This window comes from Blastococcus sp. SYSU DS0510 (genome assembly GCF_054050835.1).
Window position 1 is genome coordinate 1 of record NZ_JBJHAC010000022.1, and the last position, 57,671, is coordinate 57,671.

A 57,671-nucleotide genomic window follows, 5' to 3' on the forward strand; every position below is an offset into this window, starting at 1 on the left:
GGCGGGGCCGGGCGGGGCGGGGGGGCGGGCGCGCGGCCGGCGCCCCCCGCCCCCCCCCCCCCCCCCCCCCCCCCCCCCCCCCCCCCCCCCCCCCCCCCCCCCCCCCCCCCCCCCCCCCCCCCGTCCCGATCCCTGGAGCATCTCGTGTCCACCCAGCCCTCGCCCACCGCCGTCGGACCGATCCGGGTGCCGGCCGGGACGACGGCGCAGGACGCGCTCAAGGCGGCCGGTGTCCCGCTGAAGGGCCCCGACGGCGCGGTCGTCGTCCGCGAGGTGGCCACCGGTGACCTCAAGGACCTCGCCTGGACCCCGGACGCCGACGCCGAGGTCGAGGCCGTCGCGGCGGCCAGCGCGGACGGGCGGGCGGTCATCCGCCACTCGGCCGCCCACGTGCTCGCCCAGGCCGTGCAGGAGCTCTTCCCCGGCACCCGGCTGGGCATCGGCCCGCCGGTCGAGAACGGCTTCTACTACGACTTCGACCCCGAGCGCCCCTTCACCCCCGAGGACCTGCAGGCCCTCGAGAAGAAGATGACCGAGATCGTCCGCGCCGGGCAGCGCTTCTCCCGCCGGGAGATCAGCGACGCCGACGCCCAGGCCGAGCTCGCGCACGAGCCCTTCAAGCTCGAGCTCATCGGGCTGAAGGGCGGCGAGGCTGCGTCCTCGGAGGATGGCGCCTCCGTCGAGGTCGGCGGCGCGCAGCTGACCATGTACGACAACCTCGACGCCCGCACCGGCGACCGCGTGTGGACCGACCTGTGCCGCGGCCCCCACCTGCCGCGCACCAGCAGCATCCCGGCGTTCTCCCTCACCCGGTCCGCGGCGGCCTACTGGCGGGGCAGCGAGAAGAACCCGCAGCTGCAGCGCGTCTACGGCACCGCATGGGAGAGCAAGGACGCGCACAAGGCGTACCTGGAGCACCTGGCCGAGGCCGAGCGGCGCGACCACCGCCGGCTGGGCGTGGAGCTGGACCTGTTCAGCTTCCCCGACGAGATCGGCTCCGGCCTGGTCGTCTTCCACCCCAAGGGCGGTGTGGTGAAGCGGGAGATGGAGGACTACGTCCGCCGTCGCCACATCGAGGAGGGCTTCGACTACGTCGGCACCCCGCACATCAGCAAGGGCGGGCTGTTCGAGACCTCGGGGCACCTGCCCTACTACGAGGACACGATGTTCCCGGGCATGGACCTGGAGAACTCGACGTACTACCTCAAGGCCATGAACTGCCCGATGCACAACCTGATCTTCCGGTCGCGCGGGCGGTCCTACCGCGAGCTGCCGCTGCGCTTCTTCGAGTTCGGGTCGGTCTACCGGTACGAGAAGTCGGGCGTCGTCCACGGCCTCACCCGCGTGCGCGGGCTCACCCAGGACGACTCGCACAGCTACGTCACCCCGGAGCAGGCGCCGGGGGAGGTGCGGCACCTGCTGGACTTCGTGCTCAGCCTGCTGCGCGACTTCGGCCTGGACGACTACTACCTGGAGCTCTCCACCCGCGGGGAGTCGGAGAAGTTCATCGGCTCCGAGGAGCAGTGGGCGGAGGCCACCGCGGTGCTGGAGGCGGCTGCCCGCGAGACCGGCCTGGAGCTGGTGCCCGACCCGGGTGGCGCGGCGTTCTACGGCCCGAAGATCTCCGTGCAGGCGCGCGACGCCATCGGCCGCACCTGGCAGATGTCCACCATCCAGTACGACTTCAACCAGCCGGCCCGCTTCGGCCTGGAGTACACCACCGCCGACGGCTCCCGCCAGCAGCCGGTGATGATCCACTCGGCGAAGTTCGGCTCCATCGAGCGGTTCTTCGGCGTCCTCACCGAGCACTACGCCGGCGCCTTCCCGGCCTGGCTGGCCCCGGTGCAGGTGGTGGGCATCCCGGTCACCGACGCGCAGGTGCCCTACCTGACCGACGTCGCGCTGACGCTGCGCGCCCGCGGCATCCGGGTGGAGATCGACGACTCCGACGACCGCATGCAGAAGAAGATCCGCACCGCGTCGAAGCAGAAGGTGCCCTTCGTGCTCATCGCCGGGGCCACCGACGCCGAGGCCGGGGCGGTCTCCTTCCGCTTCCGCGACGGCAGCCAGGACAACGGGGTCGCCGTCGACGCCGCCGTCGAGCGGATCGCCGCCTGGATCGCGACCCGCAGCAACGCCGACCCGACGGCGGAGACCGCGGCGGTCCCCGGATGAGCGAGGACAACGCCCCCTACCGGGTGCCGGTGTCCTCCGACGACGGCGGCCCAGCGACGGTGTTCGAGCACCTGTGGACGCCCTACCGGATGGCCTACATCCGCGGCGAGGGCAAGCCCACCGGGACGCACGACTGCCCGTTCTGCGTCATCCCCACGCTCGGCGACGAGGAGGGCCTGGTCGTGGCGCGGGGGGCGTCGGTCTTCGCCGTCCTCAACCTGTACCCGTACAACGCCGGTCATCTGATGCTCGTGCCGTACCGGCACGTGCCGGACTACACCGACCTCACCGCCGAGGAGGTCGCCGAGCTGGGTGCCTTCACCCAGACGGCGATGCGGGTGGTGCGCGCGGTGACCGGGGCGCACGGGTTCAACATCGGGATGAACCAGGGCGCCGTCGCGGGCGCGGGCATCGCCGACCACCTGCACCAGCACGCCGTGCCGCGCTGGGGCGGGGACACCAACTTCATGCCGGTCGTGGGGCTGACGCGCGTGCTGCCGCAGGTGCTGGGCGAGACGCGCACCCTGCTCGCCGCGGCCTGGGCCGACCACGCCAGCAGGACGGAGGCCTGAGTGCTCGGCGTCAACGCCCGGCCCGTGGTGGCCAAGGTGGTCAACCCGCTGGCCGCGCGGCTGGCCCGCGTCGGGGTCACCCCGGACATGGTGACCATCACCGGCACGGTCGGCGCGATCGCCGGGGCCGCCGGCCTCATCGCCACCGGCCACCTCTTCTGGGGCGCCTTCACCGTCACGGTCTTCGTCCTGCTCGACATGCTCGACGGGGCGCTGGCCCGGCTCCGCGGCGGTGGCTCGGTCTTCGGCGCGGTGCTGGACTCCACCGGCGACCGCGCCGCCGACGCCGCCATCTTCGGCGCGCTGATCTGGTGGTACTCCGGCAGCGGCGACAACCGGCTGCTGGTGCTGCTGGCCCTGCTCTGCCTGGTCCTGGGCGTGCTCACCAGCTACATCAAGGCTCGCGCCGAGGGCATGGGCCTGGCCTGCGACGTCGGGGTCGTCGAGCGGACCGAGCGGCTGATCCTCGTGCTCACCGGCACCGGGTTCACCGGGCTGGGCATCCCGTACGCCGTGCACGTCGCGCTCTGGGTGCTCCTGGCCGGCAGCGCGGTGACGGTGGCCCAGCGCGTCCTGGCGGTGAGGCGGGCCGCCGGCGGCCGGCGGATCGCGTCGTGACCGGCGCCCGGGCGCGGCTGGCCGGGCAGCTGTCCGACGCGGGCTACGCGGCGGGCTGGCGGGCGGTGCGGATGCTGCCGGAGCCGGCCGCGCGGGGGCTGTTCGACCGGGCCGGGAACTGGGCCGCCGCGCGCGACGGCAGAGGCGTCCGCCAGCTGCGGGCCAACCTGCGCGTGGTCACCGGCGGCCGACTGACCGAGGCCGAGCTCGACGAGCTGACCCGCCGCGCGATGCGCTCCTACGCCCGCTACTGGCAGGAGGCGTTCCGGCTGCCGACGCTGACCGCGGAGCGGATCCGCCGCGACAGCGACGTCCCCGGGATCGAGCACATCGCCCGCGCCCGCGCCGAGGGGCGCGGGGTCGTCGTGGCCCTGCCGCACAGCGGCAACTGGGACGCCGCCGGCGCCTGGTTCACCGACTGGCTGGACGGGCCGTTCATGACCGTCGCCGAGCGCCTGCGGCCGGAGTCGCTCTACCGGCGCTTCCTGGAATACCGCGAGGCCCTCGGCTTCCGGGTGGTCCCGCTGACCGGCGGGGAGCGCCCCAGCTCGGAGGTGCTGCGCGGGTGGCTCGCCGACGGCGGCGTCGCCTGCCTGCTGGTCGACCGCAACCTCGGGGGCGGCGGGGTCCCGGTGACGTTCTTCGGGCGGGCGGCCACCATGCCCGGCGGCGCGGCGCTGCTCGCCGAGCGCACGGGCGCGGCGCTGATCCCGGCCGTCTGCCAGTTCGACCGGGGCGGGTGGCGGATGTGCGTGCACCCGGAGGTGCCGGTGCGCGGCCCCGGCCGGCTCTCCGACCGGGTGACGACGGCGATGCAGCAGGTCGCGGACGTGTTCGCCGCCGGCATCGCCGAGCGCCCCGAGGACTGGCACATGCTCGGCCGGATCTGGCCCGACGTCCCGCCCGACCCGCCCCGCTCGGAGGCGGTGGCCTGATGCGCATCGGCCTGGTCTGCCCCTACCGGTGGGACGTCCCCGGCGGCGTCCAGTACCACGTGCGCGACCTCGCCGGGACGCTGCGCGGCATGGGTCACCACGTCGAGGTGCTCACCCCCGCGCAGCACGAGGAGTCGATCACCGACCCCCACCTCACCTTCGCCGGGCGGACCGTCCCCATGCCGTACAACGGCTCGATGGCCAGCCTGCAGTTCGGGCCGGTCTCCGCCGCGCGGGTGCGCCGCTGGCTGCGCGAGGGACGCTTCGACGTCGTCCACGTGCACGAGCCGTCGTCGCCGTCGGTGTCCCTGCTGGTCTGCATGATCGCCCGGGGGCCGATCGTGGCGACGTTCCACACGGCCACCACCCGGTCGAAGGCGCTGGCCGTCCTGGGGCCCATGGTCCGTCCCTGGCTGGAGCGCATCGCGGGGCGGATCGCCGTCTCCGACTTCGCCCGCCGGGTCCAGGTGGAGCACCTGGGCGGGGACGCGGTGATCATCCCCAACGGCGTGCACGTGGGGTTCTTCGCCGAGGGGCCCACGCTCACCGGGCGCCCGCGGGGCGACGGCCCGCCGACGGTCGGCTTCGTGGGGCGCTTCGACGAGCCGCGCAAGGGCCTGCCGGTGCTGCTCGAGGCCATGCGCACCGTCGTGCGGGCGCACCCGGACGCGCGCCTGCTCATCGCCGGCCGCGGGGACGCCGACCAGCTGTGGTCGATGGTCGGCACCGATCTCCGACCGCATGTGACGCTGCTGGGGGAGGTGTCGGAGGCGGACAAGGCGGCGATGCTGCGCAGCGTCGACGTCTACTGCGCGCCGAACCTGCTCGGCGAGTCCTTCGGCGTGATCCTCATCGAGGCGATGGCCGCGGGGGCGCCGGTCGTCGCCAGCGACCTCGACGCCTTCGTCCGGGTGCTCGACGACGGCGCGGCCGGCGTGGTGGTGCGCCGGGACGACCCCGGCGCCCTCGGGCGGGCGCTGTCGGACCTGCTCGCCGACCCCGGCCGGCGCGCCGAGCTGGCCGCGCGCGGCTCGCGGGTGGCCGCGGCGTACGACTGGCAGGTGCTCGCCCGGCGCATCCTCGCCGTCTACGAGACGGTGCTCCCGCCCGGTGGCGGCGTGGTGACCGCCGCGCCCGAGCACGATTTCCCCGGGGTCCCCCCGGCCGGCACCGCGGCCGGACGTCCCCGCATCCGGCGCCCGCGCCGCTAGCCTCGGGGACCGTGACGCCCCAGGACTGGCTGCTGCTCGCCGCCGGAGTGCTCCTGCTCCTGGTGGCCTGGACCGGGTGGACCCTCACCCGGTTGCGGCGGCTGTCCGCGCGGGTGGACCGGGCGTGGGCGACGCTCGACGCCCAGCTGCTGCGCCGCGCTCGCCTGGCCGAGGAGCTGGCCCGCGAGCACCCCGCCGCCCTGCGGCACGACGTCCGCGTCCGGCTGGCCGCCGTCGCCGCCGAGGCGCGGGGCGCCCGCGGCGCGGGGGACCGGGAGCTGGTGGAGAACGCGCTCGGCCACCAGCTGCGCGAGCTCCCGCCCGACCTGCCCGGCGTCCCCGCCGCGCTGCGCACCGACCTGGCGGGCACCCAGACCCGGGTCGCCCTCGCACGCCGCTTCTACAACGACGCCGTCCGCGACACCCGCGAGCTGCGCGGCCGCCGCTCCTGCCGGTGGGCGGGGCTGCACCGGTCCCGCCCGCTGCCGCGCTACTTCGACATCGACGACCGGCTGGGCGAGGTGGGGGCGGGCGCCGACGCGGCCGTCCGCCGCTCGGCCTGACCGCCGTATGGTGAGGCGCCCCATCAGCCGAACCCGAGGCGGACACACGTGACCACGCACCCCGAGCCCGCCGGCGGCCGGACCGGCACCGACCGCGTGAAGCGCGGCATGGCCGAGCAGCTCAAGGGGGGCGTCATCATGGACGTCGTCACCCCCGAGCAGGCCCGCATCGCCGAGGACGCCGGCGCCGTCGCGGTCATGGCCCTCGAGCGGGTGCCCGCCGACATCCGCGCCCAGGGCGGGATCGCGCGGATGAGCGACCCCGACATGGTGCAGGGCATCATCGACGCCGTCTCCATCCCCGTGATGGCCAAGGCCCGCATCGGCCACTTCGTCGAGGCCCAGGTGCTGCAGGCCCTCGGCGTCGACTACATCGACGAGTCCGAGGTGCTGACCCCCGCGGACGAGGCGCACCACATCGACAAGCACGCGTTCACCGTGCCCTTCGTCTGCGGCGCCACCGACCTCGGCGAGGCGCTGCGGCGCATCTCCGAGGGTGCGGCGATGATCCGCTCCAAGGGCGAGGCCGGCACCGGCAACGTCGTCGAGGCCACCCGGCACATGCGGGCGCTGCGCGCCGGCATCCGGAAGCTGGCGACCCTGGACGAGACCGAGCTGTTCGTGGCGGCCAAGGAGCTCCGCGCCCCGCACGACCTGGTGGTCGAGGTGGCTGGGCTCGGCAAGCTCCCCGTCGTCCTCTTCACCGCGGGCGGCATCGCCACCCCCGCCGACGCGGCGATGATGATGCAGCTCGGCGCCGAGGGCGTGTTCGTCGGCTCGGGCATCTTCAAGTCCGGGGACCCGGTGCAGCGGGCGGCGGCGATCGTCCAGGCCACCACCTTCTTCGACGACCCGGACGTGATCGCCAAGGTCTCCCGGGGCCTGGGCGAGCCGATGGTCGGCATCAACGTCGCGACGCTCCCGGAGAGCGAGCGGTACGCCACCCGCGGCTGGTGACCGTGGACGTCCAGCGGCGCATCGCCGGGCTGGACGTGGCGCGCGGGCTCGCCGTGCTCGGCATGTTCGCCGCCCACCTGCGGGTGGGCGGCGAGTTCGGGTCGGACCCGCGGACCTGGACGGCGGTCGTCGACGGCCGCTCGTCGATCCTCTTCGCGACCCTGGCCGGCATCTCGGTCGCGCTGCTCTCCGGGCGCAGCCGGCCCCCCGAGGGGCCGGCGCTGTCCCGGGTGCGCGTGCGGATCGCCGTCCGCGCGCTGTGGGTCTTCGCGATCGGCCTGGCGCTGCAGGAGCTGGACACCTTCGTCGCGGTGATCCTGGGTGTGTACGGGGTCCTCTTCCTGATGGTGCTGCCCTTCCTGCGCTGGCCGGTCCGCCGGCTGCTGGTGACCGCGGGCCTCGTCGCCGTCGTCGCGCCGCCGGTGCTCGTCGTCCTCGGCCAGGTGCTGACCACGATCGGTCTGGCGCAGGCGCTGGGACCCTCGCTGCTGGTCACCGGCTACTACCCGGCGCTGCTCTGGATCGCGTTCGTCCTGGTCGGCCTGGCGGTGGGGCGGCTGGACCTCTCCTCCGGGGCGGTGCGTGCGCGGCTGGCGGCCGCGGGCGCGGTGGCCGCGGTCGTGGGCTACGGCGGGGGCTGGGCGAGCTCGGAGCTCCTGGCCGGCGGCGTGCCCTCCGCCGGCCCGGAGACCGGCTTCACCGTCCCGGGCGTCTTCGACGTCCGCTGGCTGACCGGCGCAGAGGCGCACAGCGGGACGACGTTCGAGGTGGTCGGCTCCACCGGCTTCGCCGTCCTCGTGGTGGTGGGCTGCCTGCTGGCGGCCGAGCGGCTGCCGCGGGTCACCGAGCCCGTCGCGGCGGTGGGGGCGCTGGCGCTCAGCGTCTACGCGGCTCACCTCCTGGCGATCCGGGTGCTGATGGACGTCGTCCCCGGCCGCGTGCAGGGCGCGGGCACGTGGCTCGGGTTCGTCGCGGCCGCGCTGGCCGGCGCCTGGATCTGGCGGCGCACCGTCGGCCGCGGCCCGCTGGAGTGGCTGCTCACCTGGACGTCGAGCCGGGCGGCCGGCCTCGCCCCGTCGGCACCGGCGGTCTGAGCCACGCCGTAGCGTGGGCGGCCGTGTCCACCGGCCCCGCCCGCCCCGTCGTCGGGGTCCTGGCCCTCCAGGGCGACGTGCGCGAGCACCTCGCCGCGCTGCGGGCCGAGGGCGCCGACGCCCTGCCGGTGCGCCGCCCGGAGGAGCTCGCCGGTGTCGACGGGATCGTCGTCCCCGGCGGGGAGTCGACGACCATGGCCAAGCTGGCCGCCCGGTGGGGCCTGCTGGAGCCGCTGCGGGACGCCGTCCGCGCGGGGCTGCCGGCCTACGGCAGCTGCGCGGGCATGATCCTGCTCGCCGACCGGCTGGTCGGGGCGCCCCCCGGCCAGGAGACGGTCGGTGGGCTCGACGTGACGGTCCGCCGCAACGCCTTCGGCCGCCAGGTCGACTCCTTCGAGACCCGCGTCGAGCTGGACGGGGTCGACGGCGGGCCGCTGCACGCCGTCTTCATCCGGGCGCCGTGGGTCGAGGAGGCCGGGCCGGGGGTGCACGTCCTCGGCCGGGTCGTCGGGGGAGCGGCCGACGGTAGGATCGTCGCGGTCCGCCAGGGGGACGTCGTGGCGACCAGCTTCCACCCCGAGCTGACCGGGGACCGCCGGGTGCACGCGCTGTTCGTCGACATCGTGCGCCGTCACCTGGCCGACGCAGAGAGGGGAGAGCCGTGAGCGGCCACTCCAAGTGGGCGACGACCAAGCACAAGAAGGCCGGGATCGACGCCAAGCGCGGCAAGCTCTTCGCCAAGCTCATCAAGAACATCGAGGTCGCGGCCCGCACCGGCGGCGGCGACCCGGCCGGCAACCCGACGCTCTACGACGCCATCCAGAAGGCGAAGAAGAGCTCGGTGCCCAACGACAACATCGACCGGGCGGTCAAGCGCGGCGCCGGTCTCGAGGCCGGCGGCGTCGACTACCAGGGCATCACCTACGAGGGCTACGCCGCCGGCGGTGTCGCCGTCCTCGTCGAGTGCCTGACCGACAACAAGAACCGCTCGGCCATGGAGGTCCGCACCGCCATGACCCGCAACGGCGGATCCATGGCCGACCCCGGCTCGGTCTCCTACCTCTTCTCCCGCAAGGGCGTGGTGACGGTGCCGAAGTCCGGTGACGTCGACGAGGACACCGTGCTCATGGCGGTGCTCGACGCCGGCGCCGAGGAGGTGCGCGACCTCGGTGACACCCTCGAGGTGCTCTGCGAGCCCACCGACCTGGTCGCCGTCCGCACCGCGCTGCAGGACGCGGGCATCGACTACGACTCCGCCGAGGCCGGCTTCCAGCCCAGCGTCCAGGTGGAGCTCGACGCCGAGGGGGCCGCCAAGGTGTTCCGGCTGATCGACGCGCTCGAGGACTGCGACGACGTGCAGAACGTCTACGCCAACTACGACGTGCCCGACGAGGTCATGGAGCAGGTCGCGGCGGACGCCTGAAAACACCCCCTGCCCCCCAGCCTTCGCAAGCTCAGGCCGGGACCCTGCAGGGGGCGGCCGTTCCAGCACGTCACCTGGCGTGTTGGCGGGGTTCGGTCGGGGGAGGCGGTTAGCCTCGGTCGAACACCAGTTCGGCTGACGGGAGCGTGACCATGCGGGTGCTCGGCATCGACCCGGGCCTCACCCGGTGCGGGTGGGGAGTGGTCGACGGGCGCCCCGGGGCGCGGCCGACGGCGGTCGGGGTCGGGGTGGTCCGCACGCTGGCGGAGCTCGACCTGGAGCTGCGGCTGCTCGAACTGCACACCGCCGTCACGGCGCTGCTGCGCGAGCACCGCCCCGACGTGGTCGCCATCGAGCGGGTGTTCACCCAGAACAACAAGGGCACCGCCACGGGGACGGCGCAGGCGGCCGGGGTCGCCGCGCTCGCCGCGGCGCAGGCCGACCGCCCGGTCGCCTGGCACACGCCCAGCGAGGTCAAGGCGGCGATCTCCGGCAACGGCCGCGCGGACAAGGAGCAGGTCACCCTCATGGTCACCCGGGTCCTCGGGCTCACCGCCGCCCCCAAGCCGGCCGACGCCGCCGACGCCCTCGCGCTCGCGGTCTGCCACGCCTGGCGCGGCCCGGCCCAGCAGCGGCTGCGCACCGCCGCGCTGGCCGGCGGCATCGGCGCGCCGGTGCGCAGCACCACGCTGCCGCGGTGGACGGGGGTGGCGGCGCGATGATCGCCAGCGTCAGCGGCCGGGTCGCCGCCGTCTCCCCGGACGGCGCCGTCGTCGAGGTGGGCGGCATCGGCCTCGCGGTGCAGTGCACCCCCGGCACCATCGCGCGCCTGCAGGTGGGGGAGTCCGCCCGGCTGGCGACCAGCCTGATCGTGCGCGAGGACTCCCTCACCCTCTACGGCTTCGCCGACGACGACGAGCGCCAGCTGTTCGAGCTGCTGCAGACCGCCAACGGCGTCGGCCCCCGGCTCGCGCAGGCGGTGCTGGCGATCCACCCGCCGCGCGAGGTGCGCCGGGCGGTCTCGATGGCCGATGTCAAGGCGCTCATGCAGGTGCCGGGCATCGGCAAGAAGGGCGCCGAGCGGCTGATCCTGGAGCTGCGGGACCGGCTGGGCTCCACGACCACCGACACCTCTCTCGACGCCCCCGCCCCCACCGGGCTGCCGTCGCTGACGCCGGTGGCCCCCTGGCGGGACCAGCTCACCAGCGCGCTCGTCGGCCTGGGCTGGAGCGGCAAGGAGGCCGAGACGGCGGTGACCCAGCTCGCCCCGGTGGCCGACGAGCAGGTCGCCGCGACCGGGAGCGTGGAGGTCGCGGTGCTGCTCCGGCGGGCCCTCCAGCTGCTGGGTAGGACGTGAGCGAGCTTGCGAGCGAACCGATGAGCAGAGCAGCGCCGCTCACGCGGGCGACGAGCGCCAGCGAGGAGGACGCGTGAGCGAGCTTGCGAGCGAACCGATGAGCAGAGCAGCGCCGCTCACGCGGGCGACGAGCGCCAGCGAGGAGGACGCGTGAGCGCCCCGTTCGACCGGTCGCTGACCGGTGACCTCGCCGCCGACGTGACGCCGGAGTGGTCGGTGTCGCCGCAGGCCGGCGACGAGGAGCGGGTCGTCGAGTCCGCGCTCCGGCCGCACTCGCTGCACGACTTCATCGGCCAGCCGAAGGTCGCCCGCCAGCTCGCCCTGGTCCTCGAGGGGGCCAAGCGGCGTGGCCGGACGCCCGACCACGTGCTGCTCTCCGGGCCGCCCGGGCTCGGCAAGACCAGCCTCGCCCTGATCATCGGCTCCGAGCTCGGCACCTCGGTGAAGATCACCAGCGGTCCGGCGATCGAGCGGTCGGGCGACCTGGCGGCGATGCTGTCCAACCTGGCCCCCGGCGACGTCCTGTTCATCGACGAGATCCACCGCATCGCCCGGCCCGCCGAGGAACTGCTCTACATGGCGATGGAGGACTTCCGCGTCGACGTCGTCGTCGGCAAGGGGCCCGGGGCGACGGCGATCCCGCTGGAGATCAACCCCTTCACCCTTGTCGGGGCCACCACCCGCGCCGGGCTGCTCACCGGGCCGCTGCGCGACCGGTTCGGCTTCGTGGGGCAGATGGAGTTCTACGAGACCGACGACCTGCGGCGGGTGCTCGCCCGCAGCGCCGACCTGCTCGGCGTCGAGCTGACCGACGAGGGGTCGGCCGAGATCGCCGGCCGCTCCCGCGGGACGCCGCGCATCGCCAACCGGCTGCTGCGCCGGGTGCGCGACTACGCCGAGGTGGAGGCCGACGGCCGCGTCACCCGCGAGGTCGCCGAGGCCGCGCTCGCGCTCTACGACGTCGACCACCTCGGACTGGACCGGCTCGACCGCGCCGTCCTCGAGGCGCTGGTGGGCAAGTTCGGGGGCGGGCCGGTCGGCGTCGCCACCCTCGCGGTGGCCGTGGGGGAGGAGCCGCACACCGTCGAGGAGGTCTGCGAGCCCTTCCTCGTGCGGGCCGGTCTGCTGGCGCGCACCCCCCGCGGGCGGGTCGCCACCGAGGCCGCCTGGGAGCACCTGGGTCGGCCGGTGCCGCGCGGTGGCGTCCCCCTCGGGCGGGTCACAGCCGACCCACCGGTACCGGGGTCGTCGTCAGAGACCCTGTTCGACGCCTAGACTTCCGCACGCTGGCGCGCAACTCGCAGGCCGGGCCGTGCGCGTCACGCCTGGTCGCCGCGCGTACGGCAACCGATGCACCCGAGCGGTCCCGTCCCGGGCCGCACCACCGCGAGGCACCCGTCGCGGAAGAGAGGCACACCTGTCGTGGAGTACTTCCCGCTGATCTTGCTGGTCCTGCTGGCCGTCGTGCTGTTCGTGCTGCCCGCGCGGCAGCGCAAGCGGATGCAGGAGCAGCAGGCCGCGCTGCAGGCATCCCTCGCGGTCGGCACCCCCGTCATGACCACCAGCGGCATGCACGGCACCGTCGCCGCGCTGGGTGACACCACCCTGGACCTGGAGATCTCGCCCGGCGTGGTCGTCACCTTCGCCCGGCAGGCGATCCTCGAGGTGCGCCGCCCGGCCGGTGCCACGCCGTCCGACGGGGGCACCGCGCGCCCCGCCGACGGCACCGTCTGACCCGGGGGAGCTCCGTGGCCAACCGCACCCTCCCGGCGGGGCGCTACTTCGGCGCGTTCGTGCTGATCGTCGCCCTGCTCTACGGGCTGGTGTTCTTCACCGGGGACACCCGCACGCCGCAGCTCGGGCTCGACCTGCGCGGCGGCACCACGGTGACCCTGACCGCGCGCACCCCCGACGGTCAGGCGCCGGCCCAGGAGGACCTGGAGCTGGCCCGCCGGATCATCGAGCAGCGGGTCAACGGCCTCGGCGTCGCCGAGGCCGAGGTGGTCACCGAGGGCGACAGCAACATCGTCATCTCCGTCCCCGGGGACGACGGCGAGCAGGCCCGTGAGCTCGGCGCCACCGCGCAGCTCCGCTTCCGCCCGGTGCTCCAGGGCCCCGCCCCCGCCGTCCCGGCCGAGGAGAGCACCGGCACCGAGGAGGGCGCCGGCACCGAGGAGGGTGCCGACGCCGAGACCGCCGACGGCGGCGCGGCCGGCGACGACGCCGAGGCGCCCGCCGAGGACCCGGCGACCGGGGACGGCGCGGTCGCGGACCCGTCCCTGCCCGACCCCGACGCGCCCGCCGTGACCCAGGAGGAGGCGGCGGCCGAGTTCGCCACGCTCACCTGCGAGGCGGAGAACGTCACCGGCGAGGTGACCCGGCCCCAGGACTTCGTGGCCGCCTGCAGCGAGGACGGCGCGGTCAAGTACCTGCTCGGCCCCACGATCATCGAGGGCACGCAGATCGACGACGCCACCGCGGGGACCGAGCCCGGGACCGGCGAGTGGGTCGTCCTGCTGGACTTCCAGGCCCAGGGCCTGGACACGTGGGCCGCCTACACCACGGCCAACGTCGGCTCGCCGGTCGCCTTCACGCTCGACGGGCGGGTCATCTCCGCGCCGACGATCAACAGCGCGATCACCACCAACCCGACGACGATCACCGGTCAGTTCGACCAGGAGTCGGCCACCGAGCTGGCCAACCAGCTCCGCTACGGCGCCCTGCCGCTGACCTTCACCCAGGCGACGGCGCAGTCGATCTCCACCGAGCTCGGCGAGGAGCAGCTCGAGGCCGGGCTGATCGCCGGGGCCATCGGCATCGCCCTGGTCTTCGTGTACGCGCTGTTCTACTACCGGCTGCTCGGCCTGGTGATGATCGCCAGCCTCGTGCTCTCGGCGGTGGTGGTCTACGCCTGCCTGATCCTGCTGGGCCGCGAGATCGGGTTCACCCTGAGCCTCGCCGGCATCGCCGGGTTCATCGTCTCGATCGGCATCACCGCCGACTCCTTCGTCGTCTACTTCGAGCGGCTCAAGGACGAGATCCGGGAAGGCCGCTCGCTGCGGTCCGCCGTCCCGCGGGCCTGGGTCCGGGCGCGGCGCACCATCCTGTCGGCGGACGCGGTCAGCTTCCTGGCCGCGGCGATCCTCTACCTGCTGGCGATCGGCGACGTGAAGGGCTTCGCCTTCACCCTCGGCATGTCCACCGTGCTGGACCTCGTCGTCGTCTTCCTCTTCACCCACCCGCTCATGGCCGTGCTCTCGCGGCTGAAGGGCTTCGGCCGGAACCGCTTCTCCGGGCTCGGACGGGTCGAGCACACCCGCCGGCCCGCCGCGAGCGCGCCGGCCGGGGAACTCGTCGGCGCCGCCGCGGGCGGTCGCCAGGACAGGAGCACCTCATGACCCGCCCGACGGACCCGGCGGAGCCGACGCCCGCGGACGAGCCGGTGGGCACCGGCGAGGAGGCGCTCGCGGACGCCGGGCTGCCCCAGGACCCCGCCGACGACGACGTCGCCGCGGCCCCGGCCCCGCGAGCCGGGCGCGCGGGGCTCGCGCACCGGCTCTACAACGGCGAGGCGGGCCTCGACGTGGTCGGCCGCAGCCGGCTGATCTACAAGATCACCGCGATCGTGGTGCTGCTGTGCATCGCCTCGATGGTGTTCCGGGGCTTCAACTTCGGCATCGACTTCGCCGGCGGCAACAGCTTCCGGCTGCCCGGCACCCAGGAGCAGCTGCAGGAGGCGCGCGCCGCGGCCGAGGACGCCGGGGCGGAGGTGGCGACGGCGCAGATCGTGGGCGGGGACACCCTGCTGATCCGCACCGCGCAGCTGGACAACGAGACCGAGCGCGCCGTGGTGGAGGGGCTGGCCGAGGTCGCCGGCATCACCCCCGCCGAGGTCAGCCCGGAGTCGGTCAGCGCCGAGTGGGGCCAGGACATCACCGACCAGGCGCTCGTCGCGCTGGCGGTCTTCCTCGTCGCGGTCGTGCTCTTCCTGGCCGTGCGATTCCAGCCGAAGATGGCGGTCGGCGCCATGGCCGCGCTGGTGCACGACATCGTGATCACCGCCGGGGTCTACTCCCTGGTGGGCTTCGAGGTCACACCGTCGACGGTCATCGGCTTCCTGACCATCCTCGGCTTCTCCCTCTACGACACCGTGGTGGTGTTCGACAAGGTCGACGAGAACACCCGCGACCTGGAGCGCAGCGCGCGCATGACCTGGGGCGAGGCGGCGAACCTGGCCGTCAACCAGACCCTGATGCGCTCGATCAACACCTCGGTCATCGCGCTGCTGCCGGTCGCGGGCCTGCTCTTCGTCGGGGCCGGGCTGCTCGGCGTCGGCACCCTCAAGGACCTTGCCCTCGTGCTCTTCGTGGGCCTGGCCGCCGGCACCTACTCCTCGATCGTGCTCGCCACGCCGATCGTCGCCGACCTCAAGGAGCGGGAGCCCGGGGTCCAGGCACTGCGCCGCCGCGTGCTGGCCCGGCGGTCCTCGGCCGCCCGGACCGGTGGCGCGGCCGCGCCGACCGGCCCGGTGGCCAGCGCCCGCCGTCGCCGGAGCCCCGGTGCGGTCGCCACCGCGGAGCTGCCCGGCACCGTGACCGCGGACGTCGTGGTGGAGTCGCCGTCCTCGGTGCGCCCGGACGCCCCGCGGGGCGCCACCGCTGCCCCGCGCCCGGGCGCCCGCCCGCAGCGCCCCGGCGCCAGCCGGCCGTCGGGCAAGCGGCGCCGGTGAGCGCGGCACCCGCCGAGCGGCCGCTCGACGAGCTCATCGCCTCGCTCACCGTCGACGTCCCGGACCACCCCGAGCCGGGGATCGTCTTCCGGGACCTGACGCCGGTCTTCGCCGACGGCCCCGCCTTCCGCCGGATGGTCGACGGGCTGGCGTCCCCCGGGGTGTCGGACCCGCGGACGGCCGCGCTCACCGCCCGGCGCTCCGGCGAGCGGCCGTTCGACGTCGTCGCCGGGGTGGAGGCGCGCGGGTTCCTGCTCGCCGCCGCGGTGGCGCTGGACGCCGGCGTCGGCGTGGTTCCCGTCCGCAAGGCCGGGAAGCTGCCGCGCGAGCGGGTCTCGGCCGAATACACCCTGGAGTACGGCACCGCGACCCTGGAGCTGCACGCGGACTCCATCCGGCCCGGGCAGCGGGTCCTGGTCGTCGACGACGTGCTCGCCACTGGCGGCACGCTGGGCGCCGCCGTCGCGCTGGTCGAGCAGCTCGGCGGCGTGGTGTCGGCGATCTCGGTGGTCGTGGAGCTGGCCGCGCTGGGGGGCCGGCAGCTGCTGGCGCCGCACGCGGTGCACGCCCTCTGGACCACCTGAGCGGGGGAGATCCCGGTCGCGCTCCCGACGCCGGCGGGCGTCGTCCCGCTAGCATGGTGAGGGTCCCCCCTCTGCCAGCCGCAGGAGTAGCCGTGGCCTCCGAAGTAGCCGCCGACGCGGCTGCCGCGCGGGCCGGGGCAGCCACCGGTGGAGCGGTCACCGACGCCGTGCCCGAGGCGCCGGTGCGCAGCCCGCTCCCCGAGCGGCCCGCGGTGCGCAGGCCCGAGGACGTGGGGGCCGATCCGCCCGACGTCGAGCCCGGCACCCCCCGCCGCCGCGTCCGCGACCGCCTCGCCCGGCGCATCGTCGCCGGCCAGCGCAGCGGCCTGGTCCGCCCGGTCCTGGAGCCGCTCGCCGCCCTCCACCGGCAGAGCCACCCCAAGGCCGACCTGGTGCTCCTGCAGCGGGCCTACGACGTCGCCGAGGCCGCGCACAGCAGCCAGAAGCGCAAGAGCGGCGATCCCTACATCACCCACCCGCTCGCCGTCGCCACGATCCTCGCCGGGCTCGGCATGGACACCACGACGCTGATCGCGGCGCTGCTGCACGACACCGTCGAGGACACCGGCGTCACCCTCGAGACGATCACCACCGACTTCGGCTCGGAGGTCGCGCACCTCGTCGACGGCGTCACCAAGATCGACAAGGTGAAGCTGGGCGACGCCGCCCAGGCCGAGACGATCCGCAAGATGATCGTCGCGATGTCCCGCGATCCGCGGGTGCTGGTCATCAAGCTGGCCGACCGGCTGCACAACATGCGCACGCTGCGCTTCCTCCCGCCCGAGAAGCAGGAGAAGAAGGCGCGCGAGACGCTCGAGATCCTCGCCCCGCTCGCCCACCGGCTGGGCATGAACACCATCAAGTGGGAGCTCGAGGACCTCGCCTTCGCCACGCTGTACCCCAAGCGCTACGACGAGATCGTCCGCCTGGTCGCCGAGCGCGCGCCGTCCCGCGACACCTACCTGGCCGAGGTCACCGCGTCGGTCACCGAGCAGCTGCGGGCGGCGAAGATCGAGGCCGTCGTCACCGGCCGGCCGAAGCACTACTACTCGATCTACCAGAAGATGATCGTCCGCGGGCGGGACTTCACCGACATCTGGGACCTCGTCGGCATCCGCATCCTGGTCGACTCGGTGCGCGACTGCTACGCGGCGCTGGGCATCATGCACGCCCACTGGCAGCCGGTGCCCGGCCGCTTCAAGGACTTCGTGGCGATGCCGAAGTTCAACATGTACCAGTCGCTGCACACGACGGTCATCGGGCCGCAGGGCAAGCCGGTCGAGCTGCAGATCCGCACCCACGACATGCACCGCACCGCCGAGTACGGCATCGCGGCGCACTGGAAGTACAAGGAGAAGGCCCGCGCCGGCGGGAAGCCCGCGGCCGGGGAGAGCGGTGCGCCGCCGAAGGCCGGCTCGGCCGACGACATGCTGTGGCTGCGCCAGCTGCTGGACTGGCAGCGGGAGGCGCAGGAGCCCGGCGAGTTCCTCGAGACCCTGCGCTACGACCTCGGTCCGCAGGAGGTCTTCGTCTTCACGCCCAAGGGCGACGTGGTGAGCCTGCCGGGGGAGTCCACGCCCGTCGACTTCGCTTTCGCGGTGCACACCGAGGTCGGCTACCGCACCATCGGCGCCCGGGTCAACGGCTCGCTGGTCTCCCTGGACAGCAAGCTCTCCAACGGCGACGTCGTCGAGATCTTCACCTCCAAGTCGCCGACGGCGGGCCCGTCGAAGGACTGGCTGACCTTCGTCGGCTCCTCCCGCGCCCGGACCAAGATCCGCCAGTGGTTCACCAAGGAGCGGCGCGAGGACGCCGTCGACGCCGGCAAGGAAGCCCTGACCCGGGCGATGCGCAAGGCCGGCCTGCCGCTGCAGCGGCTGCTCGGCGGCGAGGCGCTGTCCACCCTGGCCAAGGACCTGCGGTTCGCCGACGTCACCGCGCTCTACGCGGCGGTGGGAGAGCACCAGCTCTCGGCCGCCTCGGTGGTCGAGAAGCTCATGGTGGCCCTGGGTGGCAGCGAGGGCGCGGCGGAGGACATCGCCGAGACCGCCATCCCGAACCGCCGGCCGTCGACGCGGCGCACGGCCCGCGGCGACCCGGGGATCATCGTCCACGGCATGACCGACGTCTGGGCCAAGCTCGCCAAGTGCTGCACCCCGGTGCCCGGCGACGAGATCCTGGGCTTCGTCACCCGCGGCGGGGGCGTCAGCGTGCACCGCACCGACTGCACCAACGCCGGTGACCTGCGGAGCAAGCCTGAACGTCTGGTAGAGGTCGAGTGGGCGTCGTCCCCGGGGTCGGTGTTCCTGGTGGCCATCCAGGTGGAGGCCCTCGACCGGCACCGCCTGCTGTCGGACGTGACCAAGGCGCTGGCCGACGAGCGGGTGAACATCCTCTCGGCGTCGGTGCAGACCAGCCGCGACCGCGTGGCGATCAGCCGGTTCACCTTCGAGCTCGCCGACCCCGCGCACCTGGGCGCGGTGCTGCAGACGGTGCGCAACGTCGACGGCGTCTTCGACGTCGAGCGCGTCACCGCCTAGAAGGACCCCGCTGCCCCCCACGCCTCGCACGCTCGGCGCGGGCCCCTGCAGCGGGGCCGTTCCGGCGGGTCGCCGTCAGCCCACGCGGCTGGCCGCGTAGGAGCCCGCTCCGAGCTCCTGTACCGCGCCCGGCCTCCGGGGATGCCAGCCCAGCTCCTCGCGAGCGCGGGCGCCGGTGGCCGACTGGCTCAACGCGAGCGCGTCGGCGAAGGCCGCCCCCAGGACGGCCCGAGCGTCTTCCACGGGCCACGACTCGGCGGAACCGTCGAGGCCGGCGGCCCGTGCAGCCGCGGCAGCCAACTCGGGCACCGGGACCGCCTCCTCGTCGACCCCGTGGAAGAGGCGCCCCGCGGGAGCCTGCTCCAGCACCAGCAGGAACAGCTCCGCCAGGTCGTCCACGTGCACCATCGGCCACCGCGTGTCGGCGCTGCCGACGAAACGCCCGGCGCCGTGGTCCCGCGCGGTGCTCACGAGGAGCCCGGGGATGCCACCGCCGCGGCCGTGCGCGATGGCCGGACGGACGACGAGGCCGCGGACGCCGGTCTCGGCAGCGTCGAGGACCAGTCTCTCGATCACGGGCCGGTGAGCGACCAGCTCGATGGCGTCGAGGGGGCTGTCCTCGTCGGCCGGGTGGGTGCCGGTCGCCCCCAGCACCCAGAGGCCGCTGGTGTAGAGGAAGGTGCGGCCCGTTCCGCGCAGGGGGACGAGCAGGGCCTCGACCGCGGCGATGTCCGCGGCGGCGACCCCCGTCGGCGGGGCGACGTGGACGACGGCGTCGATGTCGGGCGCGACCGCGGCCGACAGGCCCTCGGGCTCGGCCAGGTCACCCGCGACGGTGCCGACCGACGCGATCGCCGGCGGCTCGTCGACCCCCGGGCGGGTCAGCGCGACCACCTCGTGCCCGGCACCCACCAGCCGTTCGACGAGGACCGAGCCGATGTAACCGGTGGCCCCCAGTACGAGCACCTTCATGACGTTCTCCCCTCGTAGTGGACTACAGTCCGTTTCATGGGCGAGGACGTTAGCGGACCAGAGTCCGGTTTGTCGATAGGATTGCTCGGCATCGCGGGGGACCGGCCGGTCGCCGAGCGCGCGGACGCCGCGCGCAACCGGCGCCGCATCCTCGCTGCGGCCGAGGGGCTCTTCGCCGAGCGGGGCGTCCCCGGCGTGACGATGGACGACATCGCGGCCGAGGCGGGCGTGGGCAAGGGCACGCTCTACCGCCGGTTCACCGACAAGGGCGGGCTGGCCGCAGCGCTCCTCGACGAGCGGGGCCGCCAGTTCCAGGAGGCCATTCTCGGCGGGCCGCCACCGCTGGGTCCGGGCGCCCCTGCCGTCGATCGCCTGGTGGCCTTCGTGGCCGGCTACCTGGAGTTCCAGGTGCGCCACCTCGACCTGGTCCTGCTCTCGGAGACGTCGACTCCCGGGTCGCGTCTGCGCAAGGGCTCGTACGGGTTCTGGCGGCAGCACTGTGCGGTGCTGCTGCGCGCGAGCGGAGCTCCGGATCCCCTGGAGCGGGCCGAGTTGCTCCTCGCCGGGCTGTCCGCCGAGCAGGTGCACCACTGGACGCGTGTGGAGGAACGCCCGGCCGCCGCCCTGGGTGCGGCCCTGTCCCGGCTGGCGCGGAGCATCGCCGGCGCGGACCGTTGACCACGCCGGGCTCCGACGCGCCGTCGTGGGCGACAGCCACCTGTCGGGTGGGTGCCCCGCCCTAGCCGACGACGGCCATGTCCTCGATCGTCACCGGGATGTTCGGGGCGCCGTCGCCGGGGCCCTCGGCGCCCTGGACCCCGCCCGCGGCGACCGCGTCGAGCACGCCGAGACCGGCCTCGTCGATCCGGCCGACCACCGTGTACTCCGGCGGCAGCTCGGTGTCGACGAAGGTCAGGAAGAACTGGCCGCCCGTGCTGTTCGGCGCGGCGGTCTTGGCCATGGCGACGGTCCCGCGGGGGTAGGTCGAGTCCGGCGTGACCTCCTCGGCGTACTTGTACGTCGGGCCGCCGGAGCCGGTGCCGGTCGGGTCGCCGCACTGCAGCAGGCCGAAGGTGTCGGCGTTGACCAGCCGGTGGCACGGGGTGCCGTCGTAGAAGCCCTGCTCGGTGAGGTACACGAAGCTGGCCGCGGCGCACGGGGCCTGCGCCCGGTCCAGCGTGAGCGTCAGGTCGCCCTGGTCGGTGCTCATCAGCACGGTGGCGGTGCCCTGGGTGGGCGTGGTCTCCGGGGTCGGCGGCGTGCCGACGTCGGTGAGGTTGGTGTTCCCCGACTCGTCGGGCAGGTACTCGCAGGTGACCGTGCCGTCGGCGTTGGTGGTGCGCGCGGCCGAGGAGGTGGCCGCCGGCGTCGTCGGCTCGGCCGCGAGGTCGTCGGTCTCGTCGTCGCCGCCGAACACGTTCGTGAGGAGCAGGGCGGCCCCGACGACCACGACGACGGCGAGCGCGGTGAGCAGCAGCCCGAGGTTCCGGCGGCGCTTCTTCGCCTGCTCGGCGCGGCGCTCCAACTGGCGCTGCAGGTGACGCTGCGCGGCTTCCCGGCGCTGCTTGTTCGTGGGCACGGGGGCGGACTCCTCGGGCGGGCGGGGCGTACGTGGGCGGCCGCGACGGCGGGCGGGCGCGCTGGTCGGGGTGCGAGTCTAGGTGGCGGGGCTGGGCGATCCCTGGCAGCGCCGGGTGCGGCGGGGGGCCCCGCGTAACCTGCACGGGTGCTCATCCGCTCGTTCCCCGCCGGCGCCTTCGGCACCAACTGCTACGCCGTCGCCTCCGGGCCCGGGCAGGAGTGCGTCGTCGTCGACCCGGGCATGGACGCCGTCGAGCCGCTGGCCCGGATGCTGGCCGAGGACGGGCTCAAGCCCGTGGCCGTCGTGCTGACCCACGGCCACCTGGACCACACCTTCTCGGTGCTGCCGGTCTGCGACGGCTACGGCATCCCCGCCTACCTCCACCCGCACGACTTCGGGATGCTCAGCGACCCCGCCCGCTGGCACGGCCCCGCGCTGGCGCCGCTGATCACCGGCGTCCGGCTGCCCGACCCCTCCGAGGTGCGGGCGCTCGACGACGGCGCCGTCCTCTCGCTGGCCGGCGTCGACCTGACCGTGCGGCACGCGCCGGGGCACACCCAGGGCTCGGTCATGTTCTCCGTCGACCTCGGCGAGGCGCCGGGGCTGCTGGCCGGCGACGTCCTCTTCGCCGGGTCGGTGGGGCGGGTGGACCTGCCCGGCGGGTCGTGGGAGGACATGCTGCGCTCGCTCCGCGACGTCGTGCTGCCGCTGGACGACGAGACCGTCGTCCTGCCCGGCCACGGCCCGGCGACGACGATCGGCCGCGAGCGGGCGACCAACCCCTACCTGGCCGAGGCCGCGCAGGCGCCGAGGGGACGAGGGCTCTGATGACCGGCCTCACCGCCCCGAAGGGCGCCTTCGACACGCTGCCGCCGGACTCCGCGCGCTTCCTCGCCGTCCGCGACACCCTGACGGCTCCGCTCCGGCGGGCGGGCTACGGGTACGTCGAGACGCCGGTGTTCGAGCACACCGAGGTGTTCTCCCGCGGCGTGGGCGAGTCGACCGACGTCGTCACGAAGGAGATGTACACCTTCACCGACCGCGGCGGCCGGTCGTTGACGCTGCGCCCCGAGCTGACCGCCGGGCTGATGCGCGCGTTCATCGAGCACCGGCTGCACGGCGGTGCGCTGCCGGCGAAGCTCTGGACCGTCGGCACCGCGTTCCGCTACGAGCGCCCGCAGGCCGGTCGTTACCGGCACTTCACCCAGGTCGACATGGAGGCCCTCGGCGTCGACGACCCCGCGCTGGACGCCGAGGTGGTGGCGCTGGGCGTGCAGGGCTTCCGCGACCTGGGGCTCACCGACTTCGAGCTGCTGCTGACCTCGCTGGGCGACGCGACCTGCCGCCCGCAGTACCGCGAGCTGCTGGTCGCCTTCCTGGAGAAGCTGGACCTGGACGAGGAGACGCAGCGCCGCGCGGCGATCAACCCGTTGCGGGTGCTCGACGACAAGCGTCCCGAGGTGCAGGCGCAGCTCGGCGACGCCCCGCTGATGGTCGACCACCTCTCGGACTCCACGAAGGCCCACTACGACGCCGTCCGCCAGCACCTCACCGACCTCGGCGTGAGCTGGACGGAGGCGCCGCGGCTGGTGCGCGGGCTGGACTACTACACGAAGACGACGTTCGAGTTCGTGCACTCCGGGCTCGGCGCGCAGTCGGCCATCGGCGGGGGCGGGCGCTACGACGGGCTGTCGGCGGCGCTGGGCGGGCCGGACGTCTCCGGCATCGGCTACGCCGTCGGGGTGGACCGGACGCTGCTGGCGGTGCAGGCCGAGGGGCTGGACATCGGCGCGACCGCCGGCGTGCAGGCCTTCGTCGTCCCGCTCGGGGCCGAGGCGAAGCGGGTGGCGGTCCGGCTGGTCGGGCAGCTGCGCCAGGCGGGGGTCGCGGCGGACACCGTGTACGGCGACCGCGGGCTCAAGGGCGCCATGAAGGCCGCCGACCGCTCCGGCGCGACGCACGTCGTCGTCGTGGGGGAGCGGGACCTGGCCGAGGGCGTCGGCCAGCTCAAGGACATGCGCACCGGCGAGCAGCGGCCCGTCCCCGTGGCCGAGCTGTTCGAGACGGTGCGTGCGAGTGTGGGGGAGTGAGTACTTCGATGGAGCAGCGACCGCTCGGGAAGACCGGCGCCGAGGTCGGCGTGATCGGGTTGGGCACCTGGCAGCTCGGCGGCGACTGGGGTGACGTCGACGAGGACACCGCCACCGACGTCCTGGACGCCGCGCTCGACGCGGGGGTGACCCTGCTCGACACCGCCGACGTCTACGGCGACGGCCGCTCCGAGGAGCGGATCCGCAAGGCGCTCGCACCCCGGGCCGACCGGCCGTTCGTGGCCACCAAGGCCGGCCGCCGCGCCGACCCGTTCGAGGCGGCGCAGTACACCCCGGAGAACCTGCGCGCCTGGGTCGACCGCTCGCGCCGCAACCTCGGCGTCGACACCCTCGACCTGGTGCAGCTGCACTGCCCGCCGACCGCCGTCTACTCCGACCAGCGCGTGTACGACACGCTCGACGCTCTTGTCGCCGACGGCTCGATCGCGGCCTACGGCGTCTCGGTGGAGACGGTGCAGGAGGGGCTCACCGCGCTGCAGCACGAGGGCGTCGCCACCATCCAGGTCATCCTCAACATCTTCCGGCGCAAGCCGCTGGAGGAGCTGCTGCCCGCCGCTGCCGCCGCCGGGGTGGGCGTCCTCGCCCGCGTGCCGCTGGCCAGCGGGCTGCTCACCGGCAAGTACGACGAGTCGACGACGTTCCCCGCCGACGACCACCGGAACTTCAACCGCAACGGCGAGGCCTTCGACGTCGGCGAGACCTTCGCCGGCGTGCCGTTCGACGTCGGCGTCGCGGCGGCCCGCGAGGTCGCCCAGATCGCCGGCGACGCCGTGCCCACCGCCGCCTTCGCGCTGCGCTGGGTCATCGACCAGCCCGGCGTCACCACCGTGATCCCGGGGGCGCGCAACGTCACCCAGGTGCGGGGCAACGTCGCGGCCGCCACCATGGCGCCGCTCTCCGACGCCCAGCTCGCCGACCTCGAGCGGCTGTACGACGAGCGCATCCGCGCCCACGTGCACGACCGCTGGTAACCGCTCCACCGCTCCCTCCACCCACCCGAAGGAATCCCCCGTGCTCCGCACCCACGACGCCGGAACGCTGCGCGCGTCCGACGCCGGCACCACCGTCACCCTCGCCGGCTGGGTCGCCCGCCGCCGCGACCACGGCGGGGTGGTCTTCCTCGACCTGCGCGACGCCTCCGGGTACGTGCAGGTCGTCGTCCGCGAGGAGGAGGCCCACCACCTGCGCAACGAGTACTGCGTGCTCGTCACCGGCGAGGTGCGGCGCCGCCCGGAGGGCAACGAGAACCCCGAGCTGCCCACCGGTGAGATCGAGGTGGCGACCTCCGAGCTGCGGGTGCTGTCGACCGCTGCGCCGCTGCCGTTCCCGATCGAGACCGACCAGGCGGCGTCGGACGACGTCCGGTACCGGTACCGCTACCTCGACCTGCGCCGCCAGGGCCCGGCCAGGGCGATGCGGCTGCGCTCGGAGATCAGCCGCATCGCGCGCGGGGTGATGGCCGGGCACGGGTTCACCGAGGTCGAGACGCCCAACCTGACCCGCTCCACCCCGGAGGGCGCGCGCGACTTCTTGGTGCCGGTGCGGCTGCAGCAGGGCAAGTGGTACGCCCTCCCGCAGTCGCCGCAGCTGTTCAAGCAGCTGCTGATGATCGGCGGACTGGAGCGCTACTACCAGATCGCCCGCTGCTTCCGGGACGAGGACTTCCGCGCCGACCGGCAGCCGGAGTTCACTCAGCTCGACTTCGAGATGAGCTTCGTCGAGCGGGACGACGTGCTGGCGATCGCCGAGGACGTCGTCCGGGCGCTGTGGCGGGAGCTGGCGTCCTACGAGATCCCCGAGATCCCGCGCATGACCTACCGCGAGGCGATGGACCGCTTCGGCTCGGACAAGCCCGACCTGCGCTTCGGCATCGAGCTCACCGAGCTGACCTCCTACTTCGCCGGGACGCCGTTCCGCGTGTTCCAGGCCCCCTACGTCGGCGCCGTCGTCATGCCCGGTGGCGGCTCGCAGCCACGGCGGGCGTTCGACGCGTGGCAGGACTGGGCGAAGTCGCGCGGCGCCCGCGGGCTGGCGTACGTGACGATCGCCGAGGACGGCACCCTGGGCGGGCCGGTCGCCAAGAACATCTCGGAGACCGAGCGCGCGGGGCTGGTCGAGGCCGTCGGGGCGGAGCCGGGTGACTGCGTCTTCTTCGCCGCCGGCGCCCGCCGCTCCTCGCAGGAGCTGCTCGGGGCGGCGCGGAACGAGATCGCCAAGCGCCTCGATCTCGTCGAGCCCGGCACCTGGTCGTTCCTGTTCGTCGTCGACTTCCCGATGTTCGAGGAGACCGAGGACGGCGACTGGACCTTCATGCACCACCCCTTCACCTCGCCCACCCCCGAGTGGCGCGACCGGTTCGCCGAGGACAAGGGCGCGGCGCTGTCCGACGCCTACGACATGGTGATCAACGGCAACGAGGTGATGAGCGGTTCGGTGCGCATCCACGACGCCGAGCTGCAGGAGCGGGTGTTCGAGACCCTCGGCATGTCCCGCGAGGAGGCCCGCGAGCGGTTCGGCTTCTTCCTGGAGGCGTTCGCCTACGGGCCGCCGCCGCACGCGGGCGCCGCGCTCGGCTGGGACCGGCTCTCGGCGCTGCTGTCGGGGGTGGACTCGATCCGCGAGGTCATCGCCTTCCCGAAGACGGGCGCCGGGTTCGACCCGCTGACCGGCGCGCCGACACCGATCACCGAGGCGCAGCGCAAGGAGGCGGGGATCGACGCGAAGCCGGAGGAGCCGCCGCTGCCCGGCGAGCCGGGTGCTCCCGGCCCCTCCGACCCGACGAAGTAGCCCTCCGTCCCGCCCCGAGCGTCGGACGGGCCTCCGTCCGGCGGAGCCGGCCGGGGCACGGGGCGCCTGGGGGGTGGTAGGGCTCTGCCCACGTGAGGTGGGCAGAGCGCGACTGGCGCGGGAGCAGTGTGGTCGTAGCCCCGAGGTCGCCCGAGGTCGGCGCCCGGCGGGGAGGGGATCAGTCGGCCACCTCGGGCGGCCAGACGACCCGGAAGCGCTCGAAGACCACCTCGAGGTCGTCGGACCAGCTCCGGCCGCGCCGGGGAAGGGTGCGCCGGAAGTAGCGGTCGTGCTCGCGCAGCCAGCTGTCCCGCGTCCGGTCGCCCTCGCCCTCGTCCCGGGCGAAGGCGTCGTCCACGCTGCGCAGCGGGCCCAGCCGCAGCTCCGTCGTCCGGAGGACGCAGCGCGGCGCACCGCTGCCCTCGCACGCCACCCAGAGCCCGCCGATGCGCGGCAGCGGCTGGCCGTCGTCGAGGAAGTCGACGACCAGCGCCGCCGTCGCCCGCTTGGTGCCGGCGAGCACCAGGCCGATCAGCTCGTCGGCCAGCGCGGCGCTGTCGCCGAACCGCTCGACCGCGGGCTCCTCGGGCGGTGCGGCGGGCAGGGTGGCGGCGTACTCCCGGTGCATCGCGAGCGCGGCGGTGCGGTCCAGGTCGCCCGGCTGATCGGTGGCCACGCCGGTAGTTTGCAGGGCATGCCGCTGCGTGCCCGCACCCTGCTCGGTCCCGGTCCGTCCAACCCCTACCCGGAGGCCATGGTCGCCCTCGGGCAGCCGTTGCTCGGCCACCTGGACCCGCTCTTCCTGCAGATCCTGGACGAGACCTCCGACCGCCTGCGACAGGTGTTCGGCACGGCGAACCGCCGCACGCTCCCGCTGTCGGCCACCGGCTCGGCGGGGATGGAGGCCGCCTTCGTCAACACCGTGGGCCCGGGCGACGTCGTCGTCGTCGCGGTGAACGGCCTGTTCGGGCAGCGGATGACCGACGTCGCCGCCCGGTGCGGGGCCGAGGTCGTCGCGGTCGACCACGAGTGGGGGCAGCCGGTCGACGCCGAGCGCGTCCTGGCGGCGCACCCGTCGCCGAAGCTCATCGCCGCCGTGCACGCCGAGACCTCCACCGGGGTCCGCTCGGACCTCGAGCCGCTGGCCGCCGGCAAGGGGGACGCGCTCCTGCTGGCCGACTGCGTCACCTCGCTGGGCGGCATCCCGGTGCGACTGGACGAGTGGGGTGTGGACCTGGCGTACGCCGGCTCGCAGAAGTGCCTGGGCGTCCCGCCGGGGCTGGCCCCGTTCACCATCTCCGACCGGGCCTGGGAGCGGCGGGTCGAGAGGCCGCAGAGCTGGTACCTCGACCTCGGGATGCTCGGTGGCTACGCGGGTGAGGCCGCCGGGTCCGGTGGGCGCACGTACCACCACACCGCGCCGACCGGCATGGTCGTGTCGCTGCACGCCGCGCTCGGCCGGATCCTCGACGAGGGGCTCGACGCCGTGCACGCGCGGCACGCCGAGGCGGGCCGGCTGCTGCACGAGGGGCTGGCCGAGCTGGGCCTGGAGCTCTTCGCCGCCGAGGGCCACCGGCTGCCGGAGCTGACGACGGTGAAGGTGCCCGAGGGCGTCGACTCGGCTGCCGTCCGCAAGGAGCTGCTGGAGCGGTACGACCTGGAGATCGGCGGGGGAGTGGGTGCCTACACCTCGACCGTCTGGCGGATCGGCCTCATGGGGCCCAACGCCGCCCCCGACCGGGTCGCGCTCGTGGTCGCGGCGCTGCGGGACGTCCTCGGCCGCTGACGGCTCACCTGCGGTTGATCATGGTCATGTGGCTGGCCCCGGCAGCGCGTCGGCCGGCCACCTGCCGATGATCAACCGCGAGGGTCCCGCCAGCCGCGGCTGAGCAACGCCCGACGGGTGCGGTCGAGGACCACGGACGGGGTCCGCAGGTGCCGCCGGGCGAACCTCAGGACGAGCCAGCCGTCGGCCGCCATGAGCGAGTAGCGGTCGATGTCGCGGTCGAACTGGTCGCCCTCTGCGTGCTGCCTGCCCTCGTACTCCAGCGCGACCTTCCACTCCTCGTAGCCGAGGTCGGCGTGCGTCACGGCCCGACCCCGCCGGTCGTGCACCGGCGCCTGTGGTACCGGTGTCGGGAGGTGGCTCACCGCCAGCCAGTACCGGATGACGCTCTCCGGGTGCGACATGGCCAGCGGCGACAGCAGAGGCGTGCACTCCCGCGCGCGGACGACGCCGCGCACCCGGGCCGCCCGTGCCAGGCGTCGCGCCAGGGAGACCGGGTCGAGGTGGCCGGCCCGCATGAGGGCGTCACCGACGGCGACCAGGTCGCACGGCCTCAGCGTCTCGGCGAGGTCGAGGTAGGTCTGCGCACCGGAGGTGAGGCGGAGACCCAGGTGCTGGACGACGTCCTCGGCCAGCAGCCGGCGCGCGTGCGTCACGAACTCAGCTCGCTGCGGGAGGACCCGTCGCGGGGTCAGGACGATGTGCGCCCGGCGTGGTGTGTCGACGGGCGCGCCCAGGAGTGCGGCGGCGGTCCCGTGACTGAAGGCCGCGTCCGCGGGGAGCACGCGGGCGAGCAGCTGCAGCCGCTCGGCCTCGTCGACGGCGTCGTCCAGCCGGGCGGTGAAACCGTGTGCGAGTCGCACGAAGGAAGGGCCGCGGAGGCGAGCGCGGGTGAGACCGGCCGCCCGCGCCTCGCTCGTCGTCCAGGTCGGGGGGAGGGACATGCCGCCGACGCTGGTCGCCCACGTGGCTCCGGCCGAGGCGTCGCCGGGATCTGTGGATCGCTACGGGTGCTGTGGAAGCGGCCACCTCGCGTTGATCATCGTCATCCGGCTGGCCGACACGCCGGTCGGGCCGACCAGATGACGATGATCAACGAGGAGAAGGGGGAGAGGGCGAGGGTCAGGCGGCGTCGAGCCGGGCCAGCTGCTCGGGGGAGAGGGTGACCTCGGCGGCGGCCGCCGAGTCGACGACGGACTGCACCCGCGACGCGCCCGGGGTCGGCACGACGGCGTCGCTCTGGGCGAGGTGCCAGGCCAGCGTGACCCGGTACACCGACACCCCCAGCTCGTCGGCCACCTCCGCGAACGCGGGCGCGGCCGAGCCCAGCGACCCCGCGGCGGAGACGCCGCCGAACGGGCTCCACGGCAGGAAGGCCAGGCCGTGGCCCGCGCAGTGGGCCAGCTCGTCGGCGGAGAAGCGCCAGCCCGGCGAGAACTGGTTCTGCACGCTCACCAGCGCGTCGCCGACGATCGACCGGGCCACGTCGATCTGCGCGATGTCGGCGTTGGAGATGCCCACCATGCGCACCAGCCCGTCGTCGGCCAGCTGCCGGAGCGCCCCCATCGACTCCTCCCAGGGCGTCGCCGGGTCCGGCCGGTGGAACTGGTACAGCCCGATGGCGTCCACGCCCAGGCGCCGCAGCGAGTCCTCGCAGGCCCGCCGCAGGTAGGCCGGCGTCCCGTCGAGCTCCCAGTCGGTGCCGCGGCGGGTGTGCCCGCCCTTGGTCGCCACCAGCACCGAGGAGGTGTCACCGCCGTAGCGGGCCAGCGCCCGCGCGACCAGCGTCTCGTTGTGCCCGAACTCCGCCTCGTCGCGGGCGTAGGCGTCGGCGGTGTCGATGAGCGTCATGCCTGCGTCGAGCGCGGCGTGCACGACGGCGACGGCGTCCTCCTCCGACGGGCGCCCGTCCTTGGTGGACAGGGGCATCGCGCCCAGCCCGATGGCGCCCACGGTCACGTCCCCGATGCGTCGCTGCTCCATGGGGCTGTCGTGCCCCGCGGGTAGCGTTCCGACTCGTGAGTTCGCTGTTCGACCCGTCCCCGGACGACGCCGGCGCGCCGGTCGTCGACCCGGGCGCGCCGCTGGCGGTGCGCATGCGCCCGCGCTCGCTGGACGAGGTGGTCGGGCAGCAGCACCTCCTGGGCGACCGCGCGCCGCTGCGCCGGCTGGTCGAGTCCGACGAGCCGATGTCGCTGGTCCTGTACGGCCCGCCCGGCACCGGCAAGACCACCCTCGCGCACGTCATCTCGCTGGCCACCAAGCGCCAGTTCGTCCAGCTGTCGGCGCTGGACTCCGGGGTGAAGGAGGTGCGGGCGGTCATCCAGAGCGCCAAGCGGGAGCTCACCTACGCCGGCCGCCGCACCGTGCTGTTCATCGACGAGGTGCACCGCTTCTCCAAGACCCAGCAGGACAGCCTGCTGTCGGCGGTCGAGGACCGGATCGTCAGCCTGATCGCCGCGACCACCGAGAACCCGTTCTTCTCCGTGGTGAGCCCGCTGCTGTCCCGCAGCCTGGTGCTGGCGCTGCAGCCGCTCACCGACGACGACGTCCGCCGGCTGCTGCACCGGGCGCTCACCAGCGAGCGGGGCCTCGACGGCGCCGTCACGCTGACCCCCGAGGCGGAGGAGCACCTGGTCCGCATCGCCGGCGGCGACGGCCGCAAGGCGCTGACCGCCCTCGAGTCCGGCGCCGGTGCCGCCCGGGCGGTGGGTGCCACGGAGATCGACCTCGCCACGCTGGAGACGGCGGTCGCTCAAGCAGCGGTCCGCTACGACCGGCAGGGCGACCAGCACTACGACGTCGCCAGCGCCCTGATCAAGAGCATCCGCGGCAGCGACGTCGACGCGGCCGTGCACTACCTGGCCCGGATGGTCGAGGCGGGGGAGGACCCGCGCTTCATCGCCCGGCGCCTGGTGATCAGCGCCAGCGAGGACATCGGCATGGCCGACCCCACCGCCCTGACCACGGCGGTGGCCGCCATGCAGGCGGTGCAGTTCATCGGCATGCCGGAGGGCCACTTCCCGCTCGCCCAGGCCGTCGTCCACCTGGCCACCGCACCGAAGTCGAACGCGGTGACGGTGGCGATCGGGGAGTCGGTGGCCGACGTCCGCGCGGGGCTGGCCGGACCCGTGCCCCCCGGGCTGCGGGACGCGCACTACGCGGGGGCGAAGAAGCTCGGCCACGGCAAGACCTACTCCTACCCCCACGCCCACCCGGACGGCATCGTGGCCCAGCAGTACCCGCCCGACGCGCTGGTGGGCAGGGACTACTACCGCCCGACCAACCGCGGCGTCGAGGCCCGGCTCGGGGAGCGCCTGGCGAAGCTGCGCGCGATCCTGCGCCGCACGCGTTGAGCCCACGGCGGGGCACGGACGGCTCGGCGGGCCCGCGACTAGTGTGACGACGCCGGAACGTCGCCCCCGGCGCCCCACCCCCTCAGAACAGGAGCACGCGTGTCCGCAGGAGAGATCGCCGGGCTGATCGCAGCCGGGGCCCTGGTGCTGCTGGTGGTGCTCGTGGCCGTCCCGCTGCTGAAGCTCGGCCGCACGCTCGACGAGACCACCCTGACCATCCGCCAGGTCCGCGAGCAGAGCGCGCCGATCCTCGGCCAGGCCAGCACCACGGTCGCGCACGTGAACAGCAACCTGGAGCGCGTCGACGACATCACCGGCAACGCCGCCAACGTCTCCAGCAACGTCGCCGCGCTCACCAGCGTCGTCGCCGCCACCCTGGGCAGCCCGCTGATCAAGGTCGCCGCGTTCAGCTACGGCGTCCGCAGCGCCGCGAAGAAGAAGCGGGAGGGCCAGGCGATCGCCGAGGCCGCCCGCCGCGACAAGGACGCGCGCCGTGCGCGCCGGGCCGCCCGGCGGGCCGCCTGATGCGCCGGCTGTTCTGGCTCGCGATGGGGATCACCATCGGGGCGCTCGTCGTCCGCAAGCTCTCCGCCGCCGCCGAGAGGATGACGCCGGCCGGCATCGGGGCCTCGATCGCCGAGGGGCTGCGCGACCTCGCCGACGCCATCGGTGACTTCGGCGCCGACGTCCGCGAGGCCATGAGCGAGCGGGAGCAGGAGCTGCGCGCCGGCACGGGGCTCGACGCTCCGCTGCCGGACCCGTCCCAGGTCGAGCTCCCGGCCCGCCGCCGTGGCGGCGCGCACGCCGCCGACCTCTGACCCACCGGCCCGCTCCCCACCCGCAGCGGGCCCCGCAGAACTGAGTTGAGATGCAGACCGCCGAGATCCGCCGCCGCTTCCTCGAGCACTTCGCCCAGCGCGGGCACACCGTCGTCCCCAGCGCCTCGCTGGTGTCGCCCGACCCCTCGCTGCTGTTCACGGTCGCCGGCATGGTGCCGTTCATCCCGTACCTGACCGGCCGCGAGCCCGCCCCCTTCCCGCGGGCCACCAGCGTGCAGAAGTGCGTGCGCACCCTCGACATCGAGGAGGTGGGCAAGACCACCCGCCACGGCACGTTCTTCCAGATGAACGGCAACTTCTCCTTCGGCGACTACTTCAAGGAAGGAGCCATCGAGCACGCCTGGGAGCTGATCACCGGGCGGCTCGAGGACGGCGGGCTGGGCTTCGACCCCGACCGCATCTGGGTGACGGTCTACCTCGACGACGACGAGGCCGCCGAGGCCTGGCACCGCATCGCGGGCCTGCCGGTAGAGCGCATCCAGCGGCTGGGCAAGAAGGACAACTACTGGCACACCGGGGCGGCCGGCCCGGGCGGCCCCTGCTCGGAGATCTACTTCGACCGCGGCCCGCAGTTCGGCCCGGACGGCGGGCCGCTGGTCGACACCGCGGGCGACCGGTTCCTGGAGATCTGGAACCTCGTCTTCATGCAGTACGAGCTCGCCGACGTCCGCAGCAAGGAGGAGTTCACGGTCCTCGGCGAGCTGCCGAAGAAGAACATCGACACCGGCATGGGCCTGGAGCGGGTGGCCTTCCTGCTGCAGGGCGTCGACAACATGTACGAGATCGACGAGGTCGCGCCGGTGCTGCGCCGGGCCGCCGAGCTGTCGGGCGTCACCTACGGCAAGGACGTCGAGGCCGACGTCCGGCTGCGGGTCGTGGCCGACCACGTGCGCAGCGGGCTGATGCTCATCGGCGACGGCGTGACCCCGGGCAACGAGGGGCGCGGGTACATCCTCCGCCGGCTGCTGCGCCGCGCCGTCCGCTCCATGAAGCTCCTCGGCGTCGACGAGGCGACCCTGCCCGAGCTCCTGCCGGTGTCGAAGGACGCCATGAAGGCCAGCTACCCCGAGCTGGAGACGGACTTCGCGCGGATCTCGGCGGTGGCCTACGCCGAGGAGGAGGCGTTCCGCCGCACGCTCGCCTCCGGGACGGCGCTGTTCGACACCGCCGTGACGCAGGCGAAGAAGGCGGGCACCCCGACGCTGTCGGGGCAGCAGGCGTTCTCCCTGCACGACACCTACGGCTTCCCGATCGACGTCACCCTCGAGATGGCCGCCGAGCAGGGCGTCACCGTCGACGAGGAGGGCTTCCGCGCGCTCATGAAGGAGCAGCGCGACCGCGCCCGGGCCGACGCCCGCGCCAAGCGCACCGGGTCGGTCGACGTCCTGGCCTACCGCCGGCTGCTCGCCGAGCACGGGCCCACCGACTGGCGGGCCTACGAGGCGTTGCGCACCGACTCCCGCGTGCTCGGCATCGTCGCCGAGGGCGAGGACGAGGGTGCGCGCCCCGCCGGGCCGGGCGAGATCACCCGGGTCGTGCTGGACCGCACGCCGTTCTACGCCGAGTCGGGCGGCCAGGTGGCCGACGCCGGCATCCTCACCTGGGACGGCGGCCGGGCCGAGGTGATCGACGTCCAGCGCCCGGTCAAGGGTCTGGTGGCCCACCAGGTGCGGGTGCTCGAAGGGGAGCTGCGCGCCGGCGCCGAGCTGACCGCCGAGGTCGACCGCGAGTGGCGGCTCTCGGCCTGCCAGGCGCACTCGGGCACCCACGTGGTCCACGCCGCGCTGCGCCAGGTGCTGGGCCCGCAGGCGCTGCAGTCCGGCTCCTACAACCGGCCGGGCTACCTGCGGCTGGACTTCGCCTGGCAGGGTGCGCTCACCCCGCAGCAGCGCAGCGACATCGAGGACGTCGCCAACGCCGCCGTCCGCGCCGACCACAAGGTCACCGCCCAGTACATGACGCTGCCCGAGGCGCAGGCGTTCGGCGCGCTGGCGCTGTTCGGCGAGACCTACGGCGAGCAGGTGCGGGTCGTGGAGATCGGCGGCCCGTGGTCCCGGGAGCTCTGCGGTGGCACCCACGTGCGCGGCAGCGCCCAGATCGGCACGCTCGCGCTCACCGGTGAGTCCTCGGTCGGCTCGGGCTCGCGCCGGGTCGAGGCCGTCGTCGGGCTGGAGGGTTTCCGCTACCTGGCGCGCGAGCGGGACCTGGTGCGCCAGCTGGCCGAGATCCTCAAGTCGCCGCAGGACGGCCTCGTCGAGCGGGTGAGCGGCATGGTCTCCCGCATGCGCGACCTGGACCGGGAGCTCGCCGACCTGCGCGCGCAGCAGGCGCTGGCGGCCGCCGGTGAGCTGGCCGCGTCGGCCCGTGACGTCGGTGGCGTCGCCGTCGTCACCGGCTCGCCGGCCGGCCTCGGCGGGGGTGATCTGCGCACCCTGGCGCTCGACGTCCGCGGCCGGCTGGGCGCCGATCGGGCGGCGGTCGTGCTGCTGGCGTCGGAGTCCGGTGGCAAGGTGGCGCTGGTGGCGGCACTGAACCCGGCCGCGGTCACCCGGGGGCTGTCGGCCGACGACGTCCTCAAGGCGGCCTCGGCTCCCGTCGGCGGCCGCGGAGGCGGCAAGTCCGACGTCGCCCAGGGGGGCGGAACCGATCCCGCGGGTATCCCCGCGGCACTGCAGGCCGGCGAGCAGGCGGTCGCGACCGCCACGGGAAGGTGACCAACGTGTCCGACACCGAGTACAACCCCGAGGACACCGGCCCGGTCGGTGGCCGGCGGCGCGAGCTGCCGGCGGTCCCGCCGGCGCGTCCGCGCCCGACGACGGGGGAGCAGCCGACGTACCACCCGACCACCGAGATCGACCTGAGCCAGGGCTTCCCCCCGGTGAAGCACGAGACCACCGAGATCGACCTCTCGGGCGGCTGGCCGCAGCACCTGCAGATCCCCCCGCGCCGCCCCGGCGCCGGGCGCGCCCGCGGCCGGGTGCTCGGCGTCGACGTCGGCACCGTGCGGGTCGGGCTGGCCCTGTCGGACGCCACGGGGACCCTCGCCAGCCCGCTGGAGACCCTCCGCCGGGCCAAGGACGGCGCGGACCTGGACCGGCTGGCCGCCCTGGTCGTGGAACACGAGGTGTCAGAGGTGGTGGTGGGGGAGCCGGTGCACCTGTCGGGCGCCTCCGGTGCCTCGGCGCAGGATGCTGCCGATTACGCACAGGAACTGGCCGACCGGATCCCGGACGTGCCCGTGAACCTGATCGACGAGAGGCTCTCGACCGTGACCGCAGCCAGCCACCTCCGGGAGGGCGGCGTCGACAGCCGTCGCCAGCGCGCGGTGATCGACCAGGCCGCCGCCGTGGTCATCCTGCAGCAGTACCTCGACAGCCGGCAGGCGCCCTCATGACCGAGCGTGCGAGGGCATGCATGAGCGCAGCACCGCTGGTCTCGAGGACGACGAGCGGCAGCGAGGCGTCCTCGTGACCGCGCCCGGCGGGAAGCCGCGACGGGGGAGGCACGCGTCCGACGACGGGACCGGCGGCATGCCGGCACCGTTCCGGACCGGCTCCGGTGCCTCTGCCGCGGGTGGCTTCCCGCCGGGCCGCTCCGGCGACGAGACCGGTCCGCTCGGCGCGGCGGGCGGGTGGTCGGACCACCCGCTGACCTCGCGGCACGCCGACCGGGACGACCACGGCTTCGGCGCCCAGCACCCGTCGGCGCCGCTGCCGCCGCTGCCGGGCGGTGCGTGGGGCCGGCTGCGGCCCCGCGAGGACGCCGTGGACGACGACGCGACCGTCGCCGCGCCCCGGCTCTCCGCCGGCCCCGACGACATCCCCGACGAGCCGCCGGCCCGGCCCGGCGCGGACGACCCGACCGGCGGGCTGGACGTCATCGGCGCGAAGGGCGACGACGACCGGCCGCGGCGGCGCGCGCGCCCCCGCCGTCGCATGGGCGACGAGACCGCTCCCGAGCCGGCCGACGTGCACGCGCACGACCACTCCGCCGTCCACGAGGACCCCGACGGAGGCGGCCTGCTGCACGACGACGAGATCCCGATCGCCCCCTACGACGCGCGCACCGACGCCCAGCGCCGGCGGCGGCGCCGCCGGCCGCTGGCCATCGGCCTGGCGCTGCTCGTCCTCGGCGGCATGGTCGTGGGCATCGTCCTCGCCGGCCAGCAGCTGCTCTCGATGATCGACCCGGCCGCCCGTGACTACCCAGGCCCGGGCACCGGGAGCGTGGACGTGCGCGTGCAGGAGGGCGACACCCTCACCGACATCGCGCGCACCCTCGCCGACGCCGACGTCATCGCCTCCACCGGCCCGTTCGTGGACGCCGCGCAGGCTGAGCCCGCGGCCACGGGCATCCAGCCCGGCGTCTACAGCCTCCGGCTGCAGATGAGCGGGCAGGGGGCCCTGGAGATGCTCCTCGACCCGGCCTCCCGCCAGGTCTCGCGGGTGACCGTGCCCGAGGGCTTCACCGTGGACCAGGTCCTCGCCCGGCTGGCGGAGGAGACCGGCACCCCGCTCGCGGAGCTGCAGGCGGTGGCCGACCCCGCGGCGCTGCCCCTGCCCCCGTACGCGGGCGGGCAGCTCGAGGGCTATCTCTTCCCGGCGACCTACGACTTCGAGCCCGGCACCACGCCGCAGGAGATGCTGCAGCGGATGGTCGAGACGTTCAACGGGGTCGCCGCACGGCTGCGGCTGGAGGAGCGGGCCGCCGCCCTCGGGCGCACACCCGGTGAGGTGGTCACCATCGCCTCGATGATCCAGTCGGAGACGCGCCTCGACGAGGAGCGGGCCGACGTCGCCCAGGTCATCTACAACCGGCTGGAGGCCGGCATCGCGCTCGGCATCGACGCGACGCTCGCCTACGGCCTGGACAAGAGCGGCAACGAGCTCACCGTGACCGACCTGCAGACCGACAGCCCGTACAACACCCGCACCCGCCAGGGCCTGCCGCCCACGCCGATCAGCTCGCCGGGCGAGGCGAGCCTGGAGGCGGCGCTGGCCCCGAGCACCGGCGACCTCCTGTACTACGTGCTCGAGTCGCAGGACGGGACGCACTTCTTCACCAGCGACTACGCCGAGTTCCAGCAGGCCCGCCAGCGGTGCGCCGACGCCGGCCTCGGGTGCGGTGGCTGACCGGCCGCAGCGGGCAGCGGTCCTCGGGCGGCCGGTGAGCCACTCGCTCTCGCCGCTGCTGCACCGCGCCGCCTACGCGGCGCTGGGGCTCTCCGGCTGGACCTACGACGCCTTGGACGTCGGGGCCGAGGAGGTGCCGGTGCTGCTCGCCGGCCTCGGGGACGAGTGGCGCGGGTTCTCGGTGACGATGCCGTGCAAGCAGGCCGCCGTCGCGGTCGCCGATGTGGTCGAGCCGCTGCCGCGGCTGCTGGGCGCGGCGAACACCCTCGTCCGCACCGACGCCGGCTGGCGGGCGGAGAACACCGACGTCGCCGGTGTGGGCACGGCCCTGCAGGTGGCCGGTGTGGACGAGGTGGGGCACGCGGCGGTGCTCGGCGCCGGGGGGACCGCGGCGGCCGCCGCCGTCGCCCTGGCCTCGCTGGGCGCGGAGCAGGTCGACGTCGTCGTGCGGGACCCGGCCCGGGCGGGTGACGTGGTGCGGGTGCTGCAGACCCTCGGCGTGCGGGCCCGGGTGCTCCCCCTGGAGGGCGCCCGGGTGGCGGCCCCCGTCGTCGTCAGCACCGTGCCGGTCGGCGGGCAGCCGGCCGTGGCCGCCCTCGAGTGGCACCCCGGGCAGACGGTGCTGGACGTCCTGTACGCCCCCTGGCCCACCCCGCTGGCCGAGACCGTCTCCGCTGCAGGCGGCACGGTGATCGGCGGGCTCGAGGTCCTCTTCTGGCAGGCCACCGTGCAGGTGGAGCTGATGACCGGGGAGCCGGCCCCCATCGGCGCCATGCGCGCCGCGCTCGACGCCCGCTGACCCGCCCGCCGTGGACGTGTCCCGCCCGGTCCTCGCCGGCGTCGCGGTGCTCGCCGGGCTGCTCCTCGGACCGGTGCTGGCCCGCGTCTCGGTCCGGCTCGCCGCCCGGGACGACGCCGCCCTGCCCACGCCGACCCGGATCGCGCTGACCGGGGCGCTCACGGCCGCGCTGCTGGCCGCCGCCGTCCTGCTGGGCGGCGTCCGGCCCGCCACCGTGGGGCTGCTCTGGGTCGCGGGGGCCGCGGTCGTGCTCGCCGGCGTGGATCTCGCGGCGCACCGGCTGCCCGATCGGGTGGTGCTGCCGGCCGCCGCCGTGTGCGGGGCCGCCCTGCTCGTCGACGCCGCTGTGCTGGGCACGTGGCTGCCACTGGCGCGGGCCGTCGCGGCGGGCGCCGTCGCCCTAATCGTCCCGGGGGTGCTTCGGCTGCTCGCGCCCGCGGCCCTGGGTCTCGGGGACGTCAAGCTGCTCGGGCTCCTGGGGCTGGTGCTGGGCTGGTTCGGCTGGGGGGTGCTGCTCGCCGGTGTGTTCCTCGGCCTGCTCACCGGGGCGGCGGTGTCGGTGGCCCTGGTCGCGACCCGGCGGGCGGGCTGGCGCAGCACGGTCCCCTTCGGCCCGCCGCTGCTTGCCGGTGCCGTCCTGGCGCTCGCGATCGGCGGGCTGCCGCCCGTGCCGTGATCGCCCCTCTGCACGGCCCCGGTCCAGAGGCTCGCCCCGAGCTTGCGAGGGGGGACGAGGACCGGGGTCCTCCTCCTTCTAGACTCCCCAGCATGTTGCGCTGGCTGACCGCCGGTGAGTCGCACGGCCAGCAGCTCACCGCCATCCTCGAGGGCCTCCCGGCCGGGGTCGAGGTGCAGACGGCCGACCTCGACCTGCAGCTCGCCCGCCGCCGGCTGGGGCACGGGCGGGGTGCCCGGATGTCCTTCGAGCAGGATCTCGTCACCCTCACCGGGGGCGTCCGCCACGGCCGCACCCAGGGCGGGCCGATCGCGGTGCAGGTGGGCAACACCGAGTGGCCCAAGTGGCAGACGGTCATGTCCGCCGACCCGGTCGACGCCGAGATCCTCGCCGGGCAGGCCCGCAACGCGCCGCTGACCCGCCCGCGGCCCGGCCACGCCGACCTGGCCGGCATGCAGAAGTACGGCTTCGACGACGCCCGGCCGGTGCTCGAGCGGGCCAGCGCCCGGGAGACCGCTGCCCGCGTCGCCCTCGGTGCGATCGCCCAGGCGTTCCTGCGGCAGGCGCTCGGGGTCTCGGTGGTCAGCCACGTCGTGGGCATCGGTCCCGTCGTCGCCCCCGACGGCATCGTCCCCGGTCCGGACGACAACCCGCGGCTCGACGAGGACCCGGTGCGCTGCGCCGACCCCGCGACCAGCGCGCGGATGACCGCCGAGATCGACGACGCCCGGAAGAACGGCGACACCCTCGGCGGCGTCATCGAGGTCGTCGTCCACGGGCTGCCGCCGGGGCTGGGCAGCCACGTGCACTGGGACCGGCGCCTCGACGCGCGGCTGGCCGCCGCCCTCATGGGCGTGCAGTCGGTCAAGGCCGTGGAGGTCGGCGACGGGCTGGAGACCGCCCGCCGCCGCGGCTCGGTGGCCCACGACGAGATCGTGCTCGCCGACGGCGGGACGCGGGTCCAGCGGCTCACCGACCGCGCCGGCGGCATCGAGGGGGGCATGACCAACGGCGAGGTGCTGCGCGTGCGCGCCGCCATGAAGCCGATCAGCACGGTGCCCCGGGCGCTGCAGACCGTCGACGTCGCCACCGGCGAGGCGGCGGTCGCGATCAACCAGCGCAGCGACGCCTGCGCCGTCCCCCGGGGCAGCGTCGTCATGGAGGCGATGGTCGCCCTCGTCCTGGCCGACGCGTCGCTCGAGAAGTTCGGCGGCGACTCGGTCGCCGAGACCCGGCGCAACGCCCAGGGCTACCTCGACTCCCTGCCCTACCGGTGAGCGGTCCCGCCCTGGTCCTCGTCGGTCCCCCGGCCTCGGGGAAGACGACGGTCGGCACGGCGGTCGCCGCCGCGCGGGCGCTGCCCTTCCGGGACACCGACCGCGACGTCGAGGAGGAGGTCGGCGCGACGGTCGCCGACCTGTTCGTCCAGCGCGGCGAGCCGCACTTCCGCGCCCTCGAGGAGCGGGCGGTCGCCCGGGCGCTCGGCGAGCACACCGGGGTGCTCGCCCTCGGCGGCGGTGCGGTGACCAGCGCCGCCACCCGGGAGCTGCTGGTCGCCCACGGCCGGGCCGGCGGCACCGTCGTCTGGCTGGACGTCGACGTCGCCTCCGCCGCCCGCCGCGTGGGGCTCTCCCGCGACCGTCCGCTGCTGGCCGTCAACCCGCGCGCCATGCTGCGGTCCATGCTCGAACAGCGCGCCCCCCTGTACGCGGAGGTGGCCACGCACCGCGTGCCCACCGCGGGGCGCCCACCGGAGGAGGTCGTCGCCGAGGTGCTCGCCGTCCTGACCCCGGAGGAGGCCCGGTGACCCGGCGCGTCCCGGTCGCGGGGGAGCAGCCGTACGAGGTCGTCATCGGCCCCGGCGCCCAGGCGGAGCTGGCGCTCGTGCTCGCCGGCACGCCCAAGGTCGCCGTCGTCCACGCGCCACCGCTCGCCGCCGCGGCCGGCGCCGCCGTGGAGACGCTGCAGACCGCCGGCGTCGCGGCCGAGGCGGTCGTGGTCCCCGACGGCGAGGCGGCCAAGACCGCGCAGGTCGCCGCCGAGGTGTGGGAGGAGTTCGGCCGGCTGGGGCTGACCCGGTCCGACGCCGTCGTCGGCGTGGGGGGCGGGGCCGTCACCGACCTCGCCGGCTTCCTCGCGGCGACGTGGACCCGCGGCATCCGCGTCGTCCAGGTGCCCACCAGCCTGCTCGGCATGGTGGACGCCGCCGTGGGCGGCAAGACCGGCATCAACACCGCGGCGGGCAAGAACCTGGTCGGCGCCTTCCACCCGCCGGCCGCCGTGCTGGCCGACACCGACCTGCTGGCCGGCCTCCCCGAGGACGAGTTCCGCGCGGGGCTGGCCGAGGTGGTCAAGTGCGGCTTCATCGCCGACGGCCGCATCCTTGAGCTGCTCGCCGCCGACCCGACCGGCCGCCGCGACACCGAGGAGCTCATCGAGCGGGCGGTGCGGGTCAAGGCCGCCGCGGTGGGGGAGGACCTGCTCGACACCGGGGTCCGCGAGTTCCTCAACTACGGCCACACCCTGGGCCACGCGGTGGAGCGGGTCGAGGACTTCGGCTGGCGCCACGGCGAGGCGGTCGCCGTAGGGCTGGTCTTCGCCGCCGAGCTCGCCGGCCGGGCCGGCCTGCTGACCCGCGCGGAGGTCGACCGGCACCGCGAGCTCCTCACCGCCATGGGCCTGCCCACCACCTACGCCGGCGACTGGGAGCGGCTGCAGCAGGTGATGCGCGTGGACAAGAAGGCCCGCGGCGCCTCGCTGCGCTTCGTCGTCCTCGACGGGCTGGGCAACCCCCGCATCCTGACCGACCCCGACCAGGCCTGGCTGGACGCGGCCTGGGCCGCCGTGGCCGAGCACCCACCCGCCCCGCCGCCCCCTCCGGAGATCACATGACGATCCAGGTGCTCAACGGCGCCAACCTCGGCCGGCTCGGCACCCGCGAGCCCGAGGTCTACGGCACCACGACCTACGACCAGCTCGTCGAGCTGGTGGAGACCGCCGCCCGGGAGCTCGGCATCGAGGTGGCCGTGCGCCAGACCGACGACGAGGGCCAGCTGCTGCGCTGGATCCACGAGGCCACCGACGCCGGCGACCCCATCGTGGTCAACCCCGGTGGCTGGTCGCACACCTCGATCGTGCTGCACGACGCCCTGGCCGCGGTGACCGCGCCGGTCGTGGAGGTGCACATCAGCAACATCCACCGGCGCGAGGAGTTCCGGCACCACTCCTACGTCTCCCGGGTGGCCGACGGCGTCATCGCCGGGCTCGGGGTGCACGGCTACGTGTTGGCGCTGCAGTGGATGACGCTGCGGGGGGTGCGGTGAGCCCGGCCTCGGGACGACGGGAGGTCCTGCGCGCCACCGCCGCCGAGCGCGGGCTGGACGCCGTCCTCGTCACCACCCTGCTGAACGTCCGCTACCTCACCGGCTTCACCGGCTCCAACGGCGCGCTGCTGCTGCGGGTCGACGGCGATGACCTCTTCGGCACCGACGGCCGGTACACGACCCAGGCCGGGGTCCAGGTGCCCGACCTGGAGCTGCTCGTGGACCGGGCGACCGTGCCCGCGCTGGCCCGGGAGGCGGTGCGGCGAGGCGCGGGCCGGATCGGCTACGAGTCCCACGACCTCACCGTCGACGGGCTGCACGGCCTGGAGCGGGTGCTCACCGACGCCGCCGCCGGTGGCACCGTCCCGGAGCTCGTCTCGGTACGCCGGGCGGTCGAGGGGCAGCGGGCGGTCAAGGACGCCGGGGAGGTCGAGTCGCTGCGCCGGGCGTGCGCCGTCGCCGACCAGGCGCTGGCCGAGCTCGCCGCCGAGGGGGCGCTGCGCCCCGGGCGCACCGAGCTGGAGGTCGGCCGGGAGCTCGACGCCCGCATGCTGGCGCTCGGCGCCGAGGCGCCGTCGTTCGAGACGATCGTCGCGGCCGGGGCCAACTCCGCCGTGCCGCACCACCGGCCCGACCGCACCGAGCTGCGCGCCGGCGACTTCCTCAAGCTCGACTTCGGCGCCACCGTCGACGGCTACCACTCGGACATGACCCGCACCCTGGTGCTCGGCCACGCGGCCGACTGGCAGCGGGAGATCTACGCGCTCGTGGCCGAGTCACAGGCCGCGGGCCGGGCGGCGCTCGCCGTCGGTGCCGACGTCGTCGCGGTGGACGCCGCGGCGCGGGACGTGATCGTCGCGGCCGGCCACGGCGACCACTTCACCCACGGCCTCGGGCACGGCGTGGGGCTGGAGATCCACGAGGCGCCAGGCATCGGTCAACAGGGCGCGGGTACGCTTGCCGCCGGTATGGCCGTCACCGTGGAGCCGGGTGTGTACCTGCCCGGCCACGGCGGTGTCCGGATCGAGGACACCCTCATCGTCACCGATGACGCGCCCGAGTTGTTGACCCTCACGAGCAAGGAACTGCTGGTCCTCTAGATGGCTACCACCAACGACCTGAAGAACGGCATCGTCCTCAACCTGGACGGGCAGCTCTGGACCGTCACCGACTTCCAGCACGTCAAGCCCGGCAAGGGCGGGGCCTTCGTGCGGACGACGCTGAAGAACGTGCTGTCGGGCAAGGTCGTGGACAAGACCTTCAACGCCGGCACCAAGGTCGAGACGGCCACCGTGGACAAGCGGTCGATGACCTACCTGTACAAGGAGGGCACCGACTTCGTCTTCATGGACGGCGACACCTTCGAGCAGATCTACGTGCCGGCCGAGACCGTCGGCGACGGCGCGAACTACCTGCTGGACAACACCGAGGTCGTCGTCGCGGTCCACGACGGCACCCCGCTGTACGTCGAGCTCCCGGTGACCATGGAGCTGGTCGTCGAGCACACCGACCCGGGCCTGCAGGGCGACCGCTCCACCGGTGGCACCAAGCCCGCCACGCTGGAGACCGGCGCGCAGATCCAGGTGCCGCTGTTCATCAGCACCGGCGAGAAGCTGAAGGTCGACACCCGCGACGGCCGCTACCTCGGCCGCGTCAACTGATCGCGGGCTGACTCCGTGGCTGCGCGGACCAAGGCGCGCAAGCGCGCCGTCGACGTCCTGTACGAGGCCGACGTCCGGGGCCGGGAGCGGGTCGAGCTGCTCCGCGAGCGGGTCGCCGACGGCAACCCGCCGGTCCCGGACCACGCGATCCGCCTGGTCGAGGGCGTCGACGAGCACGGCGCCCGCATCGACGAGCTGATCGAGGCGCACACCTCCGGCTGGTCCCTGGAGCGGCTGCCCGACGTCGACCGCGCGATCCTGCGCATGGCGACCTACGAGCTGCTGTGGGTGGACGACGTGCCCGACGCCGTCGTCATCGACGAGGCGGTGGAGCTGGCCCGGGCCATCTCGACCGACGAGTCGCCCCGCTACGTGAACGGCGTGCTCGGCGCCATCCTCGCCGCCGAGGTCCCCACCGCCTGACCGGTGCCTCGCCAGGCTCGGGGGGTGGGGTCACCCCCATGCCGGGGGGTCCCCCCGACGACGGGGTGCAGCACAGTCGCAGGTGGTCGACCGGGTCCGGCGCGGTGCGCCGTCAGGGGTCCGTGAGGGCAGGGGCCCGGACCACCGGAGTGCGAGGAGCGTCCGTTGTCGCGCCAGCTGCAGCAACCCCGTGACCGTCGTCGTCGGTGGGGCGTGGCCGCCGCCGGGACGGCGATGGCCCTCGTCGCGCCGGTCCTGGCCGGCACGGCGCCGGCGTCGGCGTCCCTCACCGGTCCGGGCGTCGGGCCGAACAAGAACATCACCGTCTTCCACAACCTCGACTTCGTCGGGGTCTTCGGTTACGGCACGGCCGGCCAGACCGTGCGGGTCGAGGTGATCCGCGACGGCGCCGTGATCGGCGTCGCCGAGGGGCCGGCCTGGAACACCGACGAAGGCGTCGGCCTGGAGGTCAACCACGGCGTCGAGGCCGGGGCGCCGGTGTACCCGGGTGACTGCTGGGCCGGCGGCACGCCGGACATCAGGCCCGGCGACCGGGTCGTCGTGCACGCGGGGACGATCCGCAACGAGGTCACCGTCGACGACATCCGCTGGACCGGCACCCCTGAGGCGGCGGACGAGAACGGGGACGGGACCTCCGACTCCGTGGTGGTCCGAGGGGTCGCCACGCGGTTCGACGGCACGGTCATCCCGCCGTCGGTCCTCGACTCCGGCGAGTTCCGCAACGAGAGCGGTAAGTACCGCGCCACCCCGGATGCCATCGAGGCCGACCCGGGTGTCCACGGCGGCTTCCTCGTGCGGTACCGCGCCCCCTACCTCGGTTTCCGCAACAGCGACGGCCTGACCGAGGCCCAGCGGCATCAGGCGCTGCTCACCGAGGACGGTCACGCCATCGGCATCGGGCACACCGAGCCGCTGCCGCGGGAGTCCATGCTGGTCGACGGTCTCTCCGACGTCACCGGCCCGGCGCCCGGCTGCGAGAACTTCAGCCAGGACCTGCTGCCGCCCCAGCCGATCAGCCACACGCCGGCTCCGGATGCCCGCGACGTCGGCCGGCTGACCAACGTCACCGTCGGCTTCGACGAGCCGGTCACCGGGCTGAGCGCCTCCACCTTCACGCTGTCCGCCTCCGACGGGACGGCGGTGACCGCGGGGGTCGCCTACAACCGGACCACCGGGGTGGCCACCCTCAACCCGTTCCCGGGCACGACCGACCCCTTGGCCGCCGGCACCCGCTACACCGCCACCGTCAGCGCGACGGTCACCGACGCGGCGGGGAACCCGCTGCCGAAGACCAGCTGGTCCTTCGTCACCAGCGGCGAGGGCCCGGACAACGACCGCACCCCGCCCACCGTCGTCAGCCGGGCACCGGAGGACGGCGCGACCGGCGTGGCCCGGGGCGTGAACGTGCTGGTCGGCATGAGCGAGGCGGTGGCGAAGCCCGACGCGACGTCGGTCCGGTTGGCCGCGCCGGACGGTTCGACGGTGCCCGCGGTGGTCAACGTCAACGCCACGACGAACACGGTGATCGTCAACCCGGACGCCGATCTCGCCGCCGGCACCACCTACCAGGTCGTCCTGACCGACGGTGTGAAGGACCTCGCCGGCAACGCGCTGGCGCCCACGACGTGGACGTTCACCACCAGCGGGACGGCGTCCGGGGACACCGTGCCGCCGACGGTCACCAGCCAGTCGCCTCCACCGGGCGCGACCGGCGTCGCCAAGGGGGCCAACGTGCTGGCCGGTATGAGCGAGCCGGTCGTCAAGCCGGACTCGTCGGCGGTGTGGCTGGAGACGGCCGACGGGTCGCGGGTGCCCGCCGCGGTCAACTACAACGCGACGAGCAGGACGGTCATCCTGAACCCGGCCGGCGACCTGGTGGCCGGCTCGTACACGGTCGTGCTGACCGACGGGGTGGAGGACGTGGCCGGCAACGCCCTGGCGCCGACCAGCTGGACGTTCACCGTCGGCGCGGCCACGGCGGACACCGTGGCGCCGACGGTGACCACCCGTACGCCGGACCGGGACACCACCGGCGTCGGCCGCGCCGCCAACGTGTTCATCACCTTCGACGAGCCGATGACCAAGCCGGACACCTCCGTCGTGTGGCTCGAGGCACCGGACGGATCGCAGGTCCCGACGGCGGTGACCTACAACGCCACGAACAACACCGTGGTCCTCAACCCGGACGCGGATCTCGCCGCGGCCACGACGTACACGGTGGTGCTGACGGCCGGGGTCGTGGACCGCGCGGGCCTGCCCGTCGCCGCCGAGGAGTGGTCCTTCACCACCCGCTGACCCGGACGCGTCCGACCTCTCCGCAGGGGCCCGCCGTCATGCCGGGCCGGCGTCGAGCGGGGCCCCGGAGGGGTCCCCGAGACGTCGGCGGACGCGCTCGTCGCAGGTCGAGACGGCACCTGGCCGCGGTGTCGTCCGGAGGACGACGATGTGCTCAGTGCAGGTCGCGGCGGAGGAACAGCCAGGTGCCGACACCCACGAGCACCGCGGCGAAGCAGCCGACGACGAGGCCGCCCTGCAGGTTGGTGACCAGGTAGGTGGCCGGCGCGGCCGGTGAGGGCCCGCCCCCGAAGTCGACGAGCTCCAGCCCGCCCGGGAGGACCAGGGCGATGGAGTTGGTCGACAGCAGCCACCGGTCCGTCGTGGGCTCGAGGATGCGCAGCGCGTTCTCCGCGATCGCGAAGTAGACGAAGCCGACGCCCAGGGCCGCCCCGGTGTTGCGCACCAGGTTCGCCAGGCCGAAGCCGATGAGGCCGACCAGCACCGTGAGGACGATCCCGCGGCCCTGGGCGGCGAGCAGCCCCGACCAGAAGCCCTCGGGAACCTCGCGGTCGCTGCCCACGAGGGCGTCCAGCAGCCAGGCCATGGCCAGCCACCCGAGCTGCGCGGCGACGCCGAGGATCAGCGCCGCGAGGGCGAGGACGGCCGTCTTGGTGCCGATGACCCGGAGCCGGCTGGGCACCCAGAAGAGCAGCGCCACGATGGTGCGGGCGGACCACTCGGCCCCGATCCAGGTGGCCCCGATCAGGAAGGCGAGCACCGCCGCCGCGACGGCGAAGCCCACCGCGCCGGCCTCGCCGGAGGAGGCGAGGTCGAACGGTGCCGTGGTGACGAAGTCCTCGACGCGGACGGTCGAGGCGTCGATGGGCGGGCCGCAGAACTGGTCGACGGGCTGCCCTGCCTGCTCGGCGTCCTGCTCGCAGACCTGCCGGAACTCCTGCTCGCCGGCGAGGAACTCGTCGCGGCGCTCGGTCGCGGCGGCGAGGTCCGCGGCGGTCGGTTCACCGAAGTTGAGCAGCCCGATGACCACCGCCCCGAGCCAGCCGAGGGTGGCCAGCGCGAGGAGCACCTGGATGAACCGGCGGGAGGTGAACCGGTGCACCTCGGCGCGGAACAGGCTGCCCCGCGTCCGGGTCGCCCCTACCGGCGCGGCCATCGGCTGCTCGGCCACCGCGCTCACGCCCGCTCCCCGGTGATCGCGAGGAAGGCGCTCTCCAGGTCAGGGGTCACACGGACCAGCTCCTCGACGTAGTGGCCGTGCCCGGCGAGCACGCGGGTGATCTCGCCCGGCGCGGGAGCGCCGTGCACGAGGATCTGCCCGTCGGGCGCGGGGGAGACGGAGAAGCCGGCGCCGAGCAGCACCGCCGCGGCGGCGGCCGGGTCGGGCACCGCGACGCGCACGTCCCCCGTGCCGGCCCGGTCGAGGACGGACGAGACCGGCCCGGCGGCGACCTGGCGGCCGCGGGCGAGGATGGTGACCGAGTCGCAGACCTGCTGGATCTCGGCGAGCAGGTGGGAGGAGAGCAGCACCGTCGTCCGGCCGTCGGACCCCAGCCGCCGGATCAGCTCGCGGACGTCGCGGATCCCGGCCGGGTCCAGGCCGTTGCTGGGCTCGTCGAGGATCAGCAGGCGCGGGGCCTTGAGCAGCGCCGCCGCGATGCCGAGGCGCTGCTTCATGCCGAGCGAGTAGCCCTTGAACCGGTCGCCGGCGCGCTCACGCAGGTCCACCAGCTCCAGGCACTCCTCGACGCGGGCTGCGGGGACGCCCGCGGTCTCGGCGAGCAGCTCGAGGTTCCGCCGGCCGGTGAAGCCGGGGAAGAACAGCGGGGTCTCGACCAGGGCGCCGACGTCGCCGATCACCCGGGGGAGGTCGGTGGGCACCGGGCGGTCCAGCAGCCGGATCTCACCGGCCGAGGGACGGACCAGGCCCAGGAGGACGCGGATGGACGTGGTCTTGCCGGAGCCGTTGGGCCCGAGGAGCCCGTGCACCCCGCCGGACTCGACCGTCATGTCGAGGCCGTCCAGCGCGCGGAGCTCCTGACCACCCCGCCTGCGGTAGGTCTTGGCGACCCCGGACATCTGCACCGCCGGCACGCCGGCCTCCAGCCTCCCGGGCGCGCGCCCGGGTCGCCGCACCCTGGCACATCGGCTGCTCCGCGGACAGCACTCGCGGCGCGTGTCCGGAACCGGCCGGTCCCGGTGAGCCCGATGGAACGGCCCTCCTGCAGGGACCCGGCGCGAGACTGCGAGCGCTGGGGCGCAGGGGGGCCTTCGATCAGCGCGGAGTGCGCCGGCGGTCGCCCCAGGAGTCGTCCACGTCGTCGTCGAGCTCCTCGTCACCGCCGGAGCTGACGATGCCCTCCATGCCGGGGGAGAGCACGCCCCACTCGATCAGCCGTGAGGTGAGCTCGTCGGGGCTCATGTCGTAGATGATCGCCAGTGACTTGAGGTCCTCGGCGCGGATCGAGAGGACCTTGCCGTTGTAGTCGTGCCGCTGGGCCTGGATGGTGGAGGCGTAGCGGGCGAGCGGGCCGGCCTCGTCGGCGGGCAGCGACCCCAGCGACTCGAGGTTCAGCACGATCTTGTTGGTCGAGGTGACCGCGGAGCTCGGCCGCGGGTCGGGCAGCAGCTCCGACACCGGGACGCCGTAGAAGACCGCGAGCTCGGAGAGGCGCTGCACGGTCACGGCGCGGTCGCCGCGTTCGTAGGAGCCGACGACGACCGCCTTCCAGCGGCCGTGCGACTTGTCCTCCACCCCCTGCAGGGAGAGGCCCTGCTGGTTGCGGATCGCGCGGAGCCGGGCGCCGAGGGCCCGTGAGTAGTCGGTGCTCATCGCTGTCTGCTCACTGTCCGTCGTCTCGGATCGGGGTCGTTCGTCACGCAGCGTACGTGCGAAGCGGGGATCACAACAGCCGGGACGGCACGAAACCGCAGGCGGACGGCGCACCGGCAGGCCCGGCCGGGCGGCGGCGGGCCCGAGGAGGGCGTGCAGTACCGTCGACGCCGGTCCGACCGCTCCTTTAACGACCCGTCCAGTGAGGCGGGGAAGGAGGCCTCATGGCCCGCTCGCCCGACCCTGCCCGGAGCACGTCTCCCGGCAGCGCCCCCGGCACTCTGCTCTCGTCCGCCGACGTCGCCCGCGTCGTCGACCGCATGGCCCACCAGCTCATCGAGCGGGCGGCCAGCCTGCGTCCCGACGACGGCGCCGACCAGGCCGACGGGGGGCTCTCCGACCTGGTCCTCGTGGGCATCCCGACCCGTGGCGCGCCGCTGGCCCGCAGGCTGGCCGCCCGCATCGCCGCGTTCACCGGCGTGACCGTCGACGTCGGGACCGCCGACATCACGCTCTACCGCGACGACCTGCGGCTGCGCGGCGTCCGGGCGCTGGAGCCCACGGTCATGCCCGACGGCGGCATCGACGACCGGCTCGTCGTCCTCGTGGACGACGTCCTCTACTCCGGCCGGTCCGTGCGGGCCGCGCTGGACGCGCTGCGCGACCTGGGCCGCCCGCGCAGCGTCCAGCTGGCGGTGCTGGTCGACCGGGGTCACCGCGAGCTGCCCATCCGCGCCGACTTCGTCGGCAAGAACGTGCCGACGTCGAGGTCGCAGCAGGTGCGCGTGCACCTCACCGAGATCGACGGCGTCGACGAGGTCCTGGTCACGGAGGGGGACCGGTGAAGCGGCACCTGCTGGAGTCCGCGGACCTGGACCGGGACGACGCGACGCTGGTGCTCGACACCGCGGCGCAGATCGACCAGGCCCTCGCCGGCCGTGAGGTGAAGAAGCTCCCGACGCTGCGCGGGCGGACGGTGGTCAACCTCTTCTACGAGGACTCCACCCGCACCCGGATCAGCTTCGAGCTCGCCGCCAAGCGGCTGTCGGCCGACGTCATCAACTTCTCGGCCAAGGGCAGCAGCGTCTCCAAGGGCGAGAGCCTCAAGGACACCGCGCTCACCCTGGAGGCGATGGGCGCCGACGCCGTCGTCGTCCGGCACTCCGCCTCCGGCGCGCCGCACCGGCTGGCGAACTGGGTGCGCGGCAGCGTGGTCAACGCCGGCGACGGCACCCACGAGCACCCCACCCAGGCGCTGCTGGACGCCTACACGATCCGGCAGCGGCTGGGCCGGCTCGACGGCGTGCGCGTGACGATCGTCGGCGACGTCCTGCACAGCCGGGTGGCCCGCTCCAACGTCGGGCTGCTGCACACCCTGAGGGCCCAGGTCACGCTGGTCGCCCCGCCGACCCTGCTGCCGGTGGGCGTGGGCAGCTGGCCGGCCGAGGTGGGCTACGACCTGGACGCGGTGCTGCCCAAGAGCGACGTCGTGATGATGCTGCGGGTGCAGGCCGAGCGGATGAACGCCTCGTTCTTCCCCAGCGCCCGCGAGTACAGCCGCCGCTACGGCCTGGACGCCCGCCGCATGGCCGCCCTGCCCGACGACGCCATCGTCATGCACCCGGGCCCGATGAACCGCGGCATGGAGATCGCCGCCGAGGTGGCCGACTCCGTCCGCTCCACGATCGTCGAGCAGGTCGCCAACGGGGTCTCGACCCGCATGGCCGTGCTCTACCTGCTGCTCGGAGGTTCTCCCCAGTGACCACGTACCTGATCAAGGGCGCCCGGCCGCTGGGCGGCGACCCGGCCGACATCCTGGTGAAGGACGGCCGCATCGCCGCCGTCGGTGACGCGCTGGACGTGCCCGGGGCCGAGGTGGTCGAGGCGGCCGGGCTGGTCGCGCTGCCCGGCCTGGTCGACCTGCACACGCACCTGCGTGAGCCGGGCCGCGAGGACGCCGAGACGGTGGGGACCGGCAGCCGCGCCGCCGCGCTGGGCGGGTTCACCGCGGTCCACGCGATGGCCAACACCGACCCGGTCGCCGACACCGCCGGCGTCGTCGAGCAGGTGTGGCGGCTGGGCCAGGAGGCCGGCCTGGTCGACGTCGTCCCGGTGGGCGCGGTCACCGTCGGCCTGAAGGGCGAGCGGCTGGCCGAGCTGGGCGCGATGGCCGACTCCGCCGCGCGGGTGCGGGTCTTCTCCGACGACGGGCACTGCGTCAGCGACCCCGCACTCATGCGGCGGGCGCTGGAGTACGTGAAGGCCTTCGACGGCGTCATCGCCCAGCACGCCGAGGAGCCGCGGCTCACCGTGGGCGCGCAGATGCACGAGGGCGACCGCTCCGCCCGCCTGGGTCTCACCGGCTGGCCGGCCGCCGCGGAGGAGGCGATCATCGCCCGCGACGTGCTGCTGGCCGAGCACGTCGGCGCGCGGCTGCACGTCTGCCACGTCTCGACCGCCGGCTCGGTGGAGATCCTGCGCTGGGCGAAGTCCCGCGGCGTCCGGGTGACCGCCGAGGTGACGCCCCACCACCTGCTGCTCACCGACGCGTGCGCCGAGTCCTACGACCCGGTCTTCAAGGTCAACCCGCCGCTGCGCACCGACGCCGACGTGGAGGCGCTCCGGGCGGGCCTGGCCGACGGCACGATCGACGCCGTCGGCACCGACCACGCTCCCCACGCGGTGGAGGACAAGGAGAGCGAGTGGGCGCAGGCCCGGCCCGGGATGCTCGGGCTGGAGCAGGCGCTGTCGGTCGTGATCGAGACGATGGTCGAGCCGGGCCGCCTGGACTGGGCGGGCGTCGCCGACCGCATGTCGGTCCGCCCCGCGGCCATCGGGCGGCTGGACGGGCACGGCCGTCCGCTGGCCCCCGGGGAGCCGGCCAACCTCGTGCTCGTCGACCCCGCCGCCCGCGCGGTGGTCGACCCCGCGGCGCTGGCCAGCCGCAGCCGCAACAGCCCCTATGCCGGCCGGGAGCTCCCCGGCCGGGTGGTCGCGACGTTCCTGCGGGGGACGCCGACCGTTCTGGACGGAAAGGCAACACGGTGACAGAGGCAGTGCTCGTGCTCGAGGACGGGCGGACGTTCCGGGGCGAGTCCTACGGCGCGGTCGGGACGACGGTCGGGGAGGCGGTCTTCGCCACCGGCATGACCGGCTACCAGGAGACGCTGACCGACCCCAGCTACGCCGGTCAGATCGTCGCCATGACGGCGCCGCACATCGGGAACACCGGGGTCAACGGCGAGGACGACGAGAGCAGCCGCATGTGGGTGGCCGGATTCGTCGTCCGCGACCCCGCCCGCCGCACGTCGAACTGGCGGTCGACCGGCAGCCTGGACGACGAGCTGGTCGCCCAGGGGGTCGTGGGCATCAGCGGCGTCGACACCCGGGCGCTGACCCGCCACCTCCGGGACCGGGGCGCGATGCGCGCCGGGATCAGCACCGAGCTGGATGCCGAGGCGCTGCTCGCCCGCGTGACGGCGGCCGAGAGCATGACCGGCGCCGACCTCGCGCCGACGGTGAGCACCGGCGAGCCCTACGTCGTCCCGGCGGTGGGGGAGAAGCGCTTCACCATCGCCGCGCTCGACCTGGGCATCAAGACCGCGACCCCGCGCCACCTGGCCGCGCTCGGCGTCGAGACCCACGTGCTGCCCTCCACGGCCACCGCCGAGGAGCTGCTCGCGGCCGGGCCCGACGGGGTCTTCCTCTCCAACGGCCCCGGCGACCCCGCGGCCGCGGACTACGCGGTCGCGGCGGTGCGGGGGGTGCTCGACGCCCGCCGCCCGCTGTTCGGCATCTGCTTCGGCAACCAGATCCTCGGCCGGGCGCTGGGCCTGGGGACCTACAAGCTCCGCTTCGGCCACCGCGGGCTGAACCAGCCGGTGCTCGACCGGGTCAGCGGCACGGTCCGGGTGACCAGCCACAACCACGGCTTCGCCGTCGACGCGCCGCTGGACCGGCCCACCGACACCCCGTACGGGCCGGTCGAGGTCAGCCACGTCGGGCTCAACGACGACGTCGTCGAGGGGCTGCGGCTGGTCGACGCCCCGGCCTTCAGCGTGCAGTTCCACCCGGAGTCCGCGGCCGGCCCGCACGACGCGGCGCCGCTGTTCCAGCGCTTCGTCGACCTGATGGAGGCGGCCCGCACCGGTGACGGCCCGGCCGTCAGCCCGCCCACCACGGTGCAGTCGAGCACGGGGGAGACCAACTGATGCCCAAGCGCACCGACATCGAGCACGTGATGGTGATCGGCTCCGGGCCGATCCTCATCGGCCAGGCCGCCGAGTTCGACTACTCCGGCACGCAGGCCTGCCGGGTCCTGCGCGCCGAGGGGCTGCGGGTCAGCCTGGTCAACAGCAACCCGGCGACGATCATGACCGACCCCGAGATCGCCGACGCCACCTACATCGAGCCGCTGACGCCGGAGTTCGTCGAGAAGGTCATCGCCAAGGAGCGGCCCGACGCGCTGCTGGCCACCCTCGGCGGGCAGACGGCGCTCAACATCGCCATCGGCCTGTACGAGAACGGCGTGCTGGAGAAGTACGGCGTGCAGCTCATCGGGGCCGACGTCGACGCGATCAACCGCGGCGAGGACCGGCAGAAGTTCAAGGACATCGTGCGGTCGATCGGCGCCGACGCCCCGCGGTCCAACGTCTGCGCCACCGTCGAGGAGGCGCTGGCCACCGCCGAGGAGGTCGGCTACCCCGTCGTCATCCGGCCCAGCTTCACCATGGGCGGCCTGGGCTCCGGCTTCGCCACCGACGAGGCGATGCTGCGCCGCATGGCCGCCCACGGCCTGGCCGACTCCCCGGTGCACACCGTGCTCATCGAGGAGTCGGTGCTCGGCTGGAAGGAGTACGAGCTCGAGCTGATGCGCGACCGCAGCGACAACGTGGTCGTCATCTGCTCCATCGAGAACATCGACGCGATGGGCGTGCACACCGGTGACTCGGTCACGGTGGCGCCGGCGATGACGCTCACCGACGTCGAGTACCAGCGGATGCGCGACGTCGGCATCGCCGTCCTGCGCGAGGTCGGCGTCGACACCGGCGGCTGCAACATCCAGTTCGCCGTCAACCCCGCGGACGGGCGGCTGGTGGTCATCGAGATGAACCCCCGGGTCTCCCGCTCCAGCGCGCTGGCGTCCAAGGCCACCGGGTTCCCCATCGCCAAGATCGCCGCGAAGCTCGCCATCGGGTACACGCTCGACGAGATCACCAACGACATCACCGGCGTCACCCCGGCGGCGTTCGAGCCGACGCTGGACTACGTCGTGGTGAAGATCCCGCGGTTCGCCTTCGAGAAGTTCCCCGGCGCCGACCCCCGGCTGACCACGACGATGAAGAGCGTCGGCGAGGTCATGGCGATGGGCCGCAACTTCCCCGAGGCGCTGGGCAAGGCGATGCGGTCCACCGAGACCAAGGTCGCCGGGTTCTGGACCGGGGGCGCGGAGACGCGGTCGGCCGACGAGCTCCTCGAGGCGCTGCGCACCCCGGTCGACGGCCGGCTCTACACCGCCGAGGCGGCGCTGGCCGCCGGCGCCACGGTCGAGCAGGTCGCCGAGGCCAGCGGCTTCGACCCGTGGTTCGTCGACCAGATCGCGCTGGTGCGCGAGGTGGCCGCGGACGTCCGCGACACGCCGTCGCTGACCCCGGAGCTGCTTCGGCGGGCCAAGCGGCACGGGCTCTCGGACCGGCAGATCGCCGCGCTGCGGCCCGAGCTCGCCGGTGAGGACGGCGTCCGGGCGCTGCGCTGGCGGCTCGGCGTGCGGCCGGTCTACAAGACCGTCGACACCTGCGCCGCCGAGTTCGCCGCCCGCACGCCGTACCACTACTCGTCCTACGAGGAGGAGACCGAGGTGCAGCCGCGGGAGAAGGAGGCGGTGCTGATCCTCGGCTCCGGCCCCAACCGGATCGGCCAGGGCATCGAGTTCGACTACTCCTGCGTGCACGCGGTCATGGCGCTGCAGGACGCCGGCTACGAGGCGGTGATGGTCAACTGCAACCCCGAGACCGTCTCCACCGACTACGACACCGCCGACCGGCTGTACTTCGAGCCGCTGACCTTCGAGGACGTCCTCGAGGTGGTGCAGGCCGAGCGCGCGGCCGGTCCCGTCGCCGGGGTCATCTGCACCCTCGGGGGGCAGACGCCGCTGGGCCTGGCGCAGCGGCTCAAGGACGCCGGCGTCCCGGTGCTGGGCACCTCGCCCGAGGCGATCGACGCCGCCGAGCACCGCGGGGCCTTCTCCCGCGTGCTCGCCGACACCGGGCTGCTGGCCCCCAAGCACGGCACGGCGACGACCTTCGCCGAGGCCCACGCGATCGCCACGGGGATCGGCTACCCCGTGCTGGTGCGCCCCTCCTACGTGCTCGGCGGCCGCGGCATGGAGATCGTCTACGACGACGCCACGCTCGAGGGCTACATCGCCAAGGCGACCGAGGTCAGCGACGACCACCCGGTGCTGGTCGACCGCTTCCTGGAGGACGCCGTCGAGATCGACGTCGACGCCCTCTACGACGGCACCGACCTGTACCTGGGCGGGGTCATGGAGCACATCGAGGAGGCCGGCATCCACTCCGGCGACTCGGCCTGCGCGCTGCCGCCGATCACCCTGGGCTCGGCCGACCTGCTGAAGATCCGTGCGGCGACCGGGAAGCTGGCCGAGCGCATCGGCGTCCGCGGGCTGATGAACGTCCAGTACGCGATCAAGGACGACATCCTCTACGTCATCGAGGCCAACCCGCGGGCCAGCCGCACGGTGCCCTTCGTCTCCAAGGCGACGGCGGTGCAGCTGGCCAAGGCCGCCGCGCGGATCGCCGTCGGGGAGTCGATCGCCGACCTCCGCGCGGCCGGCGTCCTCCCGGCGACCGGTGACGGCACCGACCTGCCCGACCACGCCCCGATCGCCGTGAAGGAGGCGGTGCTGCCCTTCCACCGCTTCCGCACCGTCGAGGGCCACGGGGTGGACACCGTGCTCTCCCCGGAGATGAAGTCGACCGGCGAGGTCATGGGCCTGGACGCGCAGTTCGGGACGGCGTTCGCCAAGTCGCAGGCCGCCGCCTACGGCTCGCTGCCGACCGAGGGCACGGTGTTCGTGTCGCTGGCCAACCGGGACAAGCGCTCGGCGGTCTTCCCGATCAAGCGGCTGGCCGACCTGGGCTTCCGCCTGCTGGCCACCACCGGCACCGCCCAGGTGCTGCGGCGGCACGGCGTCGCCGCCGAGGTCGTGGGCAAGTTCAGCGAGGGCCCCGGCAACGTCGTCGAGCGGATCCAGGCCGGCGAGGTCGACCTGGTGTTCAACACGCCCTTCGGGGCCCCCGGGAACAGCGGCCCGCGGCTGGACGGCTACGAGATCCGCACCGCCGCGGTGAGCGCCGGCATCCCGTGCATCACGACGGTGCAGGGCATGGCCGCCGCGGTGCAGGGCATCGAGGCGCTCCGGCACGGCGGGATCGGGGTGCGCAGCCTGCAGGAGGTGCACGCGGCGCTGGCCGGCGGCACCCACGGCGGCCCGAGCACGTTCGCGGGGACGGGGGAGTGACCTCGGTGCCACCCGGGGCCGTGGCCCGGCTGCGGGACGACCTCGTCGCCCGCGGCCTGGTCGACGGCCTGCCCGCGGCGTTCACCGCGGGGGTCACCCGGTTCGGGCGGCCCCCGCAGGCGGAGCTCGACGCACTGACCGGCGCGGCCGGCGACCTGGCGGCTCGCCTGGCGACCGGAGCCGTCGGCGAGGGAGACCTGCCGCTGCTGACGCGCGTGCTCGTCACCGCCCGGCAGGGCGACCTGCTCGCCGCGCACGGGCTGCCGACTCCGGCCTACGACGTGCTGGGCTCCTTCCGGGAGAACCTGGAGCGGCCGCTGGGCCTGCGGCTGCCCGAGCGGCCGACGGCGGGTGGCCGGCGCTGGCCGCTGCTGGGCCGCACGGTGGGCTTCCCGATCGGGGTCTCCTCGTGCGTCCTCAACGGCAGCGCGGCGTGGGTGCGGCACAACGTCGCCAACGGCTGGAACGTGCTCACCTACAAGACCGTCCGGGGCCGGGCGCACCCGCCGAACGAGGCGCCGAACTGGACGGTCGCCCCGGGGCAGACCGCCAGCCTCCCCCCGGGGGCCGGCGCGGACGTCGTCTCCGATCCGTGGGACTGGGTCGCGCCGGGGTCGGCGGCGGTGAGCAGCGTGAACTCCTTCGGCGTCCCGTCGCCGGAGCCCGGGGAGTGGATGGCGGACCTCGCGCGCGCCGTGGCCGCCGTGGGCGAGGAGCAGGTGCTGCTGGTCAGCGTCATGGGGGAGGGGGACGACCTCGCGGCGGACTTCGCGCGCA

At 74.4% G+C, this 57,671-nt stretch carries 54 protein-coding genes (1 of these 54 running past the window's edge); 46 read left to right on the forward strand and 8 right to left on the reverse strand.

Translation table 11 applies throughout. From position 1 onward, the window contains the following. Window positions 1–144: 144 nt before the first annotated feature. From thrS to ACI79P_RS16845, 18 genes are all read left to right on the forward strand, one after another. On the forward strand, window positions 145–2,175 hold the full coding sequence (gene thrS / locus ACI79P_RS16760) for a threonine--tRNA ligase (RefSeq protein WP_456582190.1): 2,031 nt from the start codon (window positions 145–147) through the stop codon (window positions 2,173–2,175). Further along, window positions 2,172–2,747: an HIT family protein gene (locus ACI79P_RS16765; protein WP_456582191.1), complete on the forward strand. Its 576-nt coding sequence runs from the start codon at window positions 2,172–2,174 to the stop codon at window positions 2,745–2,747. The genes thrS and ACI79P_RS16765 overlap by 4 nt, the downstream gene beginning before the upstream one ends. Further along, window positions 2,748–3,365, forward strand: coding sequence for a phosphatidylinositol phosphate synthase (pgsA, locus tag ACI79P_RS16770; protein ID WP_456582192.1), 618 nt, complete (start codon window positions 2,748–2,750; stop codon window positions 3,363–3,365). It abuts the gene before it with no gap. Beyond that, window positions 3,362–4,300 (forward strand): phosphatidylinositol mannoside acyltransferase, encoded by a 939-nt coding sequence (locus tag ACI79P_RS16775; protein WP_456582193.1) that lies wholly within the window; start codon window positions 3,362–3,364, stop codon window positions 4,298–4,300. The genes pgsA and ACI79P_RS16775 overlap by 4 nt, the downstream gene beginning before the upstream one ends. Further along, window positions 4,300–5,511, forward strand: coding sequence for a glycosyltransferase family 4 protein (locus tag ACI79P_RS16780; RefSeq protein WP_456582194.1), 1,212 nt, complete (start codon window positions 4,300–4,302; stop codon window positions 5,509–5,511). The genes ACI79P_RS16775 and ACI79P_RS16780 overlap by 1 nt, the downstream gene beginning before the upstream one ends. Before the next feature lie 11 nt (window positions 5,512–5,522). After that, on the forward strand, window positions 5,523–6,074 hold the full coding sequence (locus tag ACI79P_RS16785) for a hypothetical protein (protein WP_456582195.1): 552 nt from the start codon (window positions 5,523–5,525) through the stop codon (window positions 6,072–6,074). A 48-nt stretch (window positions 6,075–6,122) separates the two neighbouring features. Next, on the forward strand, window positions 6,123–7,031 hold the full coding sequence (gene pdxS, locus ACI79P_RS16790) for a pyridoxal 5'-phosphate synthase lyase subunit PdxS (protein ID WP_456582196.1): 909 nt from the start codon (window positions 6,123–6,125) through the stop codon (window positions 7,029–7,031). Next, the gene (locus ACI79P_RS16795) at window positions 7,028–8,125 is read left to right on the forward strand and encodes a heparan-alpha-glucosaminide N-acetyltransferase domain-containing protein (RefSeq protein WP_456582197.1); all 1,098 of its coding nucleotides are present in this window, start codon (window positions 7,028–7,030) and stop codon (window positions 8,123–8,125) included. The genes pdxS and ACI79P_RS16795 overlap by 4 nt, the downstream gene beginning before the upstream one ends. A gap of 23 nt (window positions 8,126–8,148) precedes the next feature. Beyond that, window positions 8,149–8,790 carry a pyridoxal 5'-phosphate synthase glutaminase subunit PdxT gene (pdxT, locus tag ACI79P_RS16800; protein WP_456582198.1) on the forward strand — a complete coding sequence of 214 codons (642 nt, stop codon included), beginning with the start codon at window positions 8,149–8,151 and terminating at the stop codon, window positions 8,788–8,790. Next, window positions 8,787–9,548, forward strand: a complete 762-nt coding sequence (locus tag ACI79P_RS16805; RefSeq protein ID WP_456582199.1) for a YebC/PmpR family DNA-binding transcriptional regulator — start codon at window positions 8,787–8,789, stop codon at window positions 9,546–9,548. The genes pdxT and ACI79P_RS16805 overlap by 4 nt, the downstream gene beginning before the upstream one ends. Window positions 9,549–9,700: 152 nt before the next feature. Further along, window positions 9,701–10,270: a crossover junction endodeoxyribonuclease RuvC gene (gene ruvC, locus ACI79P_RS16810; protein ID WP_456582274.1), complete on the forward strand. Its 570-nt coding sequence runs from the start codon at window positions 9,701–9,703 to the stop codon at window positions 10,268–10,270. Further along, window positions 10,246–10,905 (forward strand): Holliday junction branch migration protein RuvA, encoded by a 660-nt coding sequence (ruvA, locus tag ACI79P_RS16815; RefSeq protein WP_456582200.1) that lies wholly within the window; start codon window positions 10,246–10,248, stop codon window positions 10,903–10,905. The genes ruvC and ruvA overlap by 25 nt, the downstream gene beginning before the upstream one ends. A gap of 150 nt (window positions 10,906–11,055) precedes the next feature. Next, a complete protein-coding gene (gene ruvB, locus ACI79P_RS16820) occupies window positions 11,056–12,180 on the forward strand; it encodes a Holliday junction branch migration DNA helicase RuvB (protein WP_456582201.1) in 1,125 nt (374 codons plus the stop codon). A 147-nt stretch (window positions 12,181–12,327) separates the two neighbouring features. Then, complete coding sequence (gene yajC / locus ACI79P_RS16825; protein WP_456582202.1) at window positions 12,328–12,639, forward strand: preprotein translocase subunit YajC; 312 nt, start codon at window positions 12,328–12,330, stop codon at window positions 12,637–12,639. 14 nt (window positions 12,640–12,653) lie between these two features. Further along, a complete protein-coding gene (secD, locus tag ACI79P_RS16830; protein WP_456582203.1) occupies window positions 12,654–14,303 on the forward strand; it encodes a protein translocase subunit SecD in 1,650 nt (549 codons plus the stop codon). Continuing rightward, entirely contained in the window at window positions 14,300–15,634 is a 1,335-nt protein-coding gene (gene secF / locus ACI79P_RS16835; RefSeq protein ID WP_456582204.1) for a protein translocase subunit SecF, read from the forward strand. Before secD ends, secF begins: the two co-directional genes overlap by 4 nt. After that, complete coding sequence (locus ACI79P_RS16840) at window positions 15,631–16,218, forward strand: adenine phosphoribosyltransferase (protein ID WP_456582205.1); 588 nt, start codon at window positions 15,631–15,633, stop codon at window positions 16,216–16,218. Before secF ends, ACI79P_RS16840 begins: the two co-directional genes overlap by 4 nt. 92 nt (window positions 16,219–16,310) lie before the next feature. Then, on the forward strand, window positions 16,311–18,758 hold the full coding sequence (locus ACI79P_RS16845) for a RelA/SpoT family protein (RefSeq protein WP_456582206.1): 2,448 nt from the start codon (window positions 16,311–16,313) through the stop codon (window positions 18,756–18,758). Window positions 18,759–18,833: 75 nt separating this feature from the next. Here ACI79P_RS16845 and ACI79P_RS16850 read toward each other — a convergent pair whose 3' ends face one another. Then, window positions 18,834–19,730, reverse strand: coding sequence for an NAD-dependent epimerase/dehydratase family protein (locus tag ACI79P_RS16850; RefSeq protein ID WP_456582207.1), 897 nt, complete (start codon window positions 19,728–19,730; stop codon window positions 18,834–18,836). Window positions 19,731–19,766: 36 nt separating this feature from the next. On the opposite strand from ACI79P_RS16850, the gene ACI79P_RS16855 reads away from it, so the two are divergent. Beyond that, window positions 19,767–20,408, forward strand: coding sequence for a TetR/AcrR family transcriptional regulator (locus tag ACI79P_RS16855; RefSeq protein ID WP_456582208.1), 642 nt, complete (start codon window positions 19,767–19,769; stop codon window positions 20,406–20,408). 61 nt (window positions 20,409–20,469) lie between these two features. Here the strand turns inward: ACI79P_RS16855 and ACI79P_RS16860 are convergent, their stop codons facing one another. Then, entirely contained in the window at window positions 20,470–21,309 is an 840-nt protein-coding gene (locus tag ACI79P_RS16860; protein WP_456582209.1) for a peptidylprolyl isomerase, read from the reverse strand. Window positions 21,310–21,456: 147 nt separating this feature from the next. Here ACI79P_RS16860 and ACI79P_RS16865 point away from each other — a divergent pair, with 147 nt between their 5' ends. Genes ACI79P_RS16865 through aspS form a run of 4 tightly spaced genes read left to right on the forward strand, consistent with a single transcriptional unit; the run spans window position 21,457 to window position 26,210 of the window. Continuing rightward, entirely contained in the window at window positions 21,457–22,140 is a 684-nt protein-coding gene (locus tag ACI79P_RS16865) for an MBL fold metallo-hydrolase (RefSeq protein WP_456582210.1), read from the forward strand. Further along, the gene (hisS, locus tag ACI79P_RS16870) at window positions 22,140–23,402 is read left to right on the forward strand and encodes a histidine--tRNA ligase (RefSeq protein ID WP_456582211.1); all 1,263 of its coding nucleotides are present in this window, start codon (window positions 22,140–22,142) and stop codon (window positions 23,400–23,402) included. Before ACI79P_RS16865 ends, hisS begins: the two co-directional genes overlap by 1 nt. A gap of 8 nt (window positions 23,403–23,410) precedes the next feature. Beyond that, a complete protein-coding gene (locus ACI79P_RS16875) occupies window positions 23,411–24,394 on the forward strand; it encodes an aldo/keto reductase (RefSeq protein WP_456582212.1) in 984 nt (327 codons plus the stop codon). A 40-nt stretch (window positions 24,395–24,434) separates the two neighbouring features. Beyond that, window positions 24,435–26,210 (forward strand): aspartate--tRNA ligase, encoded by a 1,776-nt coding sequence (gene aspS / locus ACI79P_RS16880; RefSeq protein ID WP_456582213.1) that lies wholly within the window; start codon window positions 24,435–24,437, stop codon window positions 26,208–26,210. Between the two features lie 178 nt (window positions 26,211–26,388). Here the strand turns inward: aspS and ACI79P_RS16885 are convergent, their stop codons facing one another. Next, complete coding sequence (locus ACI79P_RS16885; RefSeq protein ID WP_456582214.1) at window positions 26,389–26,886, reverse strand: ASCH domain-containing protein; 498 nt, start codon at window positions 26,884–26,886, stop codon at window positions 26,389–26,391. An 18-nt stretch (window positions 26,887–26,904) separates the two neighbouring features. Here ACI79P_RS16885 and ACI79P_RS16890 point away from each other — a divergent pair, with 18 nt between their 5' ends. After that, window positions 26,905–27,996, forward strand: a complete 1,092-nt coding sequence (locus ACI79P_RS16890) for a pyridoxal-phosphate-dependent aminotransferase family protein (protein ID WP_456582215.1) — start codon at window positions 26,905–26,907, stop codon at window positions 27,994–27,996. Window positions 27,997–28,067: 71 nt separating this feature from the next. On the opposite strand, the gene ACI79P_RS16895 is transcribed toward ACI79P_RS16890, so the two are convergent. After that, window positions 28,068–28,940: a DUF559 domain-containing protein gene (locus tag ACI79P_RS16895; RefSeq protein WP_456582216.1), complete on the reverse strand. Its 873-nt coding sequence runs from the start codon at window positions 28,938–28,940 to the stop codon at window positions 28,068–28,070. Window positions 28,941–29,118: 178 nt separating this feature from the next. Then, entirely contained in the window at window positions 29,119–29,979 is an 861-nt protein-coding gene (locus ACI79P_RS16900; protein WP_456582217.1) for an aldo/keto reductase, read from the reverse strand. A gap of 35 nt (window positions 29,980–30,014) precedes the next feature. Here ACI79P_RS16900 and ACI79P_RS16905 point away from each other — a divergent pair, with 35 nt between their 5' ends. The 16 genes from ACI79P_RS16905 to ACI79P_RS16980 all read left to right on the forward strand — a co-directional run bounded on the left by ACI79P_RS16905 (window position 30,015) and on the right by ACI79P_RS16980 (window position 46,521). Continuing rightward, entirely contained in the window at window positions 30,015–31,352 is a 1,338-nt protein-coding gene (locus ACI79P_RS16905) for a replication-associated recombination protein A (RefSeq protein WP_456582218.1), read from the forward strand. A 99-nt stretch (window positions 31,353–31,451) separates the two neighbouring features. After that, window positions 31,452–31,877: a DUF948 domain-containing protein gene (locus tag ACI79P_RS16910; protein WP_456582219.1), complete on the forward strand. Its 426-nt coding sequence runs from the start codon at window positions 31,452–31,454 to the stop codon at window positions 31,875–31,877. Continuing rightward, window positions 31,877–32,170: a hypothetical protein gene (locus tag ACI79P_RS16915; protein WP_456582220.1), complete on the forward strand. Its 294-nt coding sequence runs from the start codon at window positions 31,877–31,879 to the stop codon at window positions 32,168–32,170. The genes ACI79P_RS16910 and ACI79P_RS16915 overlap by 1 nt, the downstream gene beginning before the upstream one ends. A 50-nt stretch (window positions 32,171–32,220) precedes the next feature. Further along, window positions 32,221–34,905, forward strand: a complete 2,685-nt coding sequence (alaS, locus tag ACI79P_RS16920; protein ID WP_456582221.1) for an alanine--tRNA ligase — start codon at window positions 32,221–32,223, stop codon at window positions 34,903–34,905. 5 nt (window positions 34,906–34,910) lie between these two features. Further along, window positions 34,911–35,585 carry a Holliday junction resolvase RuvX gene (gene ruvX, locus ACI79P_RS16925; RefSeq protein WP_456582222.1) on the forward strand — a complete coding sequence of 225 codons (675 nt, stop codon included), beginning with the start codon at window positions 34,911–34,913 and terminating at the stop codon, window positions 35,583–35,585. A gap of 16 nt (window positions 35,586–35,601) precedes the next feature. Beyond that, entirely contained in the window at window positions 35,602–37,323 is a 1,722-nt protein-coding gene (gene mltG / locus ACI79P_RS16930) for an endolytic transglycosylase MltG (RefSeq protein WP_456582223.1), read from the forward strand. Beyond that, window positions 37,316–38,122 carry a shikimate dehydrogenase gene (locus ACI79P_RS16935; protein ID WP_456582224.1) on the forward strand — a complete coding sequence of 269 codons (807 nt, stop codon included), beginning with the start codon at window positions 37,316–37,318 and terminating at the stop codon, window positions 38,120–38,122. The genes mltG and ACI79P_RS16935 overlap by 8 nt, the downstream gene beginning before the upstream one ends. A gap of 10 nt (window positions 38,123–38,132) precedes the next feature. Continuing rightward, a complete protein-coding gene (locus tag ACI79P_RS16940; RefSeq protein ID WP_456582225.1) occupies window positions 38,133–38,798 on the forward strand; it encodes a prepilin peptidase in 666 nt (221 codons plus the stop codon). A gap of 92 nt (window positions 38,799–38,890) precedes the next feature. Continuing rightward, window positions 38,891–40,075: a chorismate synthase gene (aroC, locus tag ACI79P_RS16945; protein WP_456582226.1), complete on the forward strand. Its 1,185-nt coding sequence runs from the start codon at window positions 38,891–38,893 to the stop codon at window positions 40,073–40,075. Beyond that, window positions 40,072–40,605 (forward strand): shikimate kinase, encoded by a 534-nt coding sequence (locus ACI79P_RS16950; RefSeq protein ID WP_456582227.1) that lies wholly within the window; start codon window positions 40,072–40,074, stop codon window positions 40,603–40,605. The genes aroC and ACI79P_RS16950 overlap by 4 nt, the downstream gene beginning before the upstream one ends. Continuing rightward, a complete protein-coding gene (aroB, locus tag ACI79P_RS16955; RefSeq protein WP_456582228.1) occupies window positions 40,602–41,690 on the forward strand; it encodes a 3-dehydroquinate synthase in 1,089 nt (362 codons plus the stop codon). The genes ACI79P_RS16950 and aroB overlap by 4 nt, the downstream gene beginning before the upstream one ends. Beyond that, window positions 41,687–42,121, forward strand: a complete 435-nt coding sequence (gene aroQ, locus ACI79P_RS16960) for a type II 3-dehydroquinate dehydratase (protein WP_456582229.1) — start codon at window positions 41,687–41,689, stop codon at window positions 42,119–42,121. The genes aroB and aroQ overlap by 4 nt, the downstream gene beginning before the upstream one ends. After that, on the forward strand, window positions 42,118–43,221 hold the full coding sequence (locus ACI79P_RS16965) for a M24 family metallopeptidase (protein WP_456582230.1): 1,104 nt from the start codon (window positions 42,118–42,120) through the stop codon (window positions 43,219–43,221). The genes aroQ and ACI79P_RS16965 overlap by 4 nt, the downstream gene beginning before the upstream one ends. After that, on the forward strand, window positions 43,222–43,782 hold the full coding sequence (gene efp, locus ACI79P_RS16970) for an elongation factor P (RefSeq protein ID WP_456582231.1): 561 nt from the start codon (window positions 43,222–43,224) through the stop codon (window positions 43,780–43,782). It begins immediately after the preceding gene. Between the two features lie 15 nt (window positions 43,783–43,797). Next, window positions 43,798–44,205 carry a transcription antitermination factor NusB gene (nusB, locus tag ACI79P_RS16975; RefSeq protein WP_456582232.1) on the forward strand — a complete coding sequence of 136 codons (408 nt, stop codon included), beginning with the start codon at window positions 43,798–43,800 and terminating at the stop codon, window positions 44,203–44,205. Between the two features lie 165 nt (window positions 44,206–44,370). Further along, complete coding sequence (locus ACI79P_RS16980) at window positions 44,371–46,521, forward strand: Ig-like domain-containing protein (protein ID WP_456582233.1); 2,151 nt, start codon at window positions 44,371–44,373, stop codon at window positions 46,519–46,521. A gap of 154 nt (window positions 46,522–46,675) precedes the next feature. Here the strand turns inward: ACI79P_RS16980 and ACI79P_RS16985 are convergent, their stop codons facing one another. The 3 genes from ACI79P_RS16985 to bldD all read right to left on the reverse strand — a co-directional run bounded on the left by ACI79P_RS16985 (window position 46,676) and on the right by bldD (window position 49,354). Continuing rightward, window positions 46,676–47,701 (reverse strand): hypothetical protein, encoded by a 1,026-nt coding sequence (locus ACI79P_RS16985; RefSeq protein ID WP_456582234.1) that lies wholly within the window; start codon window positions 47,699–47,701, stop codon window positions 46,676–46,678. Further along, window positions 47,698–48,615, reverse strand: coding sequence for an ABC transporter ATP-binding protein (locus ACI79P_RS16990; RefSeq protein ID WP_456582235.1), 918 nt, complete (start codon window positions 48,613–48,615; stop codon window positions 47,698–47,700). The genes ACI79P_RS16985 and ACI79P_RS16990 overlap by 4 nt, the downstream gene beginning before the upstream one ends. Window positions 48,616–48,796: 181 nt before the next feature. Then, window positions 48,797–49,354: a transcriptional regulator BldD gene (gene bldD / locus ACI79P_RS16995; RefSeq protein ID WP_456582236.1), complete on the reverse strand. Its 558-nt coding sequence runs from the start codon at window positions 49,352–49,354 to the stop codon at window positions 48,797–48,799. A 224-nt stretch (window positions 49,355–49,578) separates the two neighbouring features. Between bldD and pyrR the strand changes: the two genes are divergently transcribed. The 6 genes in view from pyrR to ACI79P_RS17025 are tightly spaced (at most 5 nt apart) and all read left to right on the forward strand, a layout consistent with a single transcriptional unit that may run on beyond the window. Beyond that, window positions 49,579–50,199: a bifunctional pyr operon transcriptional regulator/uracil phosphoribosyltransferase PyrR gene (gene pyrR / locus ACI79P_RS17000; protein WP_456582237.1), complete on the forward strand. Its 621-nt coding sequence runs from the start codon at window positions 49,579–49,581 to the stop codon at window positions 50,197–50,199. Continuing rightward, window positions 50,196–51,116, forward strand: a complete 921-nt coding sequence (locus tag ACI79P_RS17005) for an aspartate carbamoyltransferase catalytic subunit (RefSeq protein ID WP_456582238.1) — start codon at window positions 50,196–50,198, stop codon at window positions 51,114–51,116. The genes pyrR and ACI79P_RS17005 overlap by 4 nt, the downstream gene beginning before the upstream one ends. Next, a complete protein-coding gene (locus ACI79P_RS17010) occupies window positions 51,113–52,402 on the forward strand; it encodes a dihydroorotase (protein WP_456582239.1) in 1,290 nt (429 codons plus the stop codon). The genes ACI79P_RS17005 and ACI79P_RS17010 overlap by 4 nt, the downstream gene beginning before the upstream one ends. Then, complete coding sequence (gene carA / locus ACI79P_RS17015) at window positions 52,399–53,565, forward strand: glutamine-hydrolyzing carbamoyl-phosphate synthase small subunit (protein WP_456582240.1); 1,167 nt, start codon at window positions 52,399–52,401, stop codon at window positions 53,563–53,565. Before ACI79P_RS17010 ends, carA begins: the two co-directional genes overlap by 4 nt. Then, window positions 53,565–56,894: a carbamoyl-phosphate synthase large subunit gene (gene carB, locus ACI79P_RS17020; RefSeq protein ID WP_456582241.1), complete on the forward strand. Its 3,330-nt coding sequence runs from the start codon at window positions 53,565–53,567 to the stop codon at window positions 56,892–56,894. The genes carA and carB overlap by 1 nt, the downstream gene beginning before the upstream one ends. Before the next feature lie 5 nt (window positions 56,895–56,899). Further along, window positions 56,900–57,671: the 5' portion of a dihydroorotate oxidase gene (locus ACI79P_RS17025; RefSeq protein WP_456582242.1), read on the forward strand. The gene runs 581 nt beyond the window's last position; the window shows 772 of its 1,353 coding nt (coding positions 1–772); it begins with the start codon at window positions 56,900–56,902; its stop codon lies off the right edge, out of view.

What these genes read in the sequence shown, in the direction of transcription:
- hisS (WP_456582211.1), top strand. Translation starts at nt 22,140, where the DNA reads ATGACCGGCCTCACCGCCCCGAAGGGCGCCTTCGACACGCTGCCGCCG.
- ACI79P_RS16900 (WP_456582217.1), bottom strand. Translation starts at nt 29,979, where the DNA reads ATGGAGCAGCGACGCATCGGGGACGTGACCGTGGGCGCCATCGGGCTG.
- carB (WP_456582241.1), top strand. Translation starts at nt 53,565, where the DNA reads ATGCCCAAGCGCACCGACATCGAGCACGTGATGGTGATCGGCTCCGGG.
- pyrR (WP_456582237.1), top strand. Translation starts at nt 49,579, where the DNA reads ATGGCCCGCTCGCCCGACCCTGCCCGGAGCACGTCTCCCGGCAGCGCC.
- ACI79P_RS16855 (WP_456582208.1), top strand. Translation starts at nt 19,767, where the DNA reads ATGGGCGAGGACGTTAGCGGACCAGAGTCCGGTTTGTCGATAGGATTG.
- ACI79P_RS16780 (WP_456582194.1), top strand. Translation starts at nt 4,300, where the DNA reads ATGCGCATCGGCCTGGTCTGCCCCTACCGGTGGGACGTCCCCGGCGGC.
- ACI79P_RS16875 (WP_456582212.1), top strand. Translation starts at nt 23,411, where the DNA reads ATGGAGCAGCGACCGCTCGGGAAGACCGGCGCCGAGGTCGGCGTGATC.
- ACI79P_RS16765 (WP_456582191.1), top strand. Translation starts at nt 2,172, where the DNA reads ATGAGCGAGGACAACGCCCCCTACCGGGTGCCGGTGTCCTCCGACGAC.
- efp (WP_456582231.1), top strand. Translation starts at nt 43,222, where the DNA reads ATGGCTACCACCAACGACCTGAAGAACGGCATCGTCCTCAACCTGGAC.
- mltG (WP_456582223.1), top strand. Translation starts at nt 35,602, where the DNA reads ATGCATGAGCGCAGCACCGCTGGTCTCGAGGACGACGAGCGGCAGCGA.
- aroQ (WP_456582229.1), top strand. Translation starts at nt 41,687, where the DNA reads ATGACGATCCAGGTGCTCAACGGCGCCAACCTCGGCCGGCTCGGCACC.
- secF (WP_456582204.1), top strand. Translation starts at nt 14,300, where the DNA reads ATGACCCGCCCGACGGACCCGGCGGAGCCGACGCCCGCGGACGAGCCG.
- ACI79P_RS16915 (WP_456582220.1), top strand. Translation starts at nt 31,877, where the DNA reads ATGCGCCGGCTGTTCTGGCTCGCGATGGGGATCACCATCGGGGCGCTC.
- ACI79P_RS16890 (WP_456582215.1), top strand. Translation starts at nt 26,905, where the DNA reads ATGCCGCTGCGTGCCCGCACCCTGCTCGGTCCCGGTCCGTCCAACCCC.
- bldD (WP_456582236.1), bottom strand. Translation starts at nt 49,354, where the DNA reads ATGAGCACCGACTACTCACGGGCCCTCGGCGCCCGGCTCCGCGCGATC.
- ACI79P_RS16850 (WP_456582207.1), bottom strand. Translation starts at nt 19,730, where the DNA reads ATGAAGGTGCTCGTACTGGGGGCCACCGGTTACATCGGCTCGGTCCTC.
- aroC (WP_456582226.1), top strand. Translation starts at nt 38,891, where the DNA reads ATGTTGCGCTGGCTGACCGCCGGTGAGTCGCACGGCCAGCAGCTCACC.
- ACI79P_RS16895 (WP_456582216.1), bottom strand. Translation starts at nt 28,940, where the DNA reads ATGTCCCTCCCCCCGACCTGGACGACGAGCGAGGCGCGGGCGGCCGGT.
- alaS (WP_456582221.1), top strand. Translation starts at nt 32,221, where the DNA reads ATGCAGACCGCCGAGATCCGCCGCCGCTTCCTCGAGCACTTCGCCCAG.
- ruvC (WP_456582274.1), top strand. Translation starts at nt 9,701, where the DNA reads ATGCGGGTGCTCGGCATCGACCCGGGCCTCACCCGGTGCGGGTGGGGA.